This is a genomic window from Aquabacterium fontiphilum, from assembly GCF_009909205.1.
Classification (GTDB): domain Bacteria; phylum Pseudomonadota; class Gammaproteobacteria; order Burkholderiales; family Burkholderiaceae_C; genus Aquabacterium; species Aquabacterium fontiphilum.
Genome location: NZ_JAAAPN010000012.1, coordinates 57,672 through 113,555, shown reverse-complemented (window position 1 = coordinate 113,555; position 55,884 = coordinate 57,672). Strand labels below are relative to the sequence as shown.

50 protein-coding genes and 7 tRNA genes (2 of these 57 running past the window's edge) are annotated in these 55,884 nt (G+C 67.1%); 20 read left to right on the top strand and 37 right to left on the bottom strand.

The window, feature by feature from the left end; translation table 11 throughout:
- Positions 1–1,284, bottom strand: the start of a protein-coding gene (locus GTZ97_RS14350) for a transglutaminase family protein (protein WP_161651330.1). It extends 2,250 nt beyond the left edge of the window; only the first 1,284 of its 3,534 coding nucleotides appear in the window; its start codon is at positions 1,282–1,284; the stop codon falls past the left edge of the window.
- A gap of 85 nt (positions 1,285–1,369) precedes the next feature.
- Positions 1,370–2,098, bottom strand: a complete 729-nt coding sequence (gene fabR / locus GTZ97_RS14345; protein ID WP_161651329.1) for an HTH-type transcriptional repressor FabR — start codon at positions 2,096–2,098, stop codon at positions 1,370–1,372.
- Positions 2,099–2,278: 180 nt separating this feature from the next.
- Here fabR and GTZ97_RS14340 point away from each other — a divergent pair, with 180 nt between their 5' ends.
- The 3 genes from GTZ97_RS14340 to GTZ97_RS14330 are packed head-to-tail and all read left to right on the top strand — an operon-like array spanning position 2,279 to position 5,067.
- Positions 2,279–3,412, top strand: coding sequence for a ferredoxin reductase (locus tag GTZ97_RS14340; protein WP_201748301.1), 1,134 nt, complete (start codon positions 2,279–2,281; stop codon positions 3,410–3,412).
- Positions 3,413–3,449: 37 nt separating this feature from the next.
- Entirely contained in the window at positions 3,450–4,568 is a 1,119-nt protein-coding gene (locus GTZ97_RS14335; protein ID WP_161651328.1) for a fatty acid desaturase family protein, read from the top strand.
- 43 nt (positions 4,569–4,611) lie between these two features.
- Entirely contained in the window at positions 4,612–5,067 is a 456-nt protein-coding gene (locus tag GTZ97_RS14330; RefSeq protein ID WP_161651327.1) for an acyl-CoA thioesterase, read from the top strand.
- A gap of 45 nt (positions 5,068–5,112) precedes the next feature.
- Here GTZ97_RS14330 and GTZ97_RS14325 read toward each other — a convergent pair whose 3' ends face one another.
- Together GTZ97_RS14325 and pgl are read right to left on the bottom strand one after the other, a co-directional pair.
- Entirely contained in the window at positions 5,113–6,081 is a 969-nt protein-coding gene (locus GTZ97_RS14325) for a glucokinase (protein ID WP_161651326.1), read from the bottom strand.
- Between the two features lie 5 nt (positions 6,082–6,086).
- Entirely contained in the window at positions 6,087–6,860 is a 774-nt protein-coding gene (pgl, locus tag GTZ97_RS14320; protein ID WP_161651325.1) for a 6-phosphogluconolactonase, read from the bottom strand.
- 107 nt (positions 6,861–6,967) lie between these two features.
- Here pgl and edd point away from each other — a divergent pair, with 107 nt between their 5' ends.
- Together edd and GTZ97_RS14310 are read left to right on the top strand one after the other, a co-directional pair.
- The gene (gene edd, locus GTZ97_RS14315; protein WP_161651324.1) at positions 6,968–8,797 is read left to right on the top strand and encodes a phosphogluconate dehydratase; all 1,830 of its coding nucleotides are present in this window, start codon (positions 6,968–6,970) and stop codon (positions 8,795–8,797) included.
- Positions 8,794–9,438 carry a bifunctional 4-hydroxy-2-oxoglutarate aldolase/2-dehydro-3-deoxy-phosphogluconate aldolase gene (locus GTZ97_RS14310; protein WP_161651323.1) on the top strand — a complete coding sequence of 215 codons (645 nt, stop codon included), beginning with the start codon at positions 8,794–8,796 and terminating at the stop codon, positions 9,436–9,438. Before edd ends, GTZ97_RS14310 begins: the two co-directional genes overlap by 4 nt.
- Here the strand turns inward: GTZ97_RS14310 and GTZ97_RS14305 are convergent.
- Both GTZ97_RS14305 and GTZ97_RS14300 read right to left on the bottom strand, forming a co-directional pair.
- A complete protein-coding gene (locus GTZ97_RS14305; protein ID WP_236651229.1) occupies positions 9,408–10,274 on the bottom strand; it encodes an alpha/beta hydrolase in 867 nt (288 codons plus the stop codon). The genes GTZ97_RS14310 and GTZ97_RS14305 overlap by 31 nt on opposite strands.
- A 129-nt stretch (positions 10,275–10,403) precedes the next feature.
- A complete protein-coding gene (locus GTZ97_RS14300; protein WP_161651321.1) occupies positions 10,404–11,687 on the bottom strand; it encodes a pectin acetylesterase-family hydrolase in 1,284 nt (427 codons plus the stop codon).
- A gap of 219 nt (positions 11,688–11,906) precedes the next feature.
- Here GTZ97_RS14300 and GTZ97_RS14295 point away from each other — a divergent pair, with 219 nt between their 5' ends.
- Positions 11,907–12,998 (top strand): helix-turn-helix domain-containing protein, encoded by a 1,092-nt coding sequence (locus tag GTZ97_RS14295; RefSeq protein ID WP_161651320.1) that lies wholly within the window; start codon positions 11,907–11,909, stop codon positions 12,996–12,998.
- On the opposite strand, the gene GTZ97_RS14290 is transcribed toward GTZ97_RS14295, so the two are convergent.
- A complete protein-coding gene (locus GTZ97_RS14290) occupies positions 12,976–13,809 on the bottom strand; it encodes a 4-hydroxy-tetrahydrodipicolinate reductase (protein ID WP_161651319.1) in 834 nt (277 codons plus the stop codon). The genes GTZ97_RS14295 and GTZ97_RS14290 overlap by 23 nt on opposite strands.
- Positions 13,810–13,983: 174 nt before the next feature.
- Between GTZ97_RS14290 and GTZ97_RS14285 the strand changes: the two genes are divergently transcribed.
- The gene (locus GTZ97_RS14285) at positions 13,984–15,168 is read left to right on the top strand and encodes an acetyl-CoA C-acyltransferase family protein (protein WP_161651318.1); all 1,185 of its coding nucleotides are present in this window, start codon (positions 13,984–13,986) and stop codon (positions 15,166–15,168) included.
- A gap of 25 nt (positions 15,169–15,193) precedes the next feature.
- Here GTZ97_RS14285 and GTZ97_RS14280 read toward each other — a convergent pair whose 3' ends face one another.
- The 5 genes from GTZ97_RS14280 to GTZ97_RS14260 form a co-directional block, all read right to left on the bottom strand.
- Positions 15,194–16,129 (bottom strand): patatin-like phospholipase family protein, encoded by a 936-nt coding sequence (locus GTZ97_RS14280; RefSeq protein ID WP_161651317.1) that lies wholly within the window; start codon positions 16,127–16,129, stop codon positions 15,194–15,196.
- The gene (locus GTZ97_RS14275; RefSeq protein WP_161651316.1) at positions 16,126–16,707 is read right to left on the bottom strand and encodes an OmpA family protein; all 582 of its coding nucleotides are present in this window, start codon (positions 16,705–16,707) and stop codon (positions 16,126–16,128) included. Before GTZ97_RS14275 ends, GTZ97_RS14280 begins: the two co-directional genes overlap by 4 nt.
- Before the next feature lie 105 nt (positions 16,708–16,812).
- Positions 16,813–19,902, bottom strand: a complete 3,090-nt coding sequence (locus tag GTZ97_RS14270; protein WP_161651315.1) for an efflux RND transporter permease subunit — start codon at positions 19,900–19,902, stop codon at positions 16,813–16,815.
- Complete coding sequence (locus GTZ97_RS14265) at positions 19,899–21,077, bottom strand: efflux RND transporter periplasmic adaptor subunit (RefSeq protein WP_161651314.1); 1,179 nt, start codon at positions 21,075–21,077, stop codon at positions 19,899–19,901. The genes GTZ97_RS14270 and GTZ97_RS14265 overlap by 4 nt, the downstream gene beginning before the upstream one ends.
- Before the next feature lie 8 nt (positions 21,078–21,085).
- Positions 21,086–21,799 (bottom strand): CerR family C-terminal domain-containing protein, encoded by a 714-nt coding sequence (locus tag GTZ97_RS14260; RefSeq protein ID WP_161651313.1) that lies wholly within the window; start codon positions 21,797–21,799, stop codon positions 21,086–21,088.
- 51 nt (positions 21,800–21,850) lie between these two features.
- Here GTZ97_RS14260 and GTZ97_RS14255 point away from each other — a divergent pair, with 51 nt between their 5' ends.
- The 3 genes from GTZ97_RS14255 to GTZ97_RS14245 all read left to right on the top strand — a co-directional run bounded on the left by GTZ97_RS14255 (position 21,851) and on the right by GTZ97_RS14245 (position 24,107).
- The gene (locus tag GTZ97_RS14255; protein ID WP_161651312.1) at positions 21,851–22,750 is read left to right on the top strand and encodes an alpha/beta fold hydrolase; all 900 of its coding nucleotides are present in this window, start codon (positions 21,851–21,853) and stop codon (positions 22,748–22,750) included.
- A gap of 147 nt (positions 22,751–22,897) precedes the next feature.
- The gene (locus tag GTZ97_RS14250; protein WP_161651311.1) at positions 22,898–23,575 is read left to right on the top strand and encodes a hypothetical protein; all 678 of its coding nucleotides are present in this window, start codon (positions 22,898–22,900) and stop codon (positions 23,573–23,575) included.
- A 64-nt stretch (positions 23,576–23,639) separates the two neighbouring features.
- A complete protein-coding gene (locus tag GTZ97_RS14245) occupies positions 23,640–24,107 on the top strand; it encodes a hypothetical protein (RefSeq protein ID WP_161651310.1) in 468 nt (155 codons plus the stop codon).
- Positions 24,108–24,145: 38 nt separating this feature from the next.
- On the opposite strand, the gene GTZ97_RS14240 is transcribed toward GTZ97_RS14245, so the two are convergent.
- Positions 24,146–24,625 (bottom strand): DUF456 domain-containing protein, encoded by a 480-nt coding sequence (locus tag GTZ97_RS14240; protein ID WP_161651309.1) that lies wholly within the window; start codon positions 24,623–24,625, stop codon positions 24,146–24,148.
- Between the two features lie 111 nt (positions 24,626–24,736).
- Positions 24,737–25,504, bottom strand: coding sequence for a sulfite exporter TauE/SafE family protein (locus GTZ97_RS14235; protein WP_161651308.1), 768 nt, complete (start codon positions 25,502–25,504; stop codon positions 24,737–24,739).
- A gap of 73 nt (positions 25,505–25,577) precedes the next feature.
- Between GTZ97_RS14235 and GTZ97_RS14230 the strand changes: the two genes are divergently transcribed.
- The 3 genes from GTZ97_RS14230 to GTZ97_RS14220 all read left to right on the top strand — a co-directional run bounded on the left by GTZ97_RS14230 (position 25,578) and on the right by GTZ97_RS14220 (position 28,468).
- Positions 25,578–26,492 (top strand): LysR family transcriptional regulator, encoded by a 915-nt coding sequence (locus GTZ97_RS14230; RefSeq protein ID WP_161651307.1) that lies wholly within the window; start codon positions 25,578–25,580, stop codon positions 26,490–26,492.
- 129 nt (positions 26,493–26,621) lie between these two features.
- Positions 26,622–27,530, top strand: coding sequence for a poly(ethylene terephthalate) hydrolase family protein (locus GTZ97_RS14225; RefSeq protein ID WP_161651306.1), 909 nt, complete (start codon positions 26,622–26,624; stop codon positions 27,528–27,530).
- A 149-nt stretch (positions 27,531–27,679) separates the two neighbouring features.
- Positions 27,680–28,468, top strand: a complete 789-nt coding sequence (locus GTZ97_RS14220) for a hypothetical protein (RefSeq protein ID WP_161651305.1) — start codon at positions 27,680–27,682, stop codon at positions 28,466–28,468.
- Here the strand turns inward: GTZ97_RS14220 and GTZ97_RS14215 are convergent, their stop codons facing one another.
- Positions 28,469–28,702, bottom strand: coding sequence for a VF530 family protein (locus GTZ97_RS14215; protein ID WP_161651304.1), 234 nt, complete (start codon positions 28,700–28,702; stop codon positions 28,469–28,471).
- Between the two features lie 71 nt (positions 28,703–28,773).
- A tRNA-Thr gene (locus GTZ97_RS14210) sits at positions 28,774–28,849 on the bottom strand.
- Between the two features lie 215 nt (positions 28,850–29,064).
- Between GTZ97_RS14210 and GTZ97_RS14205 the strand changes: the two genes are divergently transcribed.
- Positions 29,065–29,802: a DUF6748 domain-containing protein gene (locus GTZ97_RS14205; RefSeq protein WP_161651303.1), complete on the top strand. Its 738-nt coding sequence runs from the start codon at positions 29,065–29,067 to the stop codon at positions 29,800–29,802.
- A gap of 15 nt (positions 29,803–29,817) precedes the next feature.
- Here GTZ97_RS14205 and GTZ97_RS14200 read toward each other — a convergent pair whose 3' ends face one another.
- The 4 genes from GTZ97_RS14200 to GTZ97_RS14185 form a co-directional block, all read right to left on the bottom strand.
- The gene (locus GTZ97_RS14200; RefSeq protein WP_161651302.1) at positions 29,818–30,825 is read right to left on the bottom strand and encodes a class 1 fructose-bisphosphatase; all 1,008 of its coding nucleotides are present in this window, start codon (positions 30,823–30,825) and stop codon (positions 29,818–29,820) included.
- A gap of 42 nt (positions 30,826–30,867) precedes the next feature.
- Positions 30,868–33,540, bottom strand: coding sequence for an aminopeptidase N (gene pepN / locus GTZ97_RS14195; protein WP_161651301.1), 2,673 nt, complete (start codon positions 33,538–33,540; stop codon positions 30,868–30,870).
- 43 nt (positions 33,541–33,583) lie between these two features.
- Positions 33,584–34,688 (bottom strand): peptide chain release factor 2 gene (prfB, locus tag GTZ97_RS14190; protein ID WP_161651300.1). Its coding sequence is split into 2 segments (ribosomal slippage): positions 33,584–34,606 and positions 34,608–34,688, totalling 1,104 coding nucleotides; the frame shifts between segments, so codons are not numbered across the junction.
- A 104-nt stretch (positions 34,689–34,792) separates the two neighbouring features.
- Positions 34,793–35,734 (bottom strand): alpha/beta fold hydrolase, encoded by a 942-nt coding sequence (locus GTZ97_RS14185; RefSeq protein WP_161651299.1) that lies wholly within the window; start codon positions 35,732–35,734, stop codon positions 34,793–34,795.
- A 183-nt stretch (positions 35,735–35,917) separates the two neighbouring features.
- Here GTZ97_RS14185 and GTZ97_RS14180 point away from each other — a divergent pair, with 183 nt between their 5' ends.
- The 5 genes from GTZ97_RS14180 to GTZ97_RS14160 all read left to right on the top strand — a co-directional run bounded on the left by GTZ97_RS14180 (position 35,918) and on the right by GTZ97_RS14160 (position 41,583).
- Positions 35,918–39,163, top strand: a complete 3,246-nt coding sequence (locus GTZ97_RS14180; protein ID WP_161651298.1) for a sensor domain-containing protein — start codon at positions 35,918–35,920, stop codon at positions 39,161–39,163.
- 97 nt (positions 39,164–39,260) lie between these two features.
- Positions 39,261–40,097 (top strand): acyl-CoA thioesterase, encoded by an 837-nt coding sequence (locus GTZ97_RS14175; protein ID WP_236651228.1) that lies wholly within the window; start codon positions 39,261–39,263, stop codon positions 40,095–40,097.
- Positions 40,090–40,731, top strand: coding sequence for a chromate transporter (locus tag GTZ97_RS14170; protein ID WP_161651296.1), 642 nt, complete (start codon positions 40,090–40,092; stop codon positions 40,729–40,731). Before GTZ97_RS14175 ends, GTZ97_RS14170 begins: the two co-directional genes overlap by 8 nt.
- Positions 40,724–41,263, top strand: coding sequence for a chromate transporter (locus tag GTZ97_RS14165; RefSeq protein ID WP_161651295.1), 540 nt, complete (start codon positions 40,724–40,726; stop codon positions 41,261–41,263). Before GTZ97_RS14170 ends, GTZ97_RS14165 begins: the two co-directional genes overlap by 8 nt.
- A 38-nt stretch (positions 41,264–41,301) precedes the next feature.
- The gene (locus GTZ97_RS14160; protein ID WP_161651294.1) at positions 41,302–41,583 is read left to right on the top strand and encodes a GNAT family N-acetyltransferase; all 282 of its coding nucleotides are present in this window, start codon (positions 41,302–41,304) and stop codon (positions 41,581–41,583) included.
- A 31-nt stretch (positions 41,584–41,614) separates the two neighbouring features.
- On the opposite strand, the gene GTZ97_RS14155 is transcribed toward GTZ97_RS14160, so the two are convergent.
- Together GTZ97_RS14155 and GTZ97_RS14150 are read right to left on the bottom strand one after the other, a co-directional pair.
- Positions 41,615–42,865: a 3-deoxy-D-manno-octulosonic acid transferase gene (locus GTZ97_RS14155; protein WP_161651358.1), complete on the bottom strand. Its 1,251-nt coding sequence runs from the start codon at positions 42,863–42,865 to the stop codon at positions 41,615–41,617.
- Between the two features lie 72 nt (positions 42,866–42,937).
- Complete coding sequence (locus tag GTZ97_RS14150) at positions 42,938–44,326, bottom strand: phosphomannomutase/phosphoglucomutase (RefSeq protein WP_161651293.1); 1,389 nt, start codon at positions 44,324–44,326, stop codon at positions 42,938–42,940.
- 137 nt (positions 44,327–44,463) lie between these two features.
- On the opposite strand from GTZ97_RS14150, the gene GTZ97_RS14145 reads away from it, so the two are divergent.
- A complete protein-coding gene (locus GTZ97_RS14145) occupies positions 44,464–44,991 on the top strand; it encodes a MaoC family dehydratase (protein WP_201748300.1) in 528 nt (175 codons plus the stop codon).
- A 77-nt stretch (positions 44,992–45,068) separates the two neighbouring features.
- Here GTZ97_RS14145 and GTZ97_RS14140 read toward each other — a convergent pair.
- The 15 genes from GTZ97_RS14140 to trpB all read right to left on the bottom strand — a co-directional run.
- Positions 45,069–45,145: transfer RNA gene (locus GTZ97_RS14140), tRNA-Asp, on the bottom strand.
- A 50-nt stretch (positions 45,146–45,195) separates the two neighbouring features.
- Positions 45,196–45,271: transfer RNA gene (locus GTZ97_RS14135), tRNA-Glu, on the bottom strand.
- Positions 45,272–45,331: 60 nt separating this feature from the next.
- Positions 45,332–45,407: transfer RNA gene (locus tag GTZ97_RS14130), tRNA-Ala, on the bottom strand.
- 87 nt (positions 45,408–45,494) lie between these two features.
- Positions 45,495–45,571, bottom strand: a tRNA-Asp gene (locus tag GTZ97_RS14125).
- Between the two features lie 49 nt (positions 45,572–45,620).
- Positions 45,621–45,696 (bottom strand) — tRNA-Glu (locus GTZ97_RS14120).
- A gap of 60 nt (positions 45,697–45,756) precedes the next feature.
- Positions 45,757–45,832 (bottom strand) — tRNA-Ala (locus tag GTZ97_RS14115).
- 116 nt (positions 45,833–45,948) lie between these two features.
- The gene (gene gltX / locus GTZ97_RS14110; RefSeq protein WP_161651292.1) at positions 45,949–47,373 is read right to left on the bottom strand and encodes a glutamate--tRNA ligase; all 1,425 of its coding nucleotides are present in this window, start codon (positions 47,371–47,373) and stop codon (positions 45,949–45,951) included.
- Between the two features lie 29 nt (positions 47,374–47,402).
- Positions 47,403–48,689 (bottom strand): O-succinylhomoserine sulfhydrylase, encoded by a 1,287-nt coding sequence (locus GTZ97_RS14105; protein WP_161651291.1) that lies wholly within the window; start codon positions 48,687–48,689, stop codon positions 47,403–47,405.
- Positions 48,690–48,710: 21 nt separating this feature from the next.
- On the bottom strand, positions 48,711–50,237 hold the full coding sequence (gene purF / locus GTZ97_RS14100) for an amidophosphoribosyltransferase (RefSeq protein WP_161651290.1): 1,527 nt from the start codon (positions 50,235–50,237) through the stop codon (positions 48,711–48,713).
- A 44-nt stretch (positions 50,238–50,281) separates the two neighbouring features.
- The gene (locus tag GTZ97_RS14095; RefSeq protein ID WP_161651289.1) at positions 50,282–50,800 is read right to left on the bottom strand and encodes a CvpA family protein; all 519 of its coding nucleotides are present in this window, start codon (positions 50,798–50,800) and stop codon (positions 50,282–50,284) included.
- Between the two features lie 22 nt (positions 50,801–50,822).
- Positions 50,823–51,602, bottom strand: coding sequence for an SPOR domain-containing protein (locus GTZ97_RS14090; protein WP_161651288.1), 780 nt, complete (start codon positions 51,600–51,602; stop codon positions 50,823–50,825).
- 19 nt (positions 51,603–51,621) lie between these two features.
- Positions 51,622–53,001, bottom strand: coding sequence for a bifunctional tetrahydrofolate synthase/dihydrofolate synthase (gene folC / locus GTZ97_RS14085; protein WP_161651287.1), 1,380 nt, complete (start codon positions 52,999–53,001; stop codon positions 51,622–51,624).
- 130 nt (positions 53,002–53,131) lie between these two features.
- Positions 53,132–54,013, bottom strand: a complete 882-nt coding sequence (gene accD, locus GTZ97_RS14080; RefSeq protein ID WP_161651286.1) for an acetyl-CoA carboxylase, carboxyltransferase subunit beta — start codon at positions 54,011–54,013, stop codon at positions 53,132–53,134.
- A 2-nt stretch (positions 54,014–54,015) separates the two neighbouring features.
- Entirely contained in the window at positions 54,016–54,834 is an 819-nt protein-coding gene (trpA, locus tag GTZ97_RS14075) for a tryptophan synthase subunit alpha (RefSeq protein ID WP_161651285.1), read from the bottom strand.
- Positions 54,831–55,884: the 3' portion of a tryptophan synthase subunit beta gene (gene trpB / locus GTZ97_RS14070; RefSeq protein WP_161651284.1), read on the bottom strand. 194 nt of this gene lie beyond the right edge of the window; 1,054 of the gene's 1,248 nt are visible here — the last part of the coding sequence; its start codon lies off the right edge, out of view — the gene reads right to left on this strand; it ends in the stop codon at positions 54,831–54,833. The genes trpA and trpB overlap by 4 nt, the downstream gene beginning before the upstream one ends.

The window sequence follows — 55,884 nt, the reverse complement described above, 5'->3', positions numbered from 1 at the left end:
GTCCTCGGTGGTGTAGTGCACGCTGTTGCGCTCGTCGGCGAACAACGAGGGGTCATGCCAGCATGGCTGGCCATCGGCTCGCCAGAAGATCGACAGCGCCCAGCGCGGCAACTGTTCGCCGGGATACCACTTGCCCTGGCCGAAGTGCAGAAACCCGCCCTCGCCATAGCGGGCGCGCAGTTTGTGCACGAGTGTGGTCGCCAGGCCCCGCTTGGTCGGGCCGAGGGCGTCGGTGTTCCACTCAGCACCATCGCGGTCGTCCACGGATACAAAAGTGGGCTCGCCGCCCATGGTCAGGCGCACATCGCCTTGCTGCAATTGCGCATCGACTGCCCGGCCCAGCGCATCCACCGCCTGCCACTGGGCATCGGTATACGGTTTGGTCACGCGCGGACTCTCGTAGATGCGCGTGATGGCCATGTGGTGATCAAACTCGCATTCGCATTCGTCCACCGCGCCCGTGACGGGGGCTGCCCCCGTCGGGTCGGGCGTGCAGGCCACAGGAATGTGGCCCTCGCCGGCCAGCAAGCCCGAGGTCGGATCCAGCCCGATCCAGCCCGCACCCGGTAGAAAAACCTCACACCAGGCGTGCAGGTCGGTAAAATCAACCTCCGTACCTGACGGGCCATCCAGTGCGGCCACATCGGCCTTGAGTTGGATGAGATAGCCGGACACAAAGCGTGCCGCCAGCCCCATGTGGCGCAGCGCCTGCACCAGCAACCAGCCGGTATCACGGCATGAGCCGGACTTCAGCGTCAGTGTCTCTTCCGGCGTCTGCACGCCGGGCTCCATTCGGATGGTGTAGGCGATCTCGCGCTGCAGCCGCTGGTTCAGCCCCACCAGAAAATCGATGGTGCGCACCTCGTCGGCACCAGGCACTTCTATGCTGTCGAGGAAGGCCTGGAAGGCCGGCGCGGGCTCCACCTTGGCCAGATAAGGCTGCAGGTCATGCAGCGAGGCTGCGTCGTAGGTGAACGGATAGTGCTCGGCGTGCGGCTCGAGAAAGAAGTCGAACGGGTTGTAGACGGCCATTTCGGCCACCAGATCAACGGTGATCTTGAACTCGGTCGTCTTCTCCGGGAACACCAGGCGGGCCAGGTGGTTGGAAAACGGATCCTGCTGCCAGTTGATGAAGTGCACCACCGGCTCGACCCGCATCGAGTACGACAGGATGCGCGTGCGACAGTGTGGCGCGGGACGCAGCCGGATCACCTGAGGCGACAGGCTGACGGGACGGTCATAGCGGTAGTGGGTGACGTGGTTGAGGGCGACGTGGATGGACACTCGGATCTCCGGCAGAAGTCACCCGCCAGGTCGAGCGGGCGCCACCCATGGCACACGCAAGTTATGGGCCAAGTTGGTGCACGCTTCAACGCGCCAGCTCGTCCGGCTTCATCGCCGCCATGGTCTGCGTGCCGGCGACGATCATCCGCACCATCAGGATCACCTGCTCGGTGAAGGCGGTATGGCGTTCGGGCGTCAGGTCCATCGCCGTGGCGCCCATCGTGAACACCAGCCGGGTGATGGCCTTGGCGGTCAGGCCGGGCTCGAACAGCGGCGTGCCATTGGCTTTGGCCAGACGGATGAGGTCCTGGCGCAACTCTTCTTCAAAGTAGTTGAGCTGACGATCAACGGCCTGTTTGAAGGCGTCCGAGCCCACTGAGCCCTCGCGCAGCAGGATGTGCAGCAGTTTGTCGTCGCCGCGCAGTTGCTCCATGAACGCCTCGACCGAGCCGCGCACGACGCTGCGCTGCGTGGTGGCGCGCTGACGCGCCTCCCCGATGATGTGGCGCAGCGACTGCCCGGCCCGGTCAATCAGTGCCACGGCCAGCTCGTCCATGTCGCGGAACTGGCGATAGAAGCTGTTGGGTGCGATGCCGGCTGCCCGCGCCACCTCGCGCAGGCTGAGGCTGGAGACGCTGCGGTGCGGCCCCACCAGCTTGAGGGCCGCCGCAATGATGTCTTCTCGCGAGATAACGGCCTTGCGGCCGGGGGTGCCGGGGGTGCCGGGGGTGCCGGGGGCAGTGGATAAGCCGGCGGCCGATCGCAGCTCAGTGTCTGGATCGGCCAACTCCCTTGTTACGGTGATGGCGCTCATTTGATGCCTGTCAACAGATCCCACATCATACCGCCGGGAAATTAATGCACAAGTGTATAGACAAACGTATTTGCACACGTATACTCCGCAACATCAACGCCGTCTGCCCGTCCGTTCGTCCGTCATCTGCCCTTCGTTCGCCCTTCGTTCGCCCTCCGTTGACCCTTGCGCGCCCTGCCCGTGACTGCCACCTCCCCACGTCTCAACGCACCCCACGCCCACCCGACCCCGGGCTTGTGGCGTCGCCTGCTTGCGCCCGCCATCGAGCCGAGCGTTTTCGACTTCTGGGCCGGCATGGTCAACCCGATCTGGTCGTGGTCACGCCCGCTGGCCCGCATCGTGGCGCGCCGGGTCGAGGCAGCCGACACGGTCACGCTGGTGCTCAAGCCCAACGCCCATGTGGGCAGCTTCCAGCCAGGTCAACACGTCAATGTCAGCGCCGAGGTCAACGGCCGCAAGGTCACCCGCAGCTACAGCCTGACCGGCTTGCCTTCGGGCCGGCGTCGGCGCCTGAGCATCACGGTCAAGCGCGTCGAGGGCGGCACGCTGAGCAGCCACCTCGTGCAGCACGCTCGCGTGGGCGATGTGCTGGAGATCGGCCCTGCCTTTGGTGACATGGTGCTGCCGGCCCAGCTGGCCGGACGCTGGCTGTTTCTGGCCGCCGGCAGTGGCATCACGCCGCTGATGAGCCTGACGCGCGCACTCGCCGCGCGCAAGATGCCCGTCGAGCTGACGCTGATCTACTGGGCCAAAACACGCGCCGAGTTGTGCTTCATCGACGAGTTGCGTGCGCTGGCCGCGCGCGAGCCGCGCTTTCATCTGCACGTCGTGCTGACGCACGAAACCGAACGGCTGGCTGACGAGCACGAGGGGCTGATCAGCCTGGCGCAGTTGGAGGCGCTGGTGCCGAGCTTGGCCGAACAGCAGGTCTACGCCTGTGGCCCCGGTGGCTTTGTCGAGGCGGCCCGCCAGCTCACGCAAGGCCGGGTGCGTCAGTTCCAGGCCGAAGGCTTCACGCCTGCGGCGCTGCCTCCTGAGACCGACACGGCGCCCACGCGACTGGTGAACGTGCACCTGGCGCGCAGCGGGCGCACCGTTCAGGTCAGCACCGGCACCAGCCTGCTCGAGGCGCTGGAGGCGCAGGGCCTGAACCCGCCCTCAGGTTGCCGCATGGGCATTTGCCACACCTGCGTGTGCCCGCGCCACAGCGGCAGCACGCTCGACACCCAGACTGGCGAAACCCAGTCTGAGCCCGACATGGCCGTGCGCCTGTGCGTCAGCCGCGCACGCAGCGACCTCAGCCTTGAGCTGTGAGTCCAGCAGGCCCCGATTTCACACCGTGATGACACCCATGAGCACCCTTGCCGCCCCCCGTGAACTGAGCCCCGATAAGCTTGCCCGCTTTGGCGCCGAGATCGACGCCCTGCGCGCCCGCACCGTCGCCGACCTGGGCGAGCGCGATGCGCGCTACATCCGCAACATCTTCAAGGCCGTACGCTACACCGAGGTGGCCGGCCGCGTGCTGCTGATGTCTGGCTTGCTGCTCGCAGGCGCCTGGATGTGGGGCGCATGGGCGCTGGGCGTCGCGCTGCTGGCGATTTCCAAGATCCTGGACAACATGGAACTGGGTCACAACGTGATCCATGGCCAGTTCGACTGGATGGGCGACCCTGCCTTCCAGGGCAAGACCTTCGAATGGGACATCGTGGGCACCAGCGACAACTGGCGCAAGACCCACAACTTCAAGCACCACACTTACACCAACGTGCACGGCATGGACGACGACATCGGCTACGACGTGCTGCGTCTGTTCCCTGAGCAGAAATGGTATCCCGGCGCCCTCTTCCAGCCGTTGTATGCCGTGATCTTTGCGCTGTTGTTCCAGTGGGGCGTGGCCATCCAGGATCTGCGCGTGGGCCGCGTGTTCATCGGCCGCATCACCTGGCGCCAGCTGCTGCGCGAGGCCGCGCCAACGCTGCGCAAGGCCCGCCGCCAGTTGGTCAAGGACTACATCGTGTTCCCGCTGCTGGCCTGGCCGGTCTTCGGCATGGTGTTCCTGGGCAACTTGATCGCCAACGGCATCCGCAACGTGTGGACCTACACCGTGATCTTCTGTGGACATTTCACGACGCACGTGCACACCTTCCCCAAGAGCGTGGTCAAGAACGAAACCCGCCCTGAGTGGTACCGCCGCCAGATCATGGGCTCGTCCAACCTGTCGGGCAGCAAGCTGCTGCACATCATGACGGGCAACCTCAGCCACCAGATCGAGCACCACCTCTTCCCCGATGTGCCGGCCAACCGCTACGCCGAGATGGCGCCGGTGGTGCGCGACATCTGCCGCCGCTACGGCATCCACTACAACACCGGCTCGATGGTGGGGCAGTTCAGCCAGGTCATCTGGCGCATCCTGCGCCACAGCTTCCCGAGCACTCCCGCTGCGCTGAAACCCAGCTTGCAGACGCGCTGACCGGCCTATGATGGCTGCTTTCGCAGCAGTACACGCCCCATCCATGGCCCGCATCCAGTTCGACCTGCCAGCGCAGTTCCTGTTCTCGACCGACATTCCCATCTACATCAGCCACGTCAACCAGGGCGGCCACCTCGACAACGCCCAACTGCTGACGCTGGTCTCCGAGGCGCGGCTGCGCTTTTTCCGCTGGCTGGGCTATGTGGGCGAGCTGGACATCGAAGGGCTGACCATCGTGGTGGGCGACATGATGGCCCAGTACAAATCCGAGGCCTTCTATGGCGAAACCATGCAGGTCGACATGGTGCCGGCCGATTTCAACCGCTACGGCTTCGACCTCGTCTTCCGGCTGCAGGACAAGCAGACCGGCCGTGAGGTCGCCCGCGGCAAGACCGGCGTGGTGTTCGTGGGCGATGGCCCGGACGGCGGCAAGAAGGTGACGCCCGTCCCCGCCGCGTTCATGGCCCGGCTCGAGGCCCGCCAGCGCGCCACGCATTGAGGCGCAGCGCCCCTGAAGCCCGCCCGGGCCGCTCACGCTGACGCGTCAGGCCCGGCTGGCGCCCACGAGCGCCGGATAAGGCGCGTGGATCACGAACACGGGGATGGCAGACAGATAAGCCGTGTAGCGCCCCTTGTCATTGAAGCGCGCCCGGAAACCCGACTGCTCGAAGAAGGCGCCCAGCCGCGGCACGATGCCACCGCCGATGTACAGCCCGCCCTGCGCGCCCAACGTGACCGCCAGATTGGCGGCCACGGTACCCATGAAGGAGCAGAAGCTGTCAAGTGCCGCGCGGCACCACGGGCAATGGCCACCGAGCGCGCGATCGGCCACCTCGGCTGGACTGAGCCGCTCAGGCGTGACGCCCGCAAGCCGCGCGTGCGTCTCGTACAGCAGCACCAGGCCCGAGCCCGAGAGCACCCGCTCGGCCGAAACGTGGCCGAAGCGCACCCGCAGCGCCGCGATCAGCCGCGCCTCGTCTTCGTCGCAGGCAGGCAGGCTCACGTGGCCGCCCTCGCCCGCAATCGGCACCCACACCGGCTCACCCTGTACCAGGGGGCCAGGGATCAGGCCCGAAACCCCCAGCCCCGTGCCCGCTCCCAGCAGCGCCTTGGCCATCCCGGGTTGCACGCTGCCGCCGCCCACCTGGCGCAGATCCTGAGGAGGGAGCGCCGGCAGCGCCAGCGCCAGCGCGGTGAAGTCATTGAGAATGCGCAGGCTGCTCAGGCCCAAAGCCTGGCGCAGCGCCTCGGTCGAGAAGGCCCATGGCGCATTGATCATCTGGATCGCATCGCCCAGCACGGGACAGGCCATGCCCAGACAGCCCGAGCGCGGACGCAGTGCGCCCTCCCAGGCGCCTTGCTGCTGCAGGTAAGCCGTGATCGCCTCCAGCGGGCCGATGTGATCGGCCAGCCGCAGCGTTTCGATGTGGGTGATGGGCCCCGCCGGCTCGACCTGAAGCGCCAGCCGCACGTTCGTGCCACCGATGTCACCGAGCAGTTTCGGGTAGTGCATCGGCCTCAGTCCGCATGAAACAGGTGGCAAGGGACCCCGGTCTGCCACAGCACCAGCCGGACCGGGCAGGCCATGACAGCAGCCAGATCGGCGCCGGAGCCTGCAGCCCCTGCCCCACCCGCGCTGCCGAGCCCATCCATGGCCTGCGCCACCAAGGCGCGCTTGGCCGCGCCCGTCGTGTGCAGCACCAGCGTGCGCGCGTCCAGCAGCGCACGCGCCGTCAGCGTGATGCGGTCCACCGGCACATTGGGTGGGGCCGGTGCGGGAACCACCTGACAGCGGTGAGTGCAGCCGGCATCGAGCGCCTCAGCCAGACCCGGCGCGCCAGGAAACAGCGACGCCGTATGGCCATCTGCCCCCATGCCCAGCACCACCACATCGGCCGGCCACGGCGCCTGCGCCAGCGCGGCCTCAACGGCGGGCCAGGCCAGCGCCGGGTCGCCCCTTCCCTGTCCCAGCGGCACCCAGCGCGCCGATGCGGCAGGCCCCTGCAACAGGTGCCGACGCACCAGACCCGCATTGCTGTCGGCATGATCGTGCGGCAGCCAGCGTTCATCAGCCAGGGTCACGGTCACGCGCGACCAGTCCAGCGCCACCTGGGACAGCGCCTGAAAGAACGGCACGGGTGTGCTGCCACCCGAAACCACCAGCAGCGCAGTGCCGCGCGCAGCCAGCCCTTCGCGCAGCCGCGCAGCGACGAAATCGGCCAGATCCTGTGCCAGGCGGGCAGGATCGGTAGCGGTGTGCGAGATCAACTGTCCCAACTCCCTTGTGCTCATGGGGCCACGCTGCAGACATCGGGTTCACATCGTCCCATCATAATGATCCTGCCCTCCCATCCACTGCCAGCCCCCCTTTGCAGTGGGGCTCGCCACCTTCGCACGCCATGACGCTCCACCCCACACTCATCGCGGTCACCGAACGGGTGCGGCAGCGCAGTGCCGACACCCGCGGCGACTACCTCGCCCGCATCGAGGAGGCCACCCGCCGCTGGCCGGTGGCCCGTGCCGGCCTGGGCTGCACCAATCTCGCCCATGGCTATGCCGCCGCACCCGCTGGCGACAAGATCTGGCTGCGCCAGCAACGCGCGCCCAATCTGGCCATCGTTTCAGCCTACAACGACATGCTGTCGGCCCACCAGCCGCTGCAAGCCTACCCCGAGTGGCTCAAGGAAGCGGCCCGCGAGGTGGGGGCCACCGCCCAGTTCGCAGGCGGCGTGCCCGCCATGTGCGACGGCGTCACCCAAGGGCAGCCCGGCATGGAGCTGTCGCTGTTCTCGCGCGACGTGATCGCCATGTCCACGGCCGTGGCGCTGTCACACAACATGTTCGATGCGGCACTGTGCCTGGGCGTGTGCGACAAGATCGTGCCCGGCCTCTTGATCGGTGCGCTGGCTTTTGGACACCTGCCCACGATCTTCGTGCCGGCCGGCCCGATGACCTCGGGGCTGAGCAACGACGAGAAGGCCCGCATCCGCCAGCGCCATGCAGCCGGCGAGATCGGCGAAGAAGCCTTGCTCGCCGCCGAAGAGCAGGCCTATCACGGCCCCGGCACCTGCACCTTTTATGGCACGGCCAACAGCAACCAGATGCTGATGGAGATCATGGGCCTGCACCTGCCAGGCACGGCCTTCATCAACCCGGGCACCCCGCTGCGTGAGGCCCTGACGCGCGCCGCCGCCAGGCGCGTGGCCCAGCTCGTGCGCACCGGTTCTCAGTACACGCCTGTGGGTCACGTGGTGGATGAGCGCGCCGTGGTCAACGGCATCGTCGGCCTGCTGGCCACCGGCGGCTCGACCAACCACACACTGCACCTGGTGGCCATGGCGCGGGCAGCCGGCATCGTCATCGATTGGGACGACTTCGACGCGTTGTCGGCCGTGGTGCCGCTGCTGGCGCGCGTCTACCCCAACGGCAGCGCCGATGTGAACGCCTTCCACGCGGCAGGCGGCATGGCCTTCCTGATCCGTGAGCTGCTGCAGGCCGGCCTGGTGCATGGCGACGTGCGCACGGCAATGGGCGAGGGGCTGGCGGCCTACACCCGCCAGCCTGTGCTGCGCGACGGCCGCCTCGAATGGGTGGAGGCCCCCGCGGTCAGCGGCGACCCGGCCGTGTTGGCGACCGCGGCCCAGCCCTTCTCGGCCGATGGGGGCCTGCGTGTGTTGCAGGGCAATCTCGGGCGAGCGGTGATCAAGGTCTCGGCCGTCAAACCGGCCCATCGCGTCGTCGAGGCGCCGGCCATCGTGTTCAATGACCAGACCGAACTGGGTGACGCCTACCGGCGCGGCGAACTCAACCGCGACTTCGTCGCCGTCGTGCGCGGCCAGGGCCCCCAGGCCAATGGCATGCCGGAGCTGCATGCGCTCACCCCCCCGCTGGCCAACCTGCAGGATCAGGGCTTCCGCGTTGCCCTCGTGACCGACGGGCGCATGTCGGGCGCCTCGGGCAAGGTGCCTGCGGCCATCCACGTGACGCCCGAATGTGTGACCGGCGGCCCGCTGGGCAAGGTCCGCACGGGCGACCTGATCCGCCTCGACGCGGAACAAGGCACACTGCAGGCGCTGGTGGCCGAAGCCGAATGGGCCGCCCGCACGAGCGACGTCGCGCCTGATCCGGCCCACGCGGCCGGCATGGGCCGCGACCTGTTTGCCGGCATGCGACGCAGCGTCAGCAGCGCCGAAGCCGGCGCCACCACCTTTGGATGGAGCCTCGGATGAGCCCGGAACACACCCAGCTGATCGATGGCGCGCTGCGCAGCGGGCCGGTCATCCCGGTCCTGGTGATCGAACGCACCGACGACGCCGTGCCGCTGGCGCGTGCGCTGCTGGCCGGCGGGGTGCGCGTGCTGGAAGTGACGCTGCGTACGCCCAATGCACTGGAGGTGATCACCTTGCTGGCGCGTCAGGTGCCCGATGCCATCGTGGCCGCGGGCACCATCACCACCCCCGAACAGTGGGATGCGGCCGCCCGAGCGGGCGCACGCCTGGGCGTCTCGCCGGGCCTGACGCCCCGCCTGCTCGATGCTGCCCCCCATGCGCCCATGCCCCTGCTGCCCGGTGTGGCCACCGCGTCGGAACTGATGTCGGCCATGGACGCAGGCTTTTCGCGCTTCAAGTTCTTCCCGGCCCAGCAAGCCGGTGGCATGCCCATGCTCAAGGCCTTTGGCGGCCCCTTCCCCGAGGCGGTGTTCTGCCCCACCGGTGGCATCTCGCCCGACAACGCGCCAGACTACCTCGCCTTGCCCAACGTGGCATGCGTGGGCGGCTCCTGGCTGGCGCCGGCCGAAGCCGTACGCGAGGGTGACTGGGATCGCATCACACAACTGGCTCAGGCCGCCGCGGCGCTGTTGCCGCGGTGATGCGGCCCCGGGCCGTGGGGCCCCACTGTGGCGGCGACGCGCGCGGCATACACGCCGTGCCACGCGCCCAGCCAACGTTGCAAGTGGGCCATCATGCAGGCCTGATCCGGTTCATTGTGAAGCTCGTGCGCCATGTCAGCAAAGCAGTGCGCCACCACGGCCGGCGCTGCCCCTTGCGCAAAATGCGCGCTCCCACGCGGCTGCACGATGCGATCTGCGCCCGCGTACAACAGCAGCGTCGGCTTCACCCATGCGGATGCGGCGGCCCGAACCAGGACGCCTGTGGCCTGAATGAAATACCCCAACCGCACACTGATGCGGTCATGCACCAGGGGATCGTCCAGATAGGCGCGCACGACTTCCGGGTCGCGGCAGATGCCGGCCGGATCGAAGCGGGCCTGTATGGTCAGACCGGGCACCGCCTTGGCCAGCCAGGGCAAGGCACGCTCCAGCAGGCGTGGCGCCGAGCCAGACACATCCAGTGCTGGTGACAGCATCACCAGCGCATCGACGTCGCTGTGGGACGGTGCAAGGCCCGCCTGCAAGCGCTGCACGTGGGCACCGGCCACCAGCCCGCCCATGCTGTGCCCCATCAGCACCAACGGCCCGCAGCCTGCCTCCTGACGGACCTGCGCAATCACCGTGGCCACATCGGCGAGCAGATCGTCCTCCCGACGCAGCACACCGCGCGGGCCACCGGAGCGGCCATGGCCGCGTTGGTCGTACGCGGCCACCTGCCAGCCCCACATCTGAAGCTGACGCGCCACATGCGCATAGCGGCCCGAATGCTCGGCGATGCCGTGCACCAGCACCACCGTTCCGAGAGGCTCGGACAAGGGCCAATTCTGTCGATGCAACAGCAAGCCGTCACGTGCACGCAGCGCGGGCGGCAGCGCTGGCAAGCTGCGGGGAATCGTCATGGGAGCCGTCGCAAACAGCGGATGAGCGGTCATGATGGCCTCTGGTCAGACAAACAGATCCTGGAACAGGAAGATCAGCCACTGAATCCCGTCTGCGGGGCGAAAGTAGTCGCTGACCTGATCGCGTTCGACGGCACGGATGGGTGGCTTGCTGCGGTCCAGGGTGTTCTGAATGAAGGTCTCGATGGAGCGGTGGCCCTGGTCCTCGATGGCCGTGCCGGCGTAGTCGAGCGTGGTCAGCGTGTGCGACTTGATCAAGGGGCGGAACAGCGGCACGTAATAGCCGATGTTGGGGCTCTGATCGAGCTGGGCCGTCCAGTTGGCCAGGTCCTTGCGCCACAGCTTGTTGTAAGCGGCGTCACGTTGACGGGTGTCGGTGATGCCTGCGATGTCCGGGTTGAACAGGCGGTACGAGAAGGTGGAGAACACGCCATCCTGCTGCATCACGGCATAGCCGAAGCGGTCTTGCGGGAACTGCCTTGCCAGTGCATTGTTGATGGCGCCCAGATCGCTGCGCACGGGCTCCATCTGCGGGTAGCGTGACAGCAGGTTGGTCAGCACGCCACCGGGCCGGTCCAAACCCCAGGCCTGGCGAATCCGGTTGTGCAGAGGCAGCGAGGGATGCTGTTCGGCGGTGCTGGACTGGGGTGCAGGGAACAGCGGGCCCGCATCGTTCAGCATCGAGGCCCGCGCAGGACGGACCGTGTCGCGCACCATTGCATAGTTGGCCGTGGCCCCTGTGGAGCCCGCAGAGAAGCCGCTGACCAGCAGTTCATCCGAAGGCAGGTTGGCCGCCACCCACTTGGCCACTTGCTGTGCGTTGACGTGGCCACGGTGGTAGTACGTCAGGGGACTGCTCGGCGTCTGGTCGCCGTATACACCCACAGCGTTGCCTGTGTGCACATCGCCCGTGCAGTAAGGGACATAAACCAGATTCCAGCTTTGTGTCACCGTGCGGGTCAGTGGACTCAAGCGCCAGATCATCGGCGACACCATGCCAAAGGCTGCCAGGTTGACCTGACTGAGGTAATTCGCGGGCACCCCGTCGGGATTGGTCGCCACCTCGGAGAACTTGCCCTTGCCCAGACACTCACGCTGCTGCCAGCATGCACCGCCGCCTTCAAAGTAGATCAGCGTCTTGCGCGTGCCGATCGCCCGGTTCACGAAGAAGTGATAGGGCGTGCCATTGCCGCAGCTGGCACCGCTGGCCACCGGCGCCTGCACAGGCACCCATTTGAGATAGGCCGTGGAAGCCTGAGCCAGCATGGGCCAGGCCAGGGACAAGGCCAGCGCCTGACCGGCGGCGCGCACAACAGTCGACAGTTTCATGGTTGTTCCTCACGCGGTTGTGAAATGGGCAGCGCAAGCTGCAGGGGCATTCTTCGAGGCGACCGGCTGCCCGTCTTTCGCGTGGGCGCAAGGCTTTTACTGACACGCGCAAACGGCGTGGCCAACGGCCTGAAATCAGGCCCAACCGCGGGAAAGCCCCAGTGCGTCTGTCACCAGGGTTTCCACCGCGCGTGGCATCAAGCGCGGTACAAATCGCCCATGCGCGGCACCATCACATCGCCCACCACCACGGCGTCCTGCAGCCTGCACCCCGGCTACCTGCAGGTGCTGCCTGCATGCCTGCAGCAGCTGGGCGTCACGCCCGACCACGTCTTCGCGCCCACCACACTGGCCGCGCTGGCCACCCTGACGGAAGACATGCGTCAGCCGGTCGAAGCCTGGGAAGCCCTGCTGCGCCATGCCGAAGTCGCGCTCGCCGATAGCCACCCAGACCTGGATCTGGCGCTCGACCTCGCCGAGTTCGTCAAACCGTGGGACACCGGGCCGCTGGGCTTCATCACGATGGCCAGCCGCGATCTGCGCGAAGCGACCGAGGCGCTGGCGCACTTCTACAGCCTGCTCAACGATGTGTATGTGCTGCACGCCACGCTGGAGGATCAGCGCTTCGAACTGAGCCTGCAGCCGCTGGGCCCGTGCCCCAGTGCCGACCTGGAGCGGCTGACGCTGGCCACCATCGCGTGGCACGCGCGCTGGCTGTCACAGCATGCCGAACTTGCGTTCGATGTCGAGTTCACCGGCCCGGCGCCGACGCCTGCCCGGATGGCGCGGGTGGCCCAGACGTTCGGTGGCGCTGTGCACTACGGCGCGCTGCGCAGCCGCATGAGTGGCCCGGGCCACTACGCGGGCCTGGCCATTTCTCGTGGCGATCACGGCGTCCAGGCCATGCTGCGGGCGCAACTGTCCGATCGGATGCGCAGCCTGCACGCGGAATCAGGCAGCTTTCTTCACCTGGTGGAGCGTCAGATCCTGGATCGGCTGGAGGCCGGCACGGCCACGCTCGACGCGGTGGCCGGCGCGCTGGGCCTGCCCGCACGGACGCTGCAGCACCGTCTGGAGGCCGCCGGGCTGAGCTTTCGTGCTCTTCATGACCGCGTGCGTCACCAGCAGGCCGTGTTGCTCATGGGTGAGGGGCGCCACACGCTGACCGAGGTGGCGCTCAAGCTGGGTTTTGCCAGCCAGTCGAGCTTTCACAGCGCTTTCAAGCGTTGGACCGGACAGACACCGGGGCAGGCCCAGAAACGCCCCGCCCTGGCCGCTACCGGCCGCATCACGCCGCAGACGACCACCTGACTCGCCCCCCGCCCGGAGCAGGCGTCGCGGCGGCCAGATCGTCTGCGAGCGTGGCGGCGAAGGTGCTGCGCACAGCCTCTTCCATGGTGTAGCGCCCCGGCCGCTGAGCGGCCAGCCATCGGGCGGCAAACATGGCGCCCTGGCCGAAGGCTTTGCCGCTGATGCTTTCATGGGTGAGGCGGATCGTCTGGTTCGGCAGGCCGAAGATCACCTCATGCCGCCCCACGATGCCGCCCACGCGGATGGAGTTGACTTGACGAGTCGGGTCCAGGCCGAGAGCCTGGGCCAGCTTGAGCGCCGTGCCCGAGGTCTCTGGCTGGCCCCGGAAGTGCTCCTCCACCACCTCGATGTCGGCATGGGGCGCAAGCCGCTGCATCAGCCTCGAGGCCACCAGCACAAAATTGATGCCCAAGGTGATGTTGGGCGAGTGCAGCACCGCTGCATGTCGTGCAGCAGCCGCCAGGAAGGGCTGCGCTTCGGGGCCGTAGTGAGAGATGGCCGAGACGATCCGACAGCCGGCTTGTGCCAGCATCGGGTAATGGCGCGCGGCCGAGGCGTGCGAAAAATCGATCACCACATCAACGGGGTGTTCCCGCAAGAACCCGGGGCTCCACTCGGCCGCCGTGGTCACGGCCACCTCCGGAGCCAGGCCAGATGGGCGAGCATCGCCGTCCCCCGTGCGACGTACAGCCCAGCACAGGTCCATGTCGTCGGCTGCGGCCAGCTCGCCGGCCACCAGCGAGCCGATGCGGCCCAGGCCCATCAGTCCGATGCGCAGCCGTGTCTGTCGATCGGCGCGTTGAGCGGTCATGCTTGCCCACCTTTTTCCGGTTGCAGGGGGGCCGATTGTAATTACATTTGCCCAAATTGACAGGATTTGATCCAGTTCCAAGCGAAGCGTCCCCGATGCGGCGATAATTTGACAAGGATTCCAGCCAGAATGGGTGAGCGCGTGGCCCACCCCCTACCCCATCGGAGAACCTCCATGACTCGTGAAGTCGTATTCGTTGGTGCAGCCCGCACCGCCATCGGCAGCTACGGCGGCTCGCTCAAAGACATCCCACCCGCCGACCTGGGTGCTCTGGTCATCAAGACCGCCCTGGAGCGTGCCGGTGTCGCGCCCCAGGACGTCGGCCACGTCGTGGTCGGCAACGTGATCCCCACCATCCCGCAAGACGCCTACCTGAGCCGCGTGGCCGCGCTCAATGCCGGCGTGCCGCAAGAGGCGCCCGCGTTCAACGTCAACCGTCTGTGCGGCTCCGGCTTGCAGGCCGTGGTGTCGGCTGCCCAGGCCATCCTGCTGGGCGACTGCGATGTGGCCATCGGCGCCGGTGCCGAGTCGATGAGCCGTGGTGCTTATCTGGTCACCTCCAACCGCTGGGGTGCCCGCATGGGCGACGTCAAGATGCTGGACTTCATGCTGGGCGCCCTGCACGACCCACGCCTGAACATCCACATGGGCATCACCGCCGAGAACGTGGCCGCTCGCCACGGCATCACCCGTGAGCAGCAAGACGCCTACGCGACCCAGTCGCAACAACGCGCCGCCGCCGCCATTGAGGCGGGCCGCTTCAAGGAGCAGATCGTCCCCGTCGAGCTCAAGACCCGCAAGGGCGTGGTGCTGTTCGACACCGATGAAGGCGTCAAGGCCGACACCAGTGTGGACACCCTCGCCAAGATGAAGCCGGCGTTCAAGAAGGAAGAAGGTACCGTCACCGCAGGCAACGCCTCGACCCTGAACGACGGCGCCGCCGCCGTGGTGATGGCCAGCGCCGACAAGGCCAAGGCACTGGGCCTGAAGCCCCTGGCCCGCCTGGTGTCCTATGCCCATGCGGGTGTCGAGCCGGAGTACATGGGCATCGGCCCGGTGCCTGCCTCGAAGCTGGCGCTGGAGAAGGCTGGCCTGAAGGTGTCGGATCTGGACCTGATCGAGTCCAACGAAGCTTTTGCCGCACAGGCCTGCGCGGTGTCCAAGGAAATGGGCTTCCCCAACGAGAAGACCAACCCGAACGGTTCGGGCATCTCGCTGGGCCACCCTGTGGGCGCCACGGGCGCCATCTTGGTCACCAAGGCCCTGTATGAGCTGCAGCGCACCGGTGGCCGCTATGCGCTGATCACGATGTGCATCGGCGGCGGTCAGGGCATCGCGATGGTGATCGAGCGCGTCTGAGCCTGACGCGCGAGCGGGTGCGCCTTCAGCGGCGCACCTGCAGCCGCTCGCGTATCACCGGCGCGAGCCGCTGGCCAGCCACGAAGCCGGCATCCACCAGCGCACGGCGCGCCGAGAAGTCGGTGCTGCTGATGCGTCCCACGTCGGGTCGGATCACCACATCGGCCTTGGCAGCCTCCTGCTGACGCAGGGCCTCACCCATGATCTCGAAAGACCGCAGCAGCACCTGATACAGGCCTGCACCGCTGCGTTCGCGCTGGAGCAGCGCGTCAGACCCGGCCACATCCACCGCCACCACCAGGTCATAGCCCTCGGCGCGGGCGGATGCGACGGGGATCGGGCTTACGAGCCCACCATCGAGAAACTCCTGATCGCCCTGCACGGCCGGCAGGAACACGCCCGGCAGGCTGCATGAAGCGCGCACGGCAAAGCCCAGGTCGCCGTGCTTGAACACGTGCAGCTGACCCGCCGGATAGCGCGTGGCCACCGCCCGAAACGGTGTGGGCAGGGTCTCGATCGTGCGCCCCTCGAGCTGCGTGTTGACGAACTGCTGTAGAGCCTGGCCTGACACCATGCCACGCCGGTTGGCCGCTTGCCCGTTGACCAGATCGATGACCTCGTCGTCGCGCACGCGGTAGGCCAGCGACTCCATCGCGCTGGCCGGCATGCCCGCCGCCCAGAACGCCCCGACTAGCGCGCCCGCGCTGGCCCCGAAGACCGCATCCGGTCGCAGCCCGTGTGCCTCCAGCGCTTTGACCACACCAATGTGCGCAAAACCGCGCGCCGAGCCACCGCCCAGCACCAGCGCGAAACGGCGCCCTCTCGGCGGGGTCGTGGCCACCACCGGCGGGCGCGAGGGCTGACCAGGCGCCGCCTGCACGGGGCGCCACAGCCCACCGCCGATCGCCGTCCCTGCCAGCGCCAGCCCGGCAGACCACACATCGCGTCGAGACAGTCTCACTGACGCGCCCCCGCGCCCGCTGGCGCCCCCTGGTTGCTCAGCAACGGCGCCAGTTCCGCCTCCAGCCGGGCAAAGGCATCTTCAAAGGCATTGGCGGGCTCACCCTGGGTCAGGCGCGCCACCGTTTCATTGAGCACAATGAGTTCGACCCGGCGGTTCAGCCGTCGCCCCAGTTCAGAGTCGTTCGGGGCCAGCGGCCGCGCCAGCCCCACGCCAGCGGTGCGCAAGCGCTGAGGCGTCACGCCCATGTCCTGCAGCGCCACTGCCACGGCCTGTGCACGCCGCTCGGACAGTCGCAAATTGAAATCGGCCGCACCGACATTGTCGGTATGCCCTTCCAACAACAAGGGCTCGGGCGTTTTATCCCGCAGCAACTCGGCCACACGCCGCAGGTAGGGCTCGGACTGCGGGCTGAGCTCGGCCTTGCCAAAATCGAACAGCACATGATCGGGCAGCCAGATCATCACACCGCGCTCGGTCTGGGCCAGCGCCAGCTTGACCTGCGGCTCAGCGCGATGCGCACAGCCCGCCAGGCCGATCACCACACACCACAACAGGATCTTGCGCACCACCGACATGCCACACCGCTCCGACACCCAGTACAGGACAGACCTGCATTAGGTCAGACATCGGCGTGTCAGCCGATCCGGGCAGCCCCCTCAATCAAGGGTCATCCCCCATGCTCACGTGGTCTGCACGCCGTCCACATCAGCGGCCGGCACGCGCCCCATCAAACGCTGCACCAACCGCACCAGATCGTCCACATACGTGAACACCACCGGGATGACAAGCAGGCTCAGGAAGGTCGAGGTGATCAACCCGCCAATCACCACGATGGCCATCGGAGAGCGGAAGCTGGGATCCACCCCGATACCCAGGGCGATGGGCATCATGCCCGCGCCCATGGCAATCGTCGTCATGATGATGGGCCGCGCCCGCTTATGACACGCGTCGATCACGGCATCCCAGCGGCTCAGGCCATGCTCGTTGCGCGCAATCAGCACATAGTCCACCAGCAGGATGGAGTTCTTCGTGGCGATGCCCATGAGCATGATCAGGCCGATCATGGACGGCATGGACAAGGCCTGTTGCGTCACCCACAGTGCGAAGAACGCCCCCGGCACCGACAGCACCAGCGCCACCAGGATGGTGATGGGCTGCACGAAGCCCTTGAACAGCAGCACCAGCACGATGTAGATGCACAGCACCCCGGTGAGCATGGCCAGCCCGAAGCTGGCGAACAGCTCATTCATGGCCTCGGCATCCCCGAGGGCCGCCACGGCCACGCCCGGCGGCAGGTTGCGCACGCTTGGCAGGGCCATGGCAGCGCGCTCGACATCACCCAGGGGTTGCTGGTTCAGCTCGATCTCGAAGTTGATGTTGCGCTGCCGATCGTAGCGATCGATCTGGGCCGGCCCGCTGTCGATCGACAGCGTGGCCACATTGCCCAGGGGCACGGGCCCGCGTGCGCCTGGCACCGGCAGGCGCGCCAGCAAGGCCGGGTCAGTCCGAGCCTCCGCCGGCAGGCGCACCAGCACCGGCACCTGCCGTTGGGACAGGTTGAGCTTGGGCAGGCTTTGGTCGTAATCGCCCTGCGTCGCAATGCGCAGCGTCTCGGCGATGGCGGCCGTGCTCACGCCGAGGTCCGCTGCGCGCGCCGGATCGGGCCGCACGACCAGTTCAGGCCGCACCAGGCTGAGCGATGAGGTCACGTTGCCAATACCCGGCAGGCTACGCAGTTCGCGCTCCACCTTGGCCGCATGCTGGCTGAGCACTGCGCCGTCTTCACCCGAGAGCACCAGCACGTACTTCTCGCTGGAGCCGCCAAAGCCCACTTTCACACGCACACCGGGCAACGCCTCCAGCGCCACCCGCAGCTGTGATTCGATGTCCTGTTTGCTCACGCCCGAGCGCGCGGTGCGGTGGGTCATGTTCAGCGTCAGCGTGGCCTTGTTCACCTGGGCCGCACCCTGCGGTGCAAATGGGTCGCTGCCTGCCGCACCGCCACCAATGGCCGTGTACACCAGCTTCACGTGCTCGTGCTGCGCGACGATCTGACGCGCCTGCTCGGCCACCGCCTCGGTCTGCGCGTAGGTACTGCCGGGCGGCAACTGCAGTGTCACCTGAGTCTGCGAGAGATCATCCGGCGGGATGAAACCCGTCGGCAGCCGGCCGGCCAGGAACATCGACATCCCCACGAAGCCGACCACGGCCAACAGCGTCAGCACCCGATGGCGCAGACACCAGCGCACCCACGTCAGATACCAGCCCATCCAGCGCGGATCGGGATGCTCACGCTCGGGCGCCTTGAGCAGGTAGGCCGCCATCATGGGTGTGAGCATGCGCGCCACCACGAGCGAGAAGAACACCGCGATGGCCGCTGTCCAGCCGAACTGCACAAAGAACTTGCCGGGCACCCCGCTCATGAAGGCCGTGGGCAGGAAGACAGCAATCAGCGTGAAGGTGGTGGCAATCACCGCCAGGCCGATCTCGTCGGCGGCCTCGCGCGCCGCATCCAGCGGCTTCTTGCCCATGGCCAGGTGGCGCATGATGTTCTCGATCTCGACGATCGCATCGTCCACCAGAATACCCACCACCAACGACAGCGACAGCAGCGTCACCACGTTGATGGTGAAGCCCATCAAATACATCGCACCAAAGGCGGGAATGACCGACAGGGGCAAGGCCGCGGCAGCGACCAGCGTGGCACGCCAGTCTCGCAAGAAGAACCACACCACGATGACCGCCAGCGCCGCGCCCTCGTACAGCAGGTACATCGAGCCCTCGTAGTTCTCGATCACCGGATCGACGAAGTTGAAGGCCTCGACCACCTCCACATCTGGATGTTCTGCCCGCAGCTCGGCCAACGCCGCCTGAACGCCCTCGGCCACGTCGACCTCGCCCGCGCCCTTGGCTCGGGTGATCTCGAAGGCCACCACGGGCTCGCCGTCCAGCAGCGCGCCCGATCGTTGCTCGGCCACCGTGTCGCGCACCGTGGCGATCTGGTCCAGTCGCACACGCCGGCCGTCGCTCAACGCGATGTCCATCGCGGCGAGCTCCTCGGCAGATTGCACCGTGGCAATGGCGCGCACCGTCTGCTCCAGGCCGCCGAGGTCAACCCGACCGCCCGAGGCCTCCTGCTGCACCGCCCTCAGCTGGCGCGACACATCGGCTGCCGAGGCGTTGAGCGCCAGCAGGCGCGCTGGGTCCAGCTCGACGTGTACCTCGCGGCTCACGCCCCCCACGCGGGCCACGGCACCCACCCCTTTGACGGCCAGCAGCCGCTTGGTCACGGTGTGGTCCACGAACCAGGACAGGGCCTCGGTGTCCCGTCGGCTGGAGGCCACCGTATAGGTCAGGATGGGTGAGCCAGACAGGTTCATCTTGGCCACGACCGGATCGCGCAGATCACCAGGCAGATCCGAGCGCACACGCGCCACCGCGTCGCGCACCTCGTCAAGCGCCTCCTGCGTGGGCTTCTCAAGCCGGAACTCGACCGTCAGCAGCACGTTGCCGTCCTGCACCTTGGTGTAGATGTGCTTGATGCCCTGCAGCGAGGCCACCGCGTTTTCAAGCTTGCGGGCGACCTCGGTTTCCAGCTGCGCAGGGGCCGCCCCCGGCAGCGCCGCATTGACCGTGATGGTCGGCAGATCGATGTCGGGGAAGTTCTGGATCTTCATCCCCACAAAGCCCATCAGGCCCACGACCGTGAGCATGATGAACAGCATGATGGAAGGGATGGGGTTGCGGATCGACCAGGCCGAGACGTTCATGGCTTGCCTTTCGCAGGCGCAGCCACCACGCGCACCACATCACCGTCGGTGAGGAAGGCCACGCCAGAGGCCACCACCTGGGCGCGCGCATCCAGACCGGACACCACTTCGATGCGGTCACCCTGCCGGCGACCGATCTGCACCTTGGTCTGGGCCACGGTGCCCGCGGGCTCGATGCGGAACACATACGAGAACCCATCGCGCAGCAACACGGCCGTCTGCGGCAGCGTGAGCCCCCCGCCCTGCCCCACGGCCACACGGCCCGGGGCGAACATGCCGGCACGGGCGCCCGCCTGCAGGGCCGATGCCGGCAGATCGACATAAACCAGGCCATTGCGGGTGCCGGCGTCCACCGTGGGCGCCACCATGCGCACCCGGCCCTCCACAGTCTGTCCCCCCGGCGGCGTGGCCCAGGCCTTCATGCCAGGCCGCACCCGCGCCAGATCAGCCGAGGGCAGTTCAGCCCGCCACTCCAGCCGGTTCTGGCGAATCAGCCGGAACAGCTCCTGTCCTGGCTGCACGACCGCCCCCACGGTGGCCTGCCTCGCCGAAATCACGCCATCATCCGGCGCCAGCACCCGTGCCTGGGCCAGCCGCACGCGTTGCGACGCCAACTGCGCCCGCGCCGAGTTCACACGTGCCACCGCCGTCTGCTCGGCCGTGATCGCGCGTTGGGCCTCCTGGGCACTCATGGCCTGGCTTTCGCGCAAGGCTCGCGCCCGGTCCGCATTCGCGCGCGCCTCAGCCGCCAGGGCCTCGGCCTCCTGCAATGCGGCCTCGGCGTTCTGCACATCGGCGCGCACGGCCTCGCTGGCCAGCAAGGCCAGCACTTGGCCCTTGCGCACCGGATCACCCACATTGACCTGGACCTGAGCCAGGCGCTGCCCGGCCAGCTCCGCCCCCACCACCGCTTCCTGCCAGGCGGCAATGGCCCCGTTGGCGGTGAGTTCGACCGCCCACTGAGCCTGTTGCGGCACGACAGCCGACACGCTGAGCGCCGCTTTCACGGGGCGTGAAGCCCCCTGCGCCACGGGCACCGCGCGCGCCGCCGGCTCGTCGCCGCGACCGGCCTGGGCATGCGACTGGAACCACACGAGCCCCGCCACGCCTGCGGCAGCCAGCGCCAGCCAGTGCCATTGATCCCGCCACCACGTCGTTTTGCTTTCCGCCGTCATCGTGTTCCTCATCCGTTGTGCGCCACGCCCGCTCGGGCACGCGCCTGTCGTTCGCATTCAATCAAGGCTGTGGCATAGGCCACCAACCGATCCAGCACCCGCTCCACCGCGCCGTCGCCGTGGAGCAAGCCAGGCGCCAGGGCGTCCATGAACGGTCGTGACATGCCGTAGTCGTGTGCCATCGCCGACAAGGCGAAAGCCAGCTGGTGCAAGGCGTCATCCGGCTGTGTCACGCCGACATGGCGGGCCAGCAAGGCCACCACCCGCTCGTGCAAGGGTGTGACCAGTTCCGCCACCACGTCACGAAAGGCGCCGCTGGGCTCGACCATTTCGCGCAGGTACAGCCGCATGGTGGGATCCACCGGCTCACCCGCTGCGGGCGGACACAGAAACGCCCCCAGCAGGCGGCGCAGTGCCTCGTGCAGCGTCAGTGCCGGATCGTCAAACTGGCCAAGCTCCTGCTGAATCAGCTCAATGGGCTGCGACAGCACCGCTCGGTACAGCCCCGCCTTGTCACCGAAGTAGTAGTGAATCGAGGCGACGTTCTGGCCGGCGGCCTGGCAGATCTCGCGCGTGGAGGCGCGTGCAAAACCCTTCTCGGCGAACAGGCGTGTCGCCTCTTGCAACAGGCGCTCGCGCGCACGCACCCCCCTGTCCTGCCCGGGCACAGGCCCGTCGCCCACCCTCTCCGCTGACAAATCAAGCGCTTGATTGATTTTCATGGCTGCGATGGTAACGCGAAACCTCGCGGCATGCACGGCACAATCGCCGCCATGCAGTTTCTTCCCTGGGCCCATCCCGTCGACGACGGCTTTACCCTGCGTGGCTGGCACACCCCACCCTCGGGCAAACCACTGCTGCACTTCCTTCACGGCAATGGCTTTTGCAGCCGGATGTACGAGCCCATGCTGGCTCACCTCGCCGCGCATTTCGACCTGTGGCTGTGTGACGTTCAAGGTCACGGCGACAGCGACCACGGTGGCGCGTTTGCCGGATGGAACCGCAACGCGGAGTGGGCGGTAGACGCCCTTCGCGCACAAGGTCAGGCATTCGCTGACGTGCCGAAGGTGGCGGCGGGACACAGCTTCGGCGGCGTGCTGACCAGCCTCATGCTGGCCCAACACCCCGGGCTGTTTCAGCGCGCCGCCCTGCTTGACCCCGTGCTGTTCACGCCCGCCATGCTGATGGGCATGAGCGTGGCCGAAGCCACCGGCATGACCCGTTTCACCCCACTGGCCCGGCAGGCACGCGCCCGCCGAGCTCACTGGCCAGACCGCGCCTCCGCACGTGCCTCGCTGGTGGGGCGCGGCGTCTACAAGGGGTGGTCGGACGCGGCGCTGGACGCCTTCGTCACCCACGCGCTGGGCCCAGCACCAGAGGGGGGCGTGGTCCTCAAATGCCGCCCTGAGCGTGAGGCGGAGGTATTCAGCTCGGCGCCAGAGCGCTTGTGGCACCACCTCGGCCGTGTTCGCACGCCCACACTGGTCCTGCGCGCAGAAAGGACTTTCCCCTTCATCGAAGAATCAGTCGCGCGCTGGCAACTGGTCAACCCGGTGGTCAGCGCCAGCCAGATGCCCGGTGGCCACTGTTTCATGCAGGAGCGGCCGGAGGAGGCCGCCTCGGCTGTAACCGCTTTCCTGGCGGCCATCCCACCGGCGGGTGTGAACGGTTGACTGCATCTGCACCGCAGTTGCAAGCAGATGCAACACCTTGTCCTTTCCGGACACAACTGTTTGCAAATGACGCCACGAGGCGACGCCAAACGTGCAAAGTGTCACGAGACGCTGCTGTCATCAGCGATCGTTACGGGAGTGGCACACATGGAAATCGAGCGCATGCTGTTGGTGATGTTGCACGTCGGCAGCTTCGTCATTGCCGCCGTGGGCATTGCCTACGCCGACTTGTCTTTGTTCAAGGGCAAGCGCGTGGATCGGGGCTTGTTGGCCTGGGCCAGCAAGCTGGTGATGGGGGCGCTGATTGGCCTGTGGATCACGGGGGCAGCCATCATCGCGATCGACACCGGCTTTCAGTTGGAGGCCATCACGTCCCGAGCCAAGCTGTTATCCAAGATCACGGTGGTGTGTGTGCTGACCGTCAATGGCTACCTGCTGCATCGCTACTTCTTTGGCCAACTTGCGGAGCCAGGCGCTTCGTTCAAGCGCATGGTGAACCTGTCGGCCGCGCTGGCTGCCGTCAGCGGCGCATCCTGGATGTACGCCGCGTTTCTGGGCATGGCCAAGCCGCTGGCCCGGCTGTTCACCTACAGTGATTTCATGACGCTGTACGCGACCATGCTGACGTTGTCGCTGGTGGTGGTCTTCGCGCTGCTGCGGCCGCGCATCGCCGGCCTGTTCCGCGCGGAAGTGGTGGCCCGCCGCGCTCAGCACGACAACGAAGTCAACGCACGGCGCAAGCGCCGTCAGCCCCGCAACAAAGTGCGCCCGGTGACCAGCCACGAAGCGGCATCACCCACCGCATCGGAGCAGGCTGCAGCCTGAACAGCCGGGGATTTGCCCGACTGTTTTCCGCACGCAATCGCTCCGCACGCGCAATGATGCGCGCATGCGCGCACACCCGAGCTCCCACCCGAATCTTCTGGCCTGCCTTCTCGCAGCCGCCCTGCTGAGCGGCTGCGCCCTGCCGCAACTCAGCCAGGATGCCGAGCACCGCGCGCCCAGCCAGAGCTTGTCGGTCGAACTGATCTCCACCGCACATGCCCAACCCTTTTGCCTGCGCCTGCGCCATCAAGACCAGTTCAGGGGCGCATACGGCAAGCAGCAGATCGAAGCCTCGGTCACGGATGGTGGCTGCGACACCGACGGCGCTGCCCGGCGGGTAGATGCGCTGCACGTCAGTTGGCTGCCCCGCTGGCCGGCCAACCGCGAAACGCGCTCGTGTCATGATGCCGAGCGTTGCGCCACCGGCGAGCAACTCGTCGCGCCGGGCCAGCCGCTGGTGTGCGCATCAGCGCGCGCGCGCGTAGGCAACCAGGTGGCCTTCGTGACCACCGACGTCGCCCGCTGCCCCTGAATGCACCCAGGGCTCCGCCCCGAGCACCCGCCGGCCGCTCAGCGCCACCAGGCGAGCGCAAACACGACGATCATCACCAAGGCGACCACGAGCTTCACCGCCGTGGCCGCCACGAAGCCGAGGCCGGCCACGAGGCCCACGCGCGCCGCCGCGCCCACGTCGCGCTGACTGCGCCACTGCCCGGCCGATGCGCCCGCCACCGGCCCCAGAATGAGCCCGGGCAGACCTGCGACAAAACCCAACAGGGCACCTAGCCCAGCGCCTGTTGCCGCCGAGTTCGTGCCGCCTGCGCGTTTGACCAGCACCGCCGCCGCCAGGTAGTCGGCCAACCAGGCCAGGGCCGCCAAACTGCCCAGGGCGAGCACCGTCCAGCCGCTCACACGCTCATAACTGCCCAGCCAGGCCGCGAGCCACAAGCCGCCGAACACAAGCGGTGTACCCGGCAGCAGGGGCAGGATCACGCCCGCCAGCCCCAGCAGCACCATCGCCACCGCTGTGATCGCCAGAATTGTTTCCATCGCGCACCGACCTCTCCGTGTGTTGCTGAATGTGTGCGGATGGTGACGTCAAAACCGTGTCGCGGCAAGCCAAAAGACCCTGTTGCGGGATGGGCCGGCCTGCAGCGGTGTTCAGACCATCCAACCCGCCGTCAGCACCAGCACGGCGCAGAACATGGCCCGGAGCCACGCCTCAGGGAGCCGGTGGGCCAGGGCCACGCCCCAGGAGATGCTGAGCAAGCCGCCGATGGCCAATGGCACGCCTGTGGCCCAGTCCACCTGCCCCGCAGCGGCATAGGTCCAGAGGGCGGCCACCGCGCCCGGTGTCACGGCGGCCAGCGACAACCCTTGCGCCAGCGTCTGACGCTGCACCCGCAGGACCCCGGTCAGCACCGGGGTGGTTACCAGCCCGCCGCCCACAGTGAACAGGCCCGAGAACACGCCACTGAACAGGCCCAGCGGCCCCATCCACACTGGCTGCAGCCGCGCCGGCCCCTGGCCAGCGCGCGTCTGCGCCCGGCGTGCGCCCCATACGATCAGGGGCACCAGGCCGAGCAGGAAGGCGATGAAGGCCACGCGCAGGTGCGCCGCATCCATGGCCACCGCCCAGCGGGCCGTGGCCCAGGCCGACACCATGGCGCACACGCCCATCACAGCCGCTGGCCCCATGGCAATCGGGTTGCGCTGCTTGTAGCGCCAAAAGCCCAGCATCACGTTCGGCACGACCATGACCAGCGCCGTGCCCTGAGCGAGTTGCTGCTCCAACCCGAAGCCCGACGCCAGCGCGGGAATGGCAAACAGCCCGCCGCCGATGCCGAACACACCGCCCACCACGCCGAGCAGCATGCCCAGCGCGAAGTCGACCAGCAAAGCAGCACCATGGTCCAGAAGTAAGTTCATGGAGGCAGTCTAGGCATTGAACCCAACAGTACAATCCGCCTGTATTCAAATCATTCTTGCGTTGAGCTCAACAATGAACGCGATTGCGGACATGGCCTTTTTCGTCACACTGGCGCAGGCGCGTAACCTGTCTGCCGCAGCGCAGGAGCTGGGGCTGTCGACAGCGGCAGTGAGTCGGCGGCTGGCCGCGCTCGAGTCACGACTGGGGGTGCGCCTGCTCAACCGCACCACCCGCCGCGCTGCCCTCACGCACGAAGGCGAGCTGTATCTGGAAGAGGGCCGGCGGCTGCTGGCCGATGTGGACGAGCTGGAGCAGCGCGTCGCGGGCGGGCGCGCCGTGCCGCGGGGGCTGCTCCGGGTCAACGCAGGATTTGGATTCGGGCGCCACTTCATCGCCCCGGCCGTGGCCGAGTTCATCGCCCGCCACCCCGAGGTTGAGGTGCAGCTTCAGCTGACCGACCGCCCGCTGCAACTGGTCGAAGACGGCATCGACGTGTGCATTCGCTTTGGCGAGGTGCCCGACGCGCGCGTCACGTCGCGCTGCCTGGCCCCCAACCGCCGACTGCTGGTCGCCACGCCCGGCTACCTTCAACGTCATGGCGTACCCGACTCGCCGCAGGCGCTGCGCCAGCACCGCTGCATCTTCATCCGCGAACGCGACGAGGTGTTCGGGCAATGGACGCTGCAGCACGGCAACCAGCGAGCGAGCGTGAAGGTGCCCAGCCCCGTGTCGACGAACGACGGCGAGGTGGCCCTGGCCTGGGCACTCAAGGGCCTGGGCATCCTCCAGCGCTCGGAGTGGCACGTTGCCCCTTACCTGCGCTCGGGCCGCCTGCGCGCCGTGCTGCCCGAGTGGCGTTCGCCCAGTGCCGACATCCATGCCGTCTACCCGGCGCGCAAGAACCTGTCGGCCAAGGTGGTGGCCTTTGTCGAGCACCTCAGCGCGCGCTTCGCCCCGCTGCGCGGGCCTGCACCATCGGGCTGGTGAGCGCCGGGTAGCCCACCCGAGGGAAATCGCCAACCGCCAAAGGGAACGATTGGCCGACAGGGCTATGGCGTGACCGTGCCGCGCTCCATAACATGCTGCGTTAAATCATCGCTTCCGGAGCATCCACCCATGCGCACCCGACGACTTGCTCAATGGCTCAGCCCCGCGCGGGCTGCTTTCACCACTGTGGCCCTGGCCGCAGCCTGCCTCTCGGCGCCCGCCATTGCCGCCGACTACGCCAAAGGCCCCGCCCCCACCGTGGCGCTGCTGACTGCGCCGGCTGGCCCGTACCAAACTGCCACATACAAGATCGCCACGGCCGATGCCAAAGCCTTCAACTACGGTGGTGCCACCGTGCATTACCCGGTGGCCAAGGCCCCGGGCGAGACCTTTGGCGTCGTGGTCATGGTGCCGGGCTTCCTGGCCTTCCAGGCCGTGTACGACTGGCTGGTCAGCCGTGTGGCATCGCATGGCTTTGTCGTGGTCAACATGGACACGGTCGGCCGCGGTGACTACCCCGACGAGCGCGCAGAACAGGCAGCGGGCGCCCTGCGGCATGTGGTCTCCCTCGCGCAGGGCGGCACGGCGCCTTACGCGCCCGTGGCCGACACGTCACGCCGGGCCGTCATGGGCAACTCCATGGGAGGCGGCGCCTCGTTGAGCGCCGCCGTGGCCGACCCCACGCTCAAGGCCGTGGTCGCGCTGCAGCCGTGGCACACCACCAAGAGCTTCACTGGCGTGGCCTCGCCCACCCTGGTCGTGGCGTGCGAGAAAGACAGCATCGCGCCAAACAAGTCCCACTCGGACGTGTTCTACAACAGCCTGAGCGCCGCCCTGCCGCGCGCCGAGATCGAAATGCGTGGCGCGGGCCACCTGTGCGCCACCTTCCTGGCCACAGCGGCACAGAAGACCACCATGGCCAAATCGTCGGTGGCCTGGCTCAAGCGCTTCCTCGACAACGACATGCGCTACGACGCCATGGTCAAAGGCGGCATCGACCAGGGCGAGTTCAGCCGTTTCGTGGTCCAGGGCTTCTAACCATTTGGACGGGATAAGGCGCGTCAGTTCGCCCCCCAAGGTCAGGGGGCGAAGCCGCTCTGCAAACACCTCTCTGTGGATCATGTGCACGTGTCGCCGGCGACGTTCGGCGGCCGTTTGCACAAGACCGATGTTCAGAGAGGATCACCATGCGTCATACCCTGGCGGGCCACGCCCTGGCCCTGACAACCCTGTCACTGCTGCTGACCGCCTGTGGCGGTGGTGGTGGCAGCAGCGGCGACACCGCGCTCAACCCGCCCAGTGAGAATCTGCAGGGCATCTACACAGGCCGCTCCAACAATCCGGATGAGCCCGACTTCGACCTGCTCGTGCTGGAAGACGGCAGCCTGTGGGCGATTTACGGCACGCGCTTCAACAATGCGCTGTTGGTGACCGGCTTTGTGCAGGGCGATGCAAGCTTCAAGGACGGCAAGGTCAACTCGAGCAACATCCGGGATTACGGGTTTGTGCCGTCCGAGGGCGCACGTCTGACCGGCACCTACACCGACGCCGTCGCACCCACGGTGAGCGGCCAGTTGCGCTACAACAGCGGCACGGTGAGCTTTACTGCTCAGGCCAACACCGCAGCGGCCGAGGGCTACAACACACCTGCCCGCATTGCTGACATCAGCGGCCCGTGGACGCTGGATCTCACCAGCGGCGAGCGCACCAGCATCAACATCAGCGCGGTCGGCGTGATCGCGGGCAGTGGCACCAGCGGCTGTGCGTTCACAGGCCAGGCCACTCCACGCCCTGGCGGAAAGAACGTGTTCAACGTCTCCATCGTCTTCGCCAACGACAGCCGCTGCGCGCTGCCCGGCCAGACGGGAACCGGTGTGGGCATCTCGTATCAGCTCGCCGATGCGCGCCGACAGCTCATTGTGCTGCTTGAGAGCAGCACACGGGAGAAGGGCGTGGGCGCGTTCGGGGTGCGGTGATCAAGGGCCATGGCGCTGGGTGGCGAAGGTCGCCACGTACAGCGCTTCCACCTGCTCGCGCGCCCAAGGCGTCTTACGCAGAAAGGTCAGGCTGGATTTCACCGACGGGTTGCTGTGAAAGCAGTTGATGCGGATACGCCGCGCCATGCCGTCCCAGCCATAGTGATCCACCAGACGAACAATGACCGCCTCGAGCGTGACGCCATGCAGGGGGTTGTTGGGTTGTTCGCGCATGCAGCCTCCGCGACGGGCGGACCAGAAACGACAAAGCCCCGCAGCGCTGCGAGGCTTTGTCTGGATTCAGATGGTGCCGGTGAAAGGAATCGAACCCTCGACCTTCTCATTACGAATGAGCTGCTCTACCGACTGAGCTACACCGGCACACGTGGTGCAAGCGAACCGCTTGCTGCACAGCCCGCAATCATACCCGGTTTCGCACGGTCTTTTCCAAGAGGCGTGGCCCCGCGGGGCGACGGCAACACCGCAACGCTTACAGCCAGAGACGCCTCTCACCGATCTGAGACCTGCGCGGCACATGACGCCGCCCGCGCGACGGCGTAATCTTCCAGCCACACACACTCACGCTGGAGGACACCATGTTCCACATTCGCACCGTTCTGGCCCTCGCCACCATCGCACTCAGCGCATCGTCGCACGCACAAGGCACCGCTGCCGCGCAGACCGAACCCGCTTACCTGCCCACCGCCGTGAGCGCACAGGTCGAGCCGTATTTCATCGTCACGCGCATCGACGGGCGCAAGTGCGCCTATCCGATGTGTGGCGGCTACTTCGTGAAGGCGGTGAACAAGGCCACGACACGCTGTGCCGACGGCAGGCTGGCCAAAGAGTGCCACGCCGTCGAACTCGATACGCGCGCCCTTGGCTGGAACGATGCGCAGCGCGCCACCTTCGAGCGCGCTTTCAGCGAGGGCAAGGCCCTGGTGAAGGGCGCGCTGACGCAACAACCCCTTGGGCACAGCACCGGCAATGTGTTGCGCGTGAGCGAAGCCTGGCAAGGCCAGAGCGGCCACAAGCGGCCGCTCGGCACCTTCTACAGCTTGAAGAACAACGGCATTGTCTGCATCCAGGCACCGTGCCCGGCGTTCAGCCTGAGCCAGCTGAACCGCCCGGCCCGCGAGCGCACCATCGACATGCCGGATTTCAGCCTGTCGGGCGCGACGGAAGAAGCCATCCAGGCGGCCTGGGTGGCGCTGGAGCAGGCGCCCATCCTGGCAGTGGGCGTCGTGGTGCCTTTCCCGGCAGGTGGCCTGCAGGGCACGGTATACGGGCAGAAACTGCTGACCAGCGAGTTCTACCTGCCCGCCAAGCCCTGAGGCCTCAGCGCGCGTTCACTGCGCTTCGCGGTGGTAGGCCGTCACGCGCTCGACCTCGTTCTTCGAGCCGAGCACGACGGCCACACGCTCGTGAAGCTGCGTGGGCTGCAACTCCATGATGCGCTGCAGGCCGTTGGTGGCGGCGCCACCGGCCTGCTCCACCAGGAAGCCCATGGGGTTGGCTTCGTACATCAGGCGCAGCTTGCCCGGCTTGTTGGGCTCGCGCTTGTCCCAGGGGTACATGAAGATGCCGCCACGGGTCAGGATGCGGTGCACGTCGGCCACCATCGAGGCGATCCAGCGCATGTTGAAGTCCTTGCCGCGCGGGCCTTCCTTGCCGGCCAGACATTCGTCGATGTAGCGCTTCACAGGCGGGGCCCAGTGGCGCATGTTCGACATGTTGATGGCGAACTCCTTCGTGTCCTCGGGGATGCGCACATTGTCTTCGGTCATCACCCACGAGCCCTGCTCGCGGTCCAGCGTGAACATCACGACACCGCGGCCCACGGTGAGCACCAGCGTGGTCTGCGGGCCGTAGACGCAGTAACCGGCCGCCACCTGGGCAGTGCCGGGCTGCAAAAAGCTCTCGTTGGTGACCTCGGCGCCGTCCTGGTGCTTGAGCACCGAGAAGATGGTGCCGATGCTGACGTTGACGTCGATGTTGCTCGAGCCGTCCAGGGGGTCGAACAGCAGCAGGTATTCACCTTGCGGGTAGCGGTGGGGCACCGCGTGCATGTCGTCCATCTCTTCGGAGGCCATGCCGGCGAGGTGGCCACCCCACTCGTTGGCCTCGATGAGCACCTCGTTGGCGATCACGTCGAGCTTCTTCTGCACTTCGCCCTGCACGTTCTCGCTGCCGGCCGTGCCCAGGACGTCGCCCAGCGCACCCTTGTTGACGTTGATGGCGATGCGCTTGCAGGCGCGGGCCACCACTTCGATGAGCAGGCGCAGTTGCGCGGGGATCTGCGCCTCGCCGCGCTGCTGTTCGATCAGGTACTGCGTGAGGCTGATGCGTTTGGTCATGATGAAAGATCCAGAGGTTGAAAATCAGGGGCAGCGACGGCCTCAGTCCTGCAGCGCGCGCGAGACGATCTCACGCACGTCGTCCGACAGCTCGGTGCGCGCAGCCACGCGGCTGAGCGCCTCGCGGGCGGCCGTGCGGTAGGGCTCGGCCAGGCGACGCCAGTGATCCATGGCGCGGGCCAGGCGGGCCGCCAGCTGCGGGTTGATCGCGTCAATCTCGATCACGCGGTCGGCCCAGAACACATAGCCTGCCGCATCAGTGCGGTGGAAGGCGGCCGGGTTGTTCTGACACAGCGCCATCAGCAGACTACGTGCGCGATTGGGCGTGCGCAGTGTGAAGTCGGGGTGTTGGGTGAGCGTCCGCGCGCGAGCAAACACCTTGCCGCCCTGCTCGGGCGCCATCGCCTGCAGCGCGAACCACTTGTCGATGACCAGGGCCTCGTCCTTGAACTGGGCGTGGAAGCGCTCCAGCGCGGGCGTGGCCAGTTCGGCGTGGGCGTTGACCAGTGCGGACAGGGCCCCCAGCCGGTCGGTCATGTTGCCGGCATCCTTGAAGCGCTGGAAGGCCTTGCCCGGCCAGATGGGGTTCTGGCGGATGCTGCCATCGAGCACCAGCATGCTCAGCGCCAGGTTGGCCAGCGCCCGGCGGCCCGCGCTGACCGGATCGGGCGAGTAGGCGCCCAGTTCGGCGTGCGTCTCGTAGGCCCACACCCAGTCTTCATGCAGCGCATGGGCGAGTTGCAGCTTGAGGCTTTCGCGCACAGCGTGGATGCGCTGGGGGTCGACCACATCGAGCTGCTCGGCCACGTAGGCTTCGCTGGGCAGCGTGAGCACCAGCTCCTTGAAAGCGGCGTCCAGCTCGGGATGGCGCAGCACGGCGCGCAGGGCCCCAACCAAACGGGCGTCCATCTCGATGTGCCCCTCACCCTTGACCGCATTGAGCATGCGACGCAGCACGAGGCGCTGGCCAGCTTCCCAACGGTTGAAGGGGTCGAGGTCGTGGCTGAGCAGGGTGAACAGCGCATCGTCGCCCAACTCGGCTTCCAGCACCACCGGGGCCGAGAAGCCACGCAGCAGCGAGGGCACGGGCTCGGTGGGCACATGCACGAAGGTGAAGGTCTGGGTGGGCTCGGCCAGCACCAGCACGGTGTCATGGCCCAGCGGGTCGAGGTGACCTTCGAGCTGCAGGTTGAGGTTGCGGCCGTCATGCGCCACGAGGCCCATGGCCACGGGGATCACGAAGGGCGCCTTCTCGGGCTGACCAGGCGTGGGCGCGCAGCTTTGCGTCAGCGTCAGGGTGTAAGCCTGGTTGGCCGCGTCGTACACGCCGTGGGCCTGCACGCGGGGCGTGCCGGCCTGACCATACCAGCGCTTGAACTGATCGAGCCGCTTGGCCAGTTCGCTGTCGGGGTTGGCGTCGGCAATGGCCTGCGCAAAGTCGTCGCAGGTCACGGCGTGGCCGTCGTGACGCTGGAAGTACAACGCCATGCCCTTGCGGAAGCCGGCATCGCCCACCAGCGTGTGCATCATGCGCACCACCTCCGAGCCCTTTTCATAGACGGTGGCGGTGTAGAAGTTGTCAATGGCCAGGTAGCTGTCGGGGCGCACCGGGTGGGCCATGGGGCCCGCATCCTCGGGGAACTGCAGCTGGCGCAGCGTGCGCACGTCTTCAATGCGCTTGACGGCCCGCGCGCTGGGGCTGCCGGCCATGTCCTGGCTGAATTGCTGGTCGCGGAACACCGTGAGGCCTTCCTTGAGCGACAGCTGGAACCAGTCGCGGCAGGTGACGCGGTTGCCCGTCCAGTTGTGGAAGTACTCGTGGGCGACCACGCTTTCGACGTTGCCAAAGTCGACGTCGGTGGCGGTGGCCGGGTTGGCCAGCACGAACTTGGTGTTGAAGATGTTCAACCCCTTGTTCTCCATGGCGCCCATGTTGAAGTCGCTGACCGCGACGATCATGAAACGCTCCAGGTCGAGGCTCAGACCGTACTTCGCTTCGTCCCAGGCGATGGACGCGATCAGCGAGTTCATCGCGTGTTCGGTCTTGTCCAGATCACCGGCGCGCACATAGATCTGCAGCAGGTGTTCGTGGCCCGCACGTGTGCGAATGCGCTGTTCGCGGCGCACCAGGTTGGCCGCGACCAGGGCGAACAGGTAGCAGGGCTTGGGATGCGGGTCGACCCACACGGCAAAGTGCTTGCCGCCTTCGAGCTCGCCTTCTTCCACCAGGTTGCCGTTGGACAGCAGCGCCGGGTACTTCGTCTTGTCGGCCTTGAGGGTGACCTTGAAGGTGGCCATCACATCGGGGCGATCCAGGAAGTAGGTGATGCGGCGGAAGCCCAGCGCCTCGCACTGTGTGAAGAAACCGCCGCTGCTGGTGTACAGGCCAGACAGTTGCGTGTTCTTCTCGGGCGCGCAGGTCGTGCGGATCTCCAGCGTAAAAGGCTGCTGGGGCAGCTTGTCGAGCACCAGCTGCTGGTTCTCGAAACGAAAGGACACCGGCTCGCCATCAACCAGCACGCGGCTGAGGTTGATGTCTTCGCCGTCCAGACGCAGCGGTGCGCCGGCCTGGGCTGGATTGGGCTCCAGGGTCATCCTGTTGATGACCAGGGTCTTGGCCGGGTCGAGGTCGAAGCTCAGGTCGACCGTCTTGATCCAGTAGGCAGGCGGCGCGTAGTCTTCGCGGCGCACCAGAGGGGCAGTCCCTTCACGCATGGCAATCCCTTGTGTGGTCCCTTGCGGGGTCAGGTCAATCGGATCAGATGCCTTGTTTCAGGCTGGCCTCGATGAACTGATCGAGGTCGCCGTCCAGCACCTTCTGAGTGTTCGAAATTTCAACGTTGGTGCGCAGGTCCTTGATGCGCGACTGGTCGAGCACGTACGAACGGATCTGGTGACCCCAGCCCACGTCGGTCTTGGTCTCTTCCAGCTTTTGCTGCGCCTCCATGCGCTTGCGCATTTCATGGTCGTACAGACGCGAGCGCAGGCGGCGCCAGGCCACGTCCCGGTTGCTGTGCTGCGAGCGGCTGTCCTGGCACTGCACCACGATGCCCGTGGGAATGTGGGTCAGGCGCACGGCCGAGTCGGTCTTGTTGATGTGCTGACCACCCGCGCCCGACGCGCGGTAGGTGTCGGTGCGCACGTCGGCCGGGTTGATGTCGATTTCGATCGAGTCGTCGATTTCGGGGTAGACGAAGACCGACGCAAACGAGGTGTGGCGGCCGCCGGAGGAGTCGAACGGCGATTTGCGCACCAGGCGATGCACCCCGGTCTCGGTGCGCAGGAAGCCGAACGCATAGTCGCCCTCGACCTTGATCGTGGCGCTCTTGATGCCGGCCGTGTCGCCCGGCGTTTCGTCTTCGACGTCAGCCTTGAAGCCCTTGCGCTCGCAATACCGGAGGTACTGGCGCAGCAGCATCGAGGCCCAGTCACAGGCCTCGGTGCCGCCCGCGCCGGCCTGGATGTCGATGAAGCAGTTGCTCGGGTCAGCGGGGTTGCTGAACATCCGGCGGAACTCCAGCCCCTCGACGTCCTTGGTGAGTTCGGCTACGTCGTCGGCAATGGACTGCAGGCCGGCTTCGTCGCCCTCTTCCCTGGACATCTCGAACAGTTCGCCGTTGTCCGACAGGCTGCTGGTCAGGCGGTCGATCACGACCACCACGTCTTCCAGCGATTTCTTTTCCTTGCCCAGGGCTTGCGCACGCTTGGGATCGTTCCAGACGGCGGGGTCTTCCAGCTCGGCGTTCACCTCGGCCAGGCGGCGGGATTTCTCATCCCAGTTAAAGATACCTCCGAAGGTCGTCGGTCCGCGCCTTCAGGTCGGCGATGTTGGCGCCCAGCGCGTTGATCAGTTCGATGTCCATGTGAATCCTGCTCGGTGTGCGTGTCGGGGGAGCGCGCGCGGGGCCCGCTCAAGGCAAAAAGGCCCGGCTGTCGGTGACAGGAGCCTTTCGATGGGGTTATTTTCTCATGCGCCAGCGGGCGTGAGGAAGTCCGCCAGACAGGCCGCCAGCGCCTCGGGCTGGTCATGATGGAGCATGTGCCCTGCATCCGACAAGGTCCGCATGCGGAAATCAGGCACCAGCGCCACGCGCGACAGAAACTCGTCGCGGTCGTACTTGCCACCAAAGAACAGGAAGTACAGCGTCTCGGCACCCTCGACGAACAGCACCGGGCAGCTGATGCGCGCCAGGAATGCGCGGACCTCTTCGACGCGGTACAAAAACGGCTGAGGGCGCTTGTGGGCCGCGTCGGCATTGATCACCCAGCGTCCGCCTTCCTCGCGGGCCCAGTGCCCTGCCAGCCACAGTGCAAAGCTGTCGCGCAGGCGCGGGTTGTTGCCCTGTAGCCGCTTGCCCACCTCGGCCTGCGTGGCGTAATCCTTCAGGCGCACGGGCTCCTTCAGTTCGTCGAGCCACTTGATGTAGCGCTCGGGCGCCTCGTCCGGCGTGGTGGCCGGCATGCCGAACCCCTCCAAGTTGACCAGCTTGCGGATGCGCTGCGAGCGCACACCCGCGTACAGCATCACCACGTTGCCGCCCATGCTGTGGCCCAGCAGGTCGACTGGCTGCCCCGGCGAGAGCGCATCGAGGATGGCGTCCAGATCGCCGAGGTAATCCGCAAAGAAGTAGCAATCGGTGCCCGGCGGCGGGGTGGTGCCGCCGAAGCCGCGCCAGTCCAGCGCCACGATGGGCCGGTTGCCCCAGCCCGGTTGCTGGCGAAGGGCATCGACCATGAACTGGAAGGAGGCCGCCACGTCCATCCAGCCGTGCACCATGACCAACAACGGTTGTTCGGCAGTAGCCTGCGCCAGGTCGCCCCAGCACAGCAGGTGGTAGGTCAACCCGCGTACGCGCAGCTCGCGGGACTGTGCCGGCCAGACCGGCTCATAGGGTTTCACATCAGACATGAATGCTCGGTGTTGCACGCAGTGCGTGAATTAATGCCAGGCCACCGACCTCCCGATGAGGGGGGTGCGCGACACGGGGGCGTCACATCATCGCCGATCCTTTGTTTTTTCACCTAAGCTCTGCGGCTTGTCGTCTGCTCACCCCGATTGCTGCCTCGCGGCCGTGCCACTGACCCACCCACTGTGACCGCCCTGCCCCGCCCTCCTGCCGACACCACAGCCACCGCTGTGCCGCTGAGCATTCCCGCCCTGGGCCGCTTCGGCCCGCTTGCGCTGTGCCTGGCCGCGCTGGCAGTGCTCAGCATGGGGCTGATCGCGTGGTCGCACTTGGGCTGGCGCAACCTGCAGGAGCGGGCCCATGTGTTCGACACCGACCTGAGTTCGGTGCAATTCCGCGTCCATCGCAGCCATTGGGTGGTCGAGGAATCGTTGCGCCGAGGCACCACAGCGCCGGCTGACGCGGTGGTGCTGCGGCCACTCGACGAAGCCGATGCCGTGGCCAGCCGACTGGCCGGCACGGCCTCACCCGCCATGCAGGCCGAGCTCGACCGGTGGGCCGCTCGCCTTCGCGCGGCCGAACACCTTGTGCTGCGCCGCTGGCGCGAACCCGATGCCGTGCCCGAAACCGCTGTGCGCGACGCGCTGACACAGCTCGATCTGGCGGGCGTGTCGGTTGGCCAAGCCTGGCAAGGCGAGTTGGAACGCGCCCGACTCGCGCAGAACCGGCTGGACAAGCTCAACATGGCCCTCGTGGGCGGCACCACCTTGCTGTTGCTGTGGCTCATGTGGCGTGCCCACCGCCAGCGCGACGCGGCCGTGAACGCGCTGCGCAACCGCGAGGCTCAGCTGCGCGCCTTCGCCGAGGTGCTGCCCGATCTGGCCTTCCGCATGGACGGCGAAGGGCGCTACCTCGACATCTACGGCAACAACCTGCCTTTGCTGGGCGTGCCGCCCGAGTCCTGGATCGGCCGACGCCTGCACGATCTCTTTCCCGCCGAGATCACGCAGCGCTTCATGGGAACCCTGACCCAGGCGCTGACCAGCAAGCACACCCAGTCATCCACCTTCTCGTTGGAGATCCGCGGCGAGTTGCGCCATTTCGACAGCCGCTGCGCCCCGATCGGCGACGAGAACCAGGTCGTCTGGATGGTGTGGGACATCACCGCCCGCCGCCAGACCGAGCGCCGTCTGCGCCGCAAGACACGGATGTATGACTTCCTCAGCCACGTCAACCAGGCCATCGTGCGCTCAGACGCGCTGGAGGCGCTGCTGCCGCGTGTTTGCCAGGTGGCGGTGGACCATGGTCAGTTCCGCAAAGCGTGGGTGGCGCTGTTCGAGCCTCAGCCGCTTGGGCACGGTCAGGCCACCTTGCGTCTGAGCTGCGTGGCGCAGGCGGGCGACCCGCAGCCGGGTCTGCACACGCTGAGCTTCGACTTGCTGAACACGCCGGCTGAAGAGGCCGTGCTGGACCGCTGCCTGCGCGAGGGCCGCACTTACCGAACGGCCGACCTGGGCACCGAGCCGCTGCGCCCCACGTGGTGCGACGAGGCAATTGCCAGCGGTACTCCCGGCTGCGTGGTCGTGCCGCTGCAACAGGATCAGACCCTGATCGGCCACCTCATCTTGCTGGGCCGACGGGTGGACGACACCGATGCCGACGAGCTCGGCCTGTTCGAAGACCTCTCCAACGACCTGTCGTTTGCGCTGACCACGCTGCACCGGGAAGAGTTGCGCAGCCATGCCGAGCAGCGCATCCGCCTGCACGCCGCAGCGCTGGAGAGTTCGCGCGACGGCATGATGGTGCTCAGCCGCGACCGCAAGTTGGTGTCCATCAACCCGGCCTTCACCACGCTGACAGGCTATGCCGAAGGCGAAGTGATTGGCCGCACGCCCGAGTTCCTGGTGCCCGACCATCCTGAAGACACCATCGAGACCATGCGGCGCGATGTGATCGCGCAGGGTACCTGGCAGGGCGAGTTGTGGTTCCAGCGCAAGTCGGGTGAGCTGTTCATGACCAAGCTGTCGGTCAGTGCCGTGCGCAGCCAGCACGGCCGGCCCACCCACTTCGTTGGTGTGTTCACCGACATCACCCAGCTCAAGCAGACCGAAGAGCGCCTGGCCCGCATGGCGCATTACGACACGCTCACTGAGCTGCCCAACCGCCTGATGATCCACCAGCGGCTGGCCCATGCGGTCAACCTGGCGCAGCGCCATCACACGCTGGTGGGCGTGGTGTTCATCGATCTGGACAACTTCAAGACCGTCAACGACGGCCTGGGCCATGCCGCCGGCGACAGCCTGTTGCGTCAGGTGGCCCACCGCCTGCGCCAGCGCGTGCGCCAGGAAGACACCCTGGGCCGCCTGGGCGGCGACGAGTTCATCCTGGTGCTGGAGCACCTGCGCCACCCCCAGCAGGCCGCGCATGTGGCCTCGGCCATCCTCGACACACTCGGCCAGCCTTTCACGCTGGACGGCGGCCAGGAGGTGTATGTGCGCGCCTCGATCGGCATCGCCATGTTCCCGGAAGACGGGCGAGACGCAGCCGAGCTGGTGCGCAATGCCGATGCGGCGATGTACGAATCCAAGCGCAGGGGCCGCAACAGCTTCAGCTTCTACACCTCGGCTTTCACCAGCGACGCCAATTCCCGTCTGCAGCTGGAAACCCGTCTGCGCCGCGCCGTGGAGTTGGGCGAGTTCGTCCTGCACTACCAGCCCATGGTCCGCGTGTCCGACCACCGCGTCGTCGCGGTTGAAGCGCTGGTGCGCCTGAAGGCGCCTGAAGGCAGCGATGCCCCCACCTCGTCCATCAGCCCCAACGAGTTCATCCCCGTCATGGAAGACACCGGCATGATCGTGGCGCTGGGCGACTGGGTGCTCAGCGAGGCCTGTCGCCAGGGCCGCGCTTGGCTGGATGCCGGGCTGGACTTCGGGCGCATCGCCGTCAACGTCTCGCCCAGCGAGATCCGTCGCGGCGGGGTGATCGAGCGGCTGTCGCGCATCCTGGCCGAAACCGGCCTGCCCGCCAGCCACCTGGAGCTGGAGATCACCGAAAGTGGGCTGATGGAATCGGGGCCCGCGGCCGAGGCTTTCCTGCAGACCGTGCATGCCCTGGGCGTGTACCTGACCATCGACGACTTCGGCACGGGCTACTCGTCGTTGGCCTACCTCAAGCGCTTCCCTGTCCACCAGCTCAAGATCGACCGCAGTTTCATCCAGGACCTGCCCGGCCACGACAGCGACAACCAGCTGGTCAGCACCATGATCGCCATGGCCCACGGTCTGCGCCTGCATGTCGTGGCCGAAGGCGTCGAAATGCCCGACCAGGAGGCCTTCCTGGCCGCCCATGGCTGCGACGTCGCCCAAGGCTACCTGTACGGGCGCCCCATGCCGGCCGACCAGGTCGCACCCCTGCTGAAGGGCCCGGACTGAAGGCGTGGCGTGCGGCGCAAACGGGGCGCCAGCAAAAAAAGCACGATCGTTCGATAATGGGCCCGTTCCAATTCATTTGCACGTCACGGGCCCGACCATGAGCGACCAAGCAGCCAACTCCATGACCCCGCTGAAACAGATCCTGGCGCAGCGCACGCGCGAGGGCGCCCGTGTGCGCTTTGTCGGCACCCCCGACTGGCAGCAAGGCCGCACCACCTTCGGCGGCGTGCTGTCGGCCCTGGCCGTGCAGGCCATGCGCGACGTGTGCGGCAGCGACTGGCCCCTGCGCGCACTGCAGACCAACTTCGTGGGCCCGGTCGCGCCGGAGGCCTTCGAGGTCGAGGTCATCCTGCTGCGCCAGGGCAAGAACATCCGTCAGGTTCAGGCGCGCGTCCTGCAGGTCGACGCAAGCGGCACCGAGCAGGTCGGCGGCGTGCTGCTGGGCGTGTTCGGCACGGGCCGCGCCTCGGCCCTGCCCGAGTTGCGCCCCGCGCAGGACGAGGTGGCCCGTACCGCCGACCAGGCTGCCGCCTGGCCGTACATCCCCGGCGTCACACCCGCCTTCACACAGCACCTGGAGCTGCGCCATGCCGAGGGGGGCGTGCCCTTCAGCGGCTCGACCGAGTCGCACAGCCGCACCTACGTGAAGCTCAAGGATGGCGAAGGCGTGGACGCCGAGCTGCAGGCCGTGCTGCTGGCAGACGCCGGCCCCACCCCGGCGCTGGCCATGCTGCAAGGATTTGCGCCGGCCTCGTCCGTCTCGTGGGCGCTGGAGCTGCGCCCCGTGGAGGTCGGCGATCCGCAGGGCCTGTGGCGCATGGACAAGGACGCACTGGCCACCGGCGAGGGCTACGTGAACGAGAAAACGCTGCTGTGGACGCCGTGCGGCCAGCTGGCCGCGCTCGGTTACCAGGTCGTGGCCGTGTATGCCTGAGGACACGGCGGCGCCCGGCGCGACGGGCGCCGCCCTCGCCCAGCCGCGCTCCAAGACGGAGTTGTTCGTGGCTTTCACGCTGTTGGCGCTGCAAGGCTTTGGCGGCGTGATTGCCGTGGCCCAGCGCGAGCTATGTGAACGCCGCCGCTGGCTGACGCCGCAGGATTTCGTGACCCTGCTGGCCGGCGCGCAGGTGCTGCCAGGGCCGAACGTCTGCAACCTGTCGCTGATGATCGGCGACCGCTTCTTCGGCTGGCGCGGCGCGCTTGCGGCGCTGGGCGGCATGATCGCCGCGCCCATGGCCCTGCTGCTGCTCCTGGCCTGGCTGCTGGGCCACGCCCAGGCGCTGCCCGGCTGGGAAGGGCCGCTGCAGGGTGCGCTCAAAGGCATCGCCGCCGTCGCGGCGGGCCAGATCGTGGGCACGGTGCTGCGCCTGGCCGCGCCGCTGAAAAACCACGTGCTGGGCGCGCCGCTGAGCATGGGTCTGGCCGCGCTGGCCTTCGCCTTGATGGCGCTGTTCAAGCTGCCGCTGCTGTGGGTGCTGCTGGGCCTGGGCGGCCTGACCTGCGTCGGCACTTACCTCTTGCTGCGCCGCCGATCAGCGCATGGCGCCGGCCCCGCACACCATGGCTGACGCCCCCCTTACCCTGGCCGATCTGGCGACGCTGTTCGGTCATTTCCTGACGCTGTCGCTGATGTCGATCGGCGGCGCCATCACGCTGGTGCCTGACATGCACCGCCGCCTGGTGGACGACGGCGGCTGGCTCAGCGACGGGGACTTCACCGCCGCCATCGCGTTGGCGCAGGCGGCACCCGGCCCCAACGTGCTGTTCGTGGCGCTGCTGGGGTGGTACAGCGCCGGTCTGGCGGGCGCGCTGGTCTGCATGCTGGGCATCATGCTGCCCTCGACCACGCTGGCACTCGCGGCCTCCCGCTGGGTGGCCAACCGCCGTCACTGGCTGAGCGTGCAGGCCTTTCAGGCGGGCATGACGCCGGTCACCGTGGGGCTGCTGCTGGCCACCGGCTGGCTGATTGCCCCCTCGCCCACGCAGGCGCGCGCCTTGCTGCTGAGCGTCGCGGTCGCGGGCCTGGTGTGGCGCACCCGCGTTCGCCTGATCTGGCTGGTGGCTGCCGGTGCCACGCTTGGCGCACTGGGCTGGGTCTGATCAACCCGCGCGCCCCTCCATCACGCTAGCATCCCACCATGAGCACCGACATCCAGATCCAGCACCGCCCGGAAATCGGCCGGTTCGAAGCCATTGTCGACGGCCTGCGCTGCGAGGCCGACTACCAACTTGACGGCACCACCATGCTGATGACGCACACCGGCGTGCCGCGCGAGCTGGAGGGGCGCGGCATCGCAGCCCAACTGGTCAAGGCCGCGCTCGCCTGGGCCCGCGAGCAGGGGCTGCGCGTGCGGCCGCTGTGCAGCTATGTGGACGCCTACATGCGCCGCCACACCGAGTGGCAGGACCTGCGCGCCTGATCCGCCCCGGTCGCTGCAGGCAACCCCGCGATCAGGCGATCAGCGGCAGCATCTGCTGCACCATGCGCTCGGCCGCGCCACGATGAGCGGCGGCGAACGCCCGGGCCCGCTGCGACGCATCCGCATGACGGTCGGGCGTGCAGGCTTGCTCGGCCCGCGCCACCGCCTCGGGCCAGTCGGCCACGCGCCAGGCCGCCCCTGCTTCCTCGCTGAGCGCCGCCGCGTCGGCAAAGTTGAAGGTCGATGGCCCCATGATCACCGGGCAGCCACAGGCCGCCGCCTCGATGAGGTTCTGCCCGCCCAGTGGCTGAAAACTCCCACCCAACAGGGCCACGCGCGCACTGGCGTAATACGCCGGCATCTCGCCCATCGAATCGCCCAGCCACACCTCGGCTGTGAGGGCCTCGGCATCGGGCTGATCGCCGGCCCAGACGCTGCGTCGTGACAGACGCCAGCCACCGGCTTGCACCTGCTGCGCCACCTCATCAAACCGCTGAGGGTGGCGCGGCACGATCATCAGCCGCGCCCAGCGCGCACCGTCCACCGCCTGCCAGGCCGCCAGCAGACCGGGCTCTTCACCCTCTCGCGTGCTGGCTGCCAACACAATGGGCCGGCCCGATGCCTCGGCCCATGTGCGCCCGCGCACCAGCAAGGCTTCGGGCGGCGTCATGTCGAACTTCACATTGCCGCATACCTGCACACGGGGAGCGCCCATCTGCCGCAGGCGCACGGCGTCGTCGTCCGTCTGCGCCAGCACCAGCCGCAGGCTGCGCGCAGCCGGCTGCATCAACGCGGCCAATCGCCGCCCTTGCCGCAGGCTTTTCTCGCTGAGCCGCGCGTTGGCCAGCACCATGGGCACGCCCTCGGCCTGCGCCCCGTGCTGCACATTGGGCCAGACCTCGGTTTCCATCAGCACGCCCAGCGCAGGTCGGTGGCAGCGCAGAAACCGCCGCACCGCGCCCGGCGTGTCATACGGCAACCAGGTCTGCACATCCCCGGCCTGCAGCAGGCGCACGCCCGCCTCGCGCCCGGTGGCCGTGGTATGGGTCAGCAGCAGGCGCATGCCCGGCAAGGCCGCGCGCAGCGCCCGGATCAGCGGCTCGGCCGCACGGGTCTCGCCCAGCGAAACGGCATGCACCCAGACCATGGGGCCTGCACCGCCGCTGCTGTTCAGCTGATCGCGGTAGGCCGCGCCATACCAGCCCAGCCTCTGGGGCCAGTACGCGCGATAGGTGGGCTCTTCGCGGCCCCGCGCCCACACGCGCCACAAGTAGGCGGGCATGCCCAGCCGCAGCACGGCCGAATACGCCTGGCGTGCGAGCCAGGCCTTCACTGCGCCAACCACGCAGCCGGATCAGTGGGCCGAGGCGCCCACATGCGCGTCGGGCTTGACGGCCAGAATGGCCGCCATGAAGTGCTGCTGGATGCGCGCCAGCGCCTCGGGCGTCTGGCCCTCGAAGCGCAAGACCAGCACCGGCGTGGTGTTCGATGCACGCACCAGCCCGAAGCCGTCGGCGTAGTCGGCGCGCAGGCCGTCGATGGTGGTCATCTCGGCGCCATCGAAACGCGCCGTCTGGCGCAGCTTCTCGATCACCTCGTGGTGTTCGCCCTCGGCGCAAGGCACGTTCAGCTCGGGCGTGCTGTGGCTGGTGGGCAGCGCATCCAGCACGGCGCTGGGGTTGTCGGCCTTGCTCAGGATCTCGAGCAGGCGCGCAGCGGTGTACGTGGCATCGTCAAAGCCATACCAGCGCTCGGCAAAGAAGATGTGGCCGCTCATCTCGCCGGCGAATGGGGCGCCCGTTTCCTTGAGCTTGGCCTTCACCAGCGAATGACCCGTCTTGTACATCAGCGGCTGGCCACCGGCCTCGCGGATGGCCACGGCCAGACGCTGGCTGCACTTCACGTCGAAGATGATGGGCGCGCCGGGCACCCGCGTCAGCACGTCGCGCGCAAACAGCATGATCTGTCGATCGGGGAAGATGTTGTTGCCGTCCTTCGTCACCACGCCGAGGCGGTCGCCGTCGCCGTCGAAGGCCAGGCCCAGATCAGCGCCCTGTTCCTTCACCGCCCGGATCAGGTCCTGCAGGTTCTCGGGCTTGGAGGGATCGGGATGGTGGTTGGGGAAGTCGCCATCCACTTCGGAATACAACTCGGTGACCTCGCAGCCCAGGGCGCGCAGGATGCCGGGCGCCGAGGCGCCGGGGATGCCATTGCCCGAGTCGACGACGATCTTCAGGGGGCGAGCGAGCTTGCAGTCGCCCACGATGCGCTGGGTGTACTCGGGCAGGATGTTCAACTCCGTCAGGCTGCCCGCGCCAGTGGCGTACTCCTCACGCTCGATGCGTTGACGCAGGCCCTGGATGTCGTCGCCATAGATGGCGCGACCGGCCAGCACCATCTTGAAGCCGTTGTAGTCCTTCGGGTTGTGGCTGCCCGTGACCTGGATGCCGCTGTGGCAGCCCTGATCGCCCCGGGTGGCGGCCACGTAATACAGCATGGGCGTGGTCACGGCGCCCAGGTCGATCACGTTGATGCCGGTGCTGCGCAGCCCCTTGATCAGCGCGGCGCTCAGCGAGGGGCCCGACAGGCGGCCATCACGGCCCACAGCCACGGCCTGCTCGCCCAGCTTGAGCGCTTCGGTGCCGAAGGCGCGGCCCAGGTGCTCGGCCACGGCTTCGCTCAAGGTCTGACCGACGATGCCCCGGATGTCATAGGCCTTGAAGATGGAAGCGGCGACTTGCATGGTGGTCCTTTGCTGAAATTGGTTGTGATGTGCTTGCCGCCTGGAGAGCGACGATGGCCCCGATTGTAGGGACCCCACGATGACGGTTTGCAAAACGCGCGCCTGCGCCACCGTGTCGAGCGCACTAAGATGGACCAATGACACACGCATCCCCACCTGATCCAGCCGCCCCGGACACCGCAGCGCGTACCCCGCGCTGGTATTGGGAAGACTTCACCGAAGGCTTGTCGATGACGTTCGGTCCGCGCCGCATCGAGCGTGACGAGGTGATTGACTTCGCCCGGCAGTTCGACCCCCAGCCCTTTCATCTGAGCGAGGAAGCGGGCAAGGCCTCGTTGTTCGGCGGACTGGCCGCCAGCGGCTGGCACACGGCCGGCATCGTGATGCGCTTGATGTGCGACGGCTTTCTGCTGGACTCATCCAGCCTGGGCTCGCCTGGGCTGGAGAGCCTGCGCTGGCTCAAGCCCGTGCTGGTGGGCGACGAGCTGCGAGCCCGCATGACGGTGTTGGCCTCGCGCCCGATGAAGAGCAAGCCGCATGTGGGGCTGGTGCAGACGCGCTGGGAAGCCATCAACCAGCGTGACGAGGTGGTGATGACCATCGAAAGCTGGGCCATGTTCGGGCGCCGTACGCCGGGCGAGACACCGCACGCACCGGGCCTGTGACCCCCGAGGGGCGCGCGCAGCCATCGCGGCGCCCCAAGCAAAAAGCCCTGATGGCGAACCATCAGGGCTTTGCAATTTGGCGGAGTGGACGGGACTCGAACCCGCGACCCCCGGCGTGACAGGCCGGTATTCTAACCGACTGAACTACCACTCCGCGTCGGTGACGACTTCAGTTGATTGCTCAACCCAAGCGCCGTCAAAACTTGGCGTCCCCTAGGGGATTCGAACCCCTGTAGCCACCGTGAAAGGGTGGTGTCCTAGGCCTCTAGACGAAGGGGACTTCATCGGTGCAAATTGTCTTGAACGGAATCCATCTCGCTACCGGCCGGCGCCACCAGGATGGTGGAGGTAAGCGGGATCGAACCGCTGACCTCTTGCATGCCATGCAAGCGCTCTCCCAGCTGAGCTATACCCCCATCGTGTTGCCACAACAGGGCGCCGCACTGGCACCGAGACTGACTCTGTTCGACGCTGCTGTGTCACCAGCAACGCCATCAAATTGTTGGCGGAGTGGACGGGACTCGAACCCGCGACCCCCGGCGTGACAGGCCGGTATTCTAACCGACTGAACTACCACTCCGCGTCGGTAACGACTTTGCTGACTTGCGCCAGCCAAGTGCCGTCAAACTTGGCGTCCCCTAGGGGATTCGAACCCCTGTAGCCACCGTGAAAGGGTGGTGTCCTAGGCCTCTAGACGAAGGGGACTGAATCCTTCACCTCTTGTACGACGCTCTGCCCGACACTGCAACCCGGCACCAGTTGAACTGGTGGAGGTAAGCGGGATCGAACCGCTGACCTCTTGCATGCCATGCAAGCGCTCTCCCAGCTGAGCTATACCCCCTCGAGAACCTGTCTTGCGACGGATCTGTCGGTTTGCCCGGCTGCCTTGTGTCTCAAACAAGGCGTCGTTCAAGCGAGACCAAGAGTATATACCGATTTTTCGAGCGCCTTCAACTCTCAGTCACATTTGCGCAACCGTTGCACGACAACATCACGGTCGAACAAGGCCAGCACGGCATCGACCGAAGGCGTCTGCGCGCGGCCACACACAAGCAGGCGCACGGGGATGGCCAGTTGAGGCATCTTCAGACCGAACTCGGTCAACGTGTCCTTCAGGGCCTGGTTGATGGCTGCAGCCTCCCAGCCACAGCCGGCCAGACGCGAGGCCAGTGCGGCCACGGCCGGCTTGACCGCATCGCTGAGCTTCTCCGCCAGTTCGGCTTCAGGCGGCTGCACCTCGCTCACGTACATGCTCAGCCAGTCGGCCAGCTCCACAGTCGTGGCGCAGCGGTCTTTGAACAGCGCGCACATGGCGGCAAGACGGGCGTCATCCAGCGTTGCGGTGTCCACGCCACGCTTGGCGAACTGCTCGCGCACCAGCCCCGCCAGCATCGCGTCGTCTGCCGTCTTCATATGCTGCTGGGCCACCCAGCGCAGCTTGGCCTCGTCGAACTGGCTGGCGCTGCGCCCCAGGTGGTCCAGGTTGAACCACTCGATGAGCTGCGCGCGGCTGAAGATCTCGTCGTCACCATGGCTCCAGCCCAGACGCGCCAGGTAGTTCACCAACGCATCCGCCAGGTAGCCTTCGTCACGGTATTGCGTGACGGGCTTGGCGCCATGGCGCTTGCTCATCTTCTCGCCTTGCTCGTTGAGCACGGTGGGCAAGTGAGCATAGACAGGCGGCTCCTGACCCAGGGCCCGCAGGATGTTGATCTGGCGCGGGGTGTTGTTGACGTGGTCGTCACCGCGGATCACATGGGTGATGCCCATGTCCATGTCGTCGACCACCACGCAGAAGTTGTAGGTCGGCGTACCGATGATGTCGTCGCTGTCGGCAGGCGCCGGGCGAGCGATGACCAGGTCATCAAGTTCGTCGTTACTGATCTCGATGCGACCCTTGACCTTGTCCTGCCACACCACCGAGCCCCCTTGGGGGTTCTTGAAGCGCAGCACGGGCTTCACACCAGCGGGCACGGGCGGCAAAGTCTTGCCGGGCTCCGGGCGCCAGGTGCCGTCGTAGCGCGGCTTTTCCTTGTTGGCCATCTGCCGCTCGCGCAAGGCATCAAGCTCGGCACTGCTCATGTAGCAGGGGTAGACCAGGCCTTGCGCCAGCATCTGCCGCACAACCTCCTTGTAGCGGTCCATGCGCTGCATCTGGTAGTACGGGCCCTCGTCGTGGTTCAGGCCCAGCCACTGCATGCCCTCCAGGATGACATCCACCGCCGCTTGCGAAGAGCGCTCTTCATCGGTGTCTTCGATGCGCAGGATGAACACGCCCTTGTTGGCGCGCGCAAAGGCCCATGGATACAGGGCCGAGCGGATGTTGCCCAGATGGATGAAGCCAGTGGGCGAAGGGGCAAAGCGGGTGCGGACTTGGGTCATGTGGGGATCAGGCGATCTTCAGGCGCTGTTCAAGCATTCAGGGTGTCGAGACCTCGGGCCAGGTCGGCCGTGAGGTCGTCGATGTGCTCCAGGCCCACGGCCACGCGGATCATGCCCTGCGTGACGCCGGCAGCCAGGCGCTGGTCTTCGGTGAGGCGCCCATGTGAGGTGCTCGACGGGTGCGTGATGAGGGTCTTGGTGTCGCCGAGGTTCGACGTGATGGAACACAGTCGGGTGTGGTCGATCACATGAAACGCGGCCTGACGCAGCCGTTTGGCCTCGCTGCTGAGCACAGCCGGGGCCGGCACGGTGATCGCCCCCAGCGCCGGCTTGACGGTGAACGACACCACGGCCCCGCCGCTGCCGTTCTGCTGAGCCATGGCCAAGGCATGCTGCGGGTGGCTGGGCAGGCCTGGGTAGAACACCTGGTCGACCTGGGGATGCTGCTCCAGCCACTGCGCCAGCTTGAGCGCGTTGGCGCTTTGCGCCGCCATGCGGATGGACAGGGTTTCGAGCCCCTTGAGCACCACCCAGGCGTTGAAGGGCGACAGCGTCATGCCCGCGCCGCGCAGCGTGGTCATCAGTGGGCCGTTGATGATGGCATCGGGCCCGCAGATGGCCCCGGCCAGCACCCGGCCCTGCCCGTCGAGGTACTTGGTGCCTGAGTGGATGATGAGGTCGGCCCCCAGGTCGACCGGCTTTTGCAGCGCGGGGGTGCAGAAGCAGTTGTCCACCGCCAGCAGCGCCCCTGCTGCGTGGGCGATCTCGGCCAGCGCGCGGATGTCGCACACCTCGGTCAGCGGGTTGCTGGGCGTCTCAGCGAACAGCAACTTCGTGTTCGGTCGCATGGCCGCGCGCCACTGCTGCACGTCGGTCTGCGACACAAAGGTGTTCTCGACGCCGAACTTGCCGAACTCGCGCTGCAGCAGCGTGATGGTCGAACCGAACACGCTTTGCGAACACACGATGTGGTCACCGGCCTTGAGCAGCCCCATCACCATCAGCAAGATGGCACTCATGCCGCTGGCCGCGGCAATGCAGGCCTCGGTGCCTTCGAGCGCGGCCAGCCGGCGCTCGAACATCATCGTCGTGGGGTTGGTGAAGCGCGTGTAGACGAAGGCTTCTTCTTCGTTGGCAAAGCGCGCGGCGGCCGTGGCCGCGTCCGGGTGGTTGAAGCTGCTGGTCAGAAACAGCGCTTCGGAGTTTTCACCCCATTGCGTCGGCGGCAAGCCCTCGCGCACGGCCAGCGTCTCGATGCGGGCATCGGCGGGCAGATCCTTGCGCGGCAGGCGTTTCTTGTCGTCAGGTGCAGCCATGGGGCGCTCCGGTGTTGGGTCTCAGTCGGCGCGATTCTGCAGGGCGAGGCGCGAGTTGGTCGCCTCTTCTTCGTCCTTCTGCGTCAGCCGCTGCGATTCGATGGCGGCGAAGTCGGCCGCGCTCACATCTCCGGTGATGTAGTGGCCATCGAAGCATGACGCCTCAAAGCCCTGGATGGACGGGTTGAGCAGGCCCACCACCTTCTTCATGGCCTCGACATCCTGGTAGATCAGCGCATCGGCGCCGATGATCTGGCGCACGTCTTCGGTCGTGCGGCCATGGGCGACGAGTTCGCTCTTGGTGGGCATGTCGATGCCGTACACATTGGGAAAGCGCACCGGAGGCGCGGCCGAAGCCAGGTAGACCTTCTTGGCGCCGGCCTCGCGGGCCATCTGCACGATTTCTTTCGAGGTGGTGCCGCGCACGATGGAGTCATCGACCAGCAGCACGTTGCGGCCCTTGAACTCCAGCCCGATGGCGTTGAGCTTCTGGCGCACGCTCTTCTTGCGCACGCCCTGCCCGGGCATGATGAAGGTGCGGCCCACGTAGCGGTTCTTCACGAAGCCCTCGCGGTAGGGCTTGCCCAGCTTCTGTGCGAGCTGCATGGCCGAGGGGCGGCTGGATTCGGGAATGGGAATGACCACGTCGATCTCACTGGGCGGCATGGTGGAGATCACGCGCTGGGCCAGCGTTTCGCCCATGTTCAGGCGGGCTTGGTAGACCGAGACGCCATCGATGACGGAATCGGGGCGGGCCAGATAGACGTACTCGAACATGCAGGGGTTCAGGCGCGTCTGTTCGGCGCACTGCTCGGCGTGCACCAGGCCATCGAGGTCAATGAACAGCGCTTCACCCGGCTGCACATCGCGGATGAACTTGTGGCTGGTGCCTTCCAGCGCCACCGATTCGCTGGCGACCATCACCTCACGCCCTTCGGGCAGATCGGCCTCGCCGTAGCACAGCGGGCGGATGCCGAACGGATCACGGAAGGCCACCAGGCCATGGCCTGCGATCAGCGCGATCACGGCATACGAGCCCTTGATGCGCTTGTGCACCGCACGCACGGCCTTGAACACCGCAGCCGGGGTCAGCGGCAACTCGCGCCCTGCGAGCTCCAGCTCGTGGGCAAACACGTTGAGCAGCACCTCGGTGTCGCTGTCGGTGTTGAGGTGGCGGCGGTCGATGTTGAACAGCTCCTTGCTCAGCGCGTGCGCGTTGGTCAGGTTGCCGTTGTGCACCAGCACGATGCCGAAAGGGGCGTTGACGTAGAAGGGCTGGGCCTCTTCTTCGTTGAACGCATTGCCGGCCGTGGGGTAACGCACCTGGCCGAGGCCCGCCGTGCCGGGCAACGCGCGCATGTTGCGGGTGCGGAAGACGTCCTTGACCATGCCGCGCGCCTTGTGCATGAAGAACTTGCGGCCCTTGGCATCCGGTCCGGCCGTGACGATGCCGGCTGCATCCTGACCGCGATGCTGCAGCAGCAGCAGCGAGTCATAGATCAGCTGGTTGACCGGCGCCTTGGAAATCACTCCGACGATGCCACACATGATTCACCTCTCAAAAACACGCATTCGATCCGATTGATGCCGACTCAGGTCGGCAGAAAAGGCAGCACCTCGGGCGGCAGCATCGGCCGCATCTCCACCAGTGCTGCCTGCAGCCAGGCCACACCCACAGAGGCCTGCCACACATCCAGGCGCGCCAGGGGTGTCATGCTGACCAGCACGCACACCAGCAGGGCCATCACCAGCCCGCGCAACAGCCCGAACCCTGCGCCCAGCACGCGGTCGGGCGCACTGAGCACAGAAGCCCGCACCAGCCGGCTCACGAGCCAGGTCAATGCAGACCAGCTCACCCAGGCCAGCACAAAGGCGACCACCATGCCGGCCACGGCATTGAGCATGCTGCCCGCTTCGCCGATGGGCAGAAAAGCCGCCACGGTATCCCCAAACAATCGGGCGGCAAGGTAGGCCACGACCCAGCCCAGCAGCGCCAGCACTTCGGTCACCAGCCCGCGCCAGGCGCCGACCAGCACGGAAAACACCAGGCTGCCCAGCAGCACCCAGTCCAACCAGGAGCCGCCGGCCGGCAAAAGCGTGGCGGTGCTCATCTCCATCGGCTGTCCTCGCCCCTCACAGCGTCAACACCTTGCCATCAAGGCCGGCCTTGCGCAATGCCGCCAGGGCCTTGTCGGCTTCGGCACGTGTGGCGTAGGGCCCCATGCGCACGCGCGTGCGCTTGCCATCCGGCGTATCGACCTGTTGCGCATAGGTCTGGATGCCCAGGCGTTCCAGCTTCAGCCGGGCGTCACGCGCCGCCTTCGGGTCAGCAAAGGCGCCGAACTGAACCACATAGCGCTCACCCGCCCGTGCTTCGACCGGCTTGCTGGCCGCTGTGGCACGCGATTCAGGCGGCTTGGCCACCGCAACAGGCTGTGGCTTGGGTTCCGGCTTCGGCTCTGGTCGGGGTGCAGGCTTCGGCTCGGGCTTCGGCTCGGGCTGTTGGCGGGGCTCAGGCCGCGCTGCTTCGGGCGCAGGCGCCGCGGCCGGCCTCGGCGCGTCTGCCTGCACCGGCGCGGCCGTCTCAATCGGCGTCTCGTCGACCGGCGGCACATTCTCGATCGGGACAGGGGCCATGGCCACGCGCGGCGCGGGCAACACGGCACCGGCCGCCGGCGCGGACGCCCCGGCGCGGCTCACCTGCACGTCGGGCGACACCGGGCGCGGCTGCGTTTCCAGAAAGGTGGGAAAGATCACCATGCCCGCGCCCACCAGCACCAGCATGCCGATCAGCCGGCGGCGGGCGCGCACGCGGGCAGCCTCGACGTCGGCCGGGGTGGCCACAACCGGCTCGGCACCCGGGCGGGCACCCACCGCGCGGCGGGCGCGCTGAATAAGGGACGACAGCGACATGAATGCGGGGAAAAACGTCTCAACCGCCGGCGGCATCGGAGCCGGCGGCGGGCATGTGGGGGGCGTTCAACCGTGGCAGACCCTCGTGGAGCACGCCACCTACGGTGTAGAACGACCCGAAAACCACGATTCTATCCGCCGGGTCTGCCGCCGCCAGCGCGGCGTGCAGGGCGGAGAGCGGGTCCGGGTGGGTGGTCAGTTGTTCGGCCGGCAGCGTGGCCGAGGCGCTCGCCAGCCGTGCGGCCCGAATGGCCTCACCCAACTGCGCAGCCGAGGCCGCGCGGGCGGTCGGCAGGTCGGTGCAATACCAGGCATCGACCAGGGGCAACAGCTTGTGCAACATGCCGGGCAGGTCTTTGTCGGCCATGGCGCCCCACACGGCGTGTGTCCGCGGGAAGAAGCCCATCTGGTCGAGGTTGGCGGCCAGCGTGGCCGCCGCATGCGGGTTGTGGGCCACATCCAGGATCAGCGTGGGCTGGCCGGGCACGATCTGGAAACGCCCTGGCAGCTCGACCGTGGCCAGGCCTGTGCGCACCGCCTGCGCCGACACCGGCAGACGGTGGCGCAGCGCCTCCAGCGCAGCCAGCACCCCGGCCGCGTTGAGCAGTTGGTTCGCCCCGCGCAGCGACGGGTAGGCCATGCTGTTGAAACGCTTGGCCCGCCCGCCCCACGACCACTGCTGGCGGTCGCCTGCGTAATTGAAATCGCGCCCAAAAACCCACAGGTCGGCGCCGATGGCCTCCGCATGCGCGACCACGGAGGCTGGAATCGCCGGATCCGACACCACGGCCGGCCGGCCGGCGCGCATGATGCCGGCCTTCTCACGTCCGATCGATTCGCGGTCGGGCCCGAGGTACTCCATGTGATCCAGATCGATGCTGGTGATGATGGCGCAGTCGGTGTCAACCACGTTGACGGCATCCAGACGTCCGCCCAGCCCCACTTCGAGGATGACCGCATCCAGCCCGCTGGACGCCAGCAGGCGCAGGATGGCCAGCGTCGTGAACTCGAAATACGTCAGCGCCGTCTCGCCTCGGGCCGCCTCGATGGCCGCGAAGTGCGGCACAAGGTCATCGGCCTTCACGGGCTGCCCCATGATGCGACAGCGCTCTTCGAAGTGCACCAGATGCGGCGAGCCGTAGACACCCACCCGGAAGCCGCCGGCCAGCAAGATGCCCTCGAGCATGGCGCAGGTCGAGCCCTTGCCATTGGTGCCGGCCACGGTGAAGACCACGGGTGCGCCCTCGGCAGGCTCATGGCCCAGGGGCGTGCCCAGCGTCACGTCCGCACGCTGCCAGACGGCGCCGACCCGTTCCAGCCCCATGTCGATGGCAACCGGGTGAAGTCGCTCGCAATGGGCGAGCCACTGGTCGAGGGTCTGAGGCACGTCAGGGGTCATGGCACGGGTCACACAACGTGATGGACGGAAACAAACAAAACGGGCTGCCACACGCAGCCCGTCATGGTGCCTGCAAACCGCACGGCGCGTCGGCCAGCGGGCCGATGTCCATGCGTGCAAGCTGGAGGGGTCAGCTCGACAGTGCGACGGCGTCGGCGGGCTGGCGCAGCAGGATGGCCAACTGGCGCGCCACGGCCAGGCGCATCTCGCGCCGGTCCATGATCATGTCGACCGCGCCCTTCTGCATCAGGAACTCAGCGCGCTGGAAGCCCTCGGGCAGCACCTCGCGCACGGTGTTCTCGATCACACGGGGGCCGGCAAAGCCGATCAGCGCGCGGGGCTCGGCGATCACCACATCGCCCATGAAGGCAAACGAGGCCGACACGCCGCCCATGGTCGGGTCGGTCAGCACGCTGATGTAGGGCAGTTTCGCCTTGGCCAGGCGTGTGAGGGCCGCATTGGTCTTGGCCATCTGCATCAGGCTCAGCAGGCCTTCCTGCATGCGCGCACCGCCCGTGGCGGTGAACGAGATGAACGGCGTCTTCTGATCCACAGCGGTTTCGACACCGCGCACGAAGCGCTCACCGACCACCGAGCCCATCGAGCCCCCCATGAAGTCGAACTCGAAGCAGGCGGCGACCACCGGGATGCTGTGCACCGAGCCGCCCATCACGATCAGGGCATCGGTCTCGCCGGTGGCTTCCATGCCTTGCTTGAGGCGCTCGGGATACTTGCGGCTGTCCTTGAACTTCAGGGCGTCGACCGGCAGCACCTCCTGGCCGATCTCGTAGCGGCCTTCACCATCGAGAAAGGCGTCCAGCCGTGCGCGCGCGCCAATGCGATGGTGGTGGCCGCACTTGGGGCACACGTTGACATTCGCCTCGAGGTCGTTCTTGTACAGGACGGTCTCGCACGAGGGGCACTTGACCCACAGGCCCTCCGGCACCGAGCGGCGCTCAGCCGGATCGGTCGGCTGGATCTTCGGGGGCAACAGTTTCTCAAGCCAACTCATGGTCATCCTTTCAGGGAATCAAGCGCCACGCGGATCTCGGTGATGAAACCACGTGCTGCAGCCACCACGGTATCCGGTGTCTGCGTCTCCAGCAACTGCACGATGCGGGAGCCAATCACCACGGCATCGGACACCGCCGCGACCGCCTTGGCGGTCTCCGCGTCGCGGATACCAAAGCCCACACCCACGGGCACGTTCACGTGCGCCTTGATGCGAGGCACCATGTCGGCCACCGCCGAGGTGTCCAGGTGACCCGCACCCGTCACGCCCTTGAGCGAGACGTAGTAGACGTAGCCCGCGGCCACGCGGCCGACATCGGCCATGCGTTGCTCGGTCGACGTGGGCGCCAGCAGGAAGATGGGCGCCAGGTCGGCGGCCTTCAGGCGGGCGGCAAACTCTTCACATTCTTCGGGGGGGTAATCCACCACCAGCACGCCATCCACCCCCGCCTCCTTGGCGTCGCGCACGAAGCTGCCGGTGCCATGGTGCAGGTCGTAGCACTCAATCGGGTTGGCATAGCCCATCAGCACCACAGGCGTGGTGGCATTGCGTGCCCGGAAGGCCCGCACGTCGTTGAGCACGTGGGTCAGGGAAATGCCCTTGGTCAGCGCGCGCTCGGCGGCCTTCTGGATCACCGGGCCATCGGCCATCGGGTCAGAAAACGGCACGCCCAGCTCGATGATGTCGGCACCGGCCTCGGCCATCGCCAGCATCACCTCGACCGTCTGTTCGGGGAAGGGGTCGCCACAGGTGATGTAGGGAATCAGCGCCTTGCGGCTGTTGGCCTTGAGCGCGGCAAACGTCTGGTCGATGCGGCTCATGCCTGCCCCCCCTTCACACCCAGACCGCGGCACGAAGGTCGGCAGTAGAACTCGGCGCCGGTCAGGTCGGCCACGGTGCCGATGTCCTTGTCACCCCGGCCGGAGAGGTTCACCAGAATGTGCTGATCCGGCCGCATGGTGGCGGCCAGCTTCATCGCATAGGCCACTGCATGGCTGGACTCCAGCGCCGGGATGATGCCCTCGGTGCGGCACAGGCGGTGGAAAGCGTCGAGCGCTTCCTTGTCGGTGATGCCGACGTACTCGGCGCGGCCGATGTCCTTCAGGTAGGCGTGCTCGGGGCCCACGCCCGGATAGTCGAGGCCAGCCGAGATCGAGTGCGTCTCGGTGATCTGGCCATTTTCGTCCTGCAGCAGGTAGGTGCGGTTGCCGTGCAGCACGCCCGGCACGCCCTTTTGCAGCGACATCGAATGCTTGTTGCCCTCGTAGCCCTCGCCCGCCGCCTCGACACCAATCAGGCGGACCTGCTCGTGCGGGATGTACGGATAGAAGATGCCCATGGCATTCGAGCCGCCACCCACGCAGGCAATGACAGCATCCGGCTGACGGCCGATCGCGTCAGGCATCTGCTTGAGACACTCTTCGCCGATCACGGACTGGAAGTCGCGCACCATCGCAGGGTAAGGATGCGGGCCCGCCACCGTGCCGATGATGTAGAAGGTGTTCTCGACGTTGGTGACCCAGTCGCGCATGGCTTCGTTGAGCGCGTCTTTGAGGGTTTTGCTGCCGGATTCGACCGGCACCACCTTGGCACCCAGCAGGTGCATGCGATAGACGTTGGGCGACTGGCGCTTGACGTCTTCGGCGCCCATGTAGACCACGCACTCCATGCCATAACGGGCGCAGATGGTGGCCGTGGCCACGCCGTGCTGACCCGCGCCGGTTTCGGCGATGACGCGCGGCTTGCCCATGCGCTTGGCGAGCAAGGCCTGGCCGATGGTGTTGTTCACCTTGTGGGCGCCAGTGTGATTGAGGTCTTCGCGCTTGAAGTGGATCTGCGCGCCGCCCATGTCCTGGCTCAGCCGGGCTGCG

Excerpts from the sequence above, each read along its gene's own strand:
- GTZ97_RS14265 (WP_161651314.1), bottom strand. The coding sequence starts at position 21,077 with ATGACGGCGGAAAGCAAAACGACGTGGTGGCGGGATCAATGGCACTGG.
- GTZ97_RS14325 (WP_161651326.1), bottom strand. The coding sequence starts at position 6,081 with ATGCACTACCCGAAACTGCTCGGTGACATCGGTGGCACGAACGTGCGG.
- GTZ97_RS14170 (WP_161651296.1), top strand. The coding sequence starts at position 40,090 with ATGCCTGAGGACACGGCGGCGCCCGGCGCGACGGGCGCCGCCCTCGCC.
- fabR (WP_161651329.1), bottom strand. The coding sequence starts at position 2,098 with ATGAGCGCCATCACCGTAACAAGGGAGTTGGCCGATCCAGACACTGAG.
- pepN (WP_161651301.1), bottom strand. The coding sequence starts at position 33,540 with ATGCGTGAAGGGACTGCCCCTCTGGTGCGCCGCGAAGACTACGCGCCG.
- trpA (WP_161651285.1), bottom strand. The coding sequence starts at position 54,834 with ATGAGCCGCATCGACCAGACGTTTGCCGCGCTCAAGGCCAACAGCCGC.
- GTZ97_RS14105 (WP_161651291.1), bottom strand. The coding sequence starts at position 48,689 with ATGGCTGCACCTGACGACAAGAAACGCCTGCCGCGCAAGGATCTGCCC.
- GTZ97_RS14240 (WP_161651309.1), bottom strand. The coding sequence starts at position 24,625 with ATGGAAACAATTCTGGCGATCACAGCGGTGGCGATGGTGCTGCTGGGG.
- GTZ97_RS14165 (WP_161651295.1), top strand. The coding sequence starts at position 40,724 with ATGGCTGACGCCCCCCTTACCCTGGCCGATCTGGCGACGCTGTTCGGT.
- pgl (WP_161651325.1), bottom strand. The coding sequence starts at position 6,860 with ATGAGCACAAGGGAGTTGGGACAGTTGATCTCGCACACCGCTACCGAT.
- purF (WP_161651290.1), bottom strand. The coding sequence starts at position 50,237 with ATGTGTGGCATCGTCGGAGTGATTTCCAAGGCGCCGGTCAACCAGCTG.
- GTZ97_RS14205 (WP_161651303.1), top strand. The coding sequence starts at position 29,065 with ATGTTCCACATTCGCACCGTTCTGGCCCTCGCCACCATCGCACTCAGC.
- GTZ97_RS14285 (WP_161651318.1), top strand. The coding sequence starts at position 13,984 with ATGACTCGTGAAGTCGTATTCGTTGGTGCAGCCCGCACCGCCATCGGC.
- GTZ97_RS14185 (WP_161651299.1), bottom strand. The coding sequence starts at position 35,734 with ATGTCTGATGTGAAACCCTATGAGCCGGTCTGGCCGGCACAGTCCCGC.
- gltX (WP_161651292.1), bottom strand. The coding sequence starts at position 47,373 with ATGACCCAAGTCCGCACCCGCTTTGCCCCTTCGCCCACTGGCTTCATC.
- GTZ97_RS14260 (WP_161651313.1), bottom strand. The coding sequence starts at position 21,799 with ATGAAAATCAATCAAGCGCTTGATTTGTCAGCGGAGAGGGTGGGCGAC.
- GTZ97_RS14230 (WP_161651307.1), top strand. The coding sequence starts at position 25,578 with ATGAACGCGATTGCGGACATGGCCTTTTTCGTCACACTGGCGCAGGCG.
- GTZ97_RS14175 (WP_236651228.1), top strand. The coding sequence starts at position 39,261 with ATGAGCGACCAAGCAGCCAACTCCATGACCCCGCTGAAACAGATCCTG.
- GTZ97_RS14275 (WP_161651316.1), bottom strand. The coding sequence starts at position 16,707 with ATGTCGGTGGTGCGCAAGATCCTGTTGTGGTGTGTGGTGATCGGCCTG.
- GTZ97_RS14270 (WP_161651315.1), bottom strand. The coding sequence starts at position 19,902 with ATGAACGTCTCGGCCTGGTCGATCCGCAACCCCATCCCTTCCATCATG.
- GTZ97_RS14215 (WP_161651304.1), bottom strand. The coding sequence starts at position 28,702 with ATGCGCGAACAACCCAACAACCCCCTGCATGGCGTCACGCTCGAGGCG.
- GTZ97_RS14095 (WP_161651289.1), bottom strand. The coding sequence starts at position 50,800 with ATGAGCACCGCCACGCTTTTGCCGGCCGGCGGCTCCTGGTTGGACTGG.
- GTZ97_RS14200 (WP_161651302.1), bottom strand. The coding sequence starts at position 30,825 with ATGACCAAACGCATCAGCCTCACGCAGTACCTGATCGAACAGCAGCGC.
- GTZ97_RS14150 (WP_161651293.1), bottom strand. The coding sequence starts at position 44,326 with ATGCAAGTCGCCGCTTCCATCTTCAAGGCCTATGACATCCGGGGCATC.
- edd (WP_161651324.1), top strand. The coding sequence starts at position 6,968 with ATGACGCTCCACCCCACACTCATCGCGGTCACCGAACGGGTGCGGCAG.
- GTZ97_RS14225 (WP_161651306.1), top strand. The coding sequence starts at position 26,622 with ATGCGCACCCGACGACTTGCTCAATGGCTCAGCCCCGCGCGGGCTGCT.
- folC (WP_161651287.1), bottom strand. The coding sequence starts at position 53,001 with ATGACCCCTGACGTGCCTCAGACCCTCGACCAGTGGCTCGCCCATTGC.
- GTZ97_RS14295 (WP_161651320.1), top strand. The coding sequence starts at position 11,907 with ATGCGCGGCACCATCACATCGCCCACCACCACGGCGTCCTGCAGCCTG.
- GTZ97_RS14310 (WP_161651323.1), top strand. The coding sequence starts at position 8,794 with ATGAGCCCGGAACACACCCAGCTGATCGATGGCGCGCTGCGCAGCGGG.
- GTZ97_RS14090 (WP_161651288.1), bottom strand. The coding sequence starts at position 51,602 with ATGTCGCTGTCGTCCCTTATTCAGCGCGCCCGCCGCGCGGTGGGTGCC.
- GTZ97_RS14290 (WP_161651319.1), bottom strand. The coding sequence starts at position 13,809 with ATGACCGCTCAACGCGCCGATCGACAGACACGGCTGCGCATCGGACTG.
- GTZ97_RS14145 (WP_201748300.1), top strand. The coding sequence starts at position 44,464 with ATGACACACGCATCCCCACCTGATCCAGCCGCCCCGGACACCGCAGCG.
- GTZ97_RS14220 (WP_161651305.1), top strand. The coding sequence starts at position 27,680 with ATGCGTCATACCCTGGCGGGCCACGCCCTGGCCCTGACAACCCTGTCA.
- GTZ97_RS14155 (WP_161651358.1), bottom strand. The coding sequence starts at position 42,865 with ATGCCCGCCTACTTGTGGCGCGTGTGGGCGCGGGGCCGCGAAGAGCCC.
- GTZ97_RS14160 (WP_161651294.1), top strand. The coding sequence starts at position 41,302 with ATGAGCACCGACATCCAGATCCAGCACCGCCCGGAAATCGGCCGGTTC.
- GTZ97_RS14300 (WP_161651321.1), bottom strand. The coding sequence starts at position 11,687 with ATGAAACTGTCGACTGTTGTGCGCGCCGCCGGTCAGGCGCTGGCCTTG.
- GTZ97_RS14250 (WP_161651311.1), top strand. The coding sequence starts at position 22,898 with ATGGAAATCGAGCGCATGCTGTTGGTGATGTTGCACGTCGGCAGCTTC.
- GTZ97_RS14330 (WP_161651327.1), top strand. The coding sequence starts at position 4,612 with ATGGCCCGCATCCAGTTCGACCTGCCAGCGCAGTTCCTGTTCTCGACC.
- GTZ97_RS14235 (WP_161651308.1), bottom strand. The coding sequence starts at position 25,504 with ATGAACTTACTTCTGGACCATGGTGCTGCTTTGCTGGTCGACTTCGCG.
- GTZ97_RS14335 (WP_161651328.1), top strand. The coding sequence starts at position 3,450 with ATGAGCACCCTTGCCGCCCCCCGTGAACTGAGCCCCGATAAGCTTGCC.
- GTZ97_RS14255 (WP_161651312.1), top strand. The coding sequence starts at position 21,851 with ATGCAGTTTCTTCCCTGGGCCCATCCCGTCGACGACGGCTTTACCCTG.
- accD (WP_161651286.1), bottom strand. The coding sequence starts at position 54,013 with ATGAGTTGGCTTGAGAAACTGTTGCCCCCGAAGATCCAGCCGACCGAT.
- GTZ97_RS14245 (WP_161651310.1), top strand. The coding sequence starts at position 23,640 with ATGCGCGCACACCCGAGCTCCCACCCGAATCTTCTGGCCTGCCTTCTC.